Origin of the sequence: Citrobacter sp. Cy070 (assembly GCF_030332245.1) — a bacterium.
GTDB classification, from domain to species: domain Bacteria; phylum Pseudomonadota; class Gammaproteobacteria; order Enterobacterales; family Enterobacteriaceae; genus Citrobacter; species Citrobacter youngae.
Genome location: NZ_JAOWIG010000023.1, coordinates 1 through 57,483 on the forward strand (window position 1 = coordinate 1; position 57,483 = coordinate 57,483).

General features: G+C 47.6%; 62 protein-coding genes and 1 riboswitch (1 of these 63 only partly in view). Of the genes, 36 read left to right on the forward strand and 26 right to left on the reverse strand.

What is annotated here, in order from left to right:
- Positions 1-140 precede the first annotated feature (140 nt).
- Positions 141-659: an IpaC/SipC family type III secretion system effector gene (locus OGY19_RS01805; protein WP_286596197.1), complete on the forward strand. Its 519-nt coding sequence runs from the start codon at positions 141-143 to the stop codon at positions 657-659.
- A gap of 77 nt (positions 660-736) precedes the next feature.
- Here the strand turns inward: OGY19_RS01805 and OGY19_RS01810 are convergent, their stop codons facing one another.
- From OGY19_RS01810 to OGY19_RS01835, 6 genes are all read right to left on the reverse strand, one after another.
- The gene (locus OGY19_RS01810; RefSeq protein WP_101742242.1) at positions 737-1,396 is read right to left on the reverse strand and encodes a type III secretion protein HrpE; all 660 of its coding nucleotides are present in this window, start codon (positions 1,394-1,396) and stop codon (positions 737-739) included.
- A complete protein-coding gene (locus OGY19_RS01815) occupies positions 1,389-1,925 on the reverse strand; it encodes a hypothetical protein (protein WP_286596198.1) in 537 nt (178 codons plus the stop codon). Before OGY19_RS01815 ends, OGY19_RS01810 begins: the two co-directional genes overlap by 8 nt.
- A gap of 58 nt (positions 1,926-1,983) precedes the next feature.
- Positions 1,984-2,715, reverse strand: a complete 732-nt coding sequence (sctJ, locus tag OGY19_RS01820) for a type III secretion system inner membrane ring lipoprotein SctJ (RefSeq protein ID WP_286596199.1) — start codon at positions 2,713-2,715, stop codon at positions 1,984-1,986.
- Entirely contained in the window at positions 2,712-3,023 is a 312-nt protein-coding gene (gene sctI, locus OGY19_RS01825; protein WP_202927569.1) for a type III secretion system inner rod subunit SctI, read from the reverse strand. Before sctI ends, sctJ begins: the two co-directional genes overlap by 4 nt.
- Positions 3,024-3,101: 78 nt before the next feature.
- Positions 3,102-3,389, reverse strand: a complete 288-nt coding sequence (sctF, locus tag OGY19_RS01830; protein WP_101743353.1) for a type III secretion system needle filament subunit SctF — start codon at positions 3,387-3,389, stop codon at positions 3,102-3,104.
- Between the two features lie 26 nt (positions 3,390-3,415).
- Positions 3,416-4,693: a PrgH/EprH family type III secretion apparatus protein gene (locus tag OGY19_RS01835; protein ID WP_286596200.1), complete on the reverse strand. Its 1,278-nt coding sequence runs from the start codon at positions 4,691-4,693 to the stop codon at positions 3,416-3,418.
- Between the two features lie 173 nt (positions 4,694-4,866).
- Here OGY19_RS01835 and OGY19_RS01840 point away from each other — a divergent pair, with 173 nt between their 5' ends.
- The 18 genes from OGY19_RS01840 to OGY19_RS01925 all read left to right on the forward strand — a co-directional run bounded on the left by OGY19_RS01840 (position 4,867) and on the right by OGY19_RS01925 (position 21,848).
- Positions 4,867-5,307 (forward strand): hypothetical protein, encoded by a 441-nt coding sequence (locus OGY19_RS01840; RefSeq protein WP_286596201.1) that lies wholly within the window; start codon positions 4,867-4,869, stop codon positions 5,305-5,307.
- Between the two features lie 14 nt (positions 5,308-5,321).
- Positions 5,322-6,104 carry a helix-turn-helix domain-containing protein gene (locus OGY19_RS01845; RefSeq protein ID WP_257749196.1) on the forward strand — a complete coding sequence of 261 codons (783 nt, stop codon included), beginning with the start codon at positions 5,322-5,324 and terminating at the stop codon, positions 6,102-6,104.
- Between the two features lie 203 nt (positions 6,105-6,307).
- Positions 6,308-8,056, forward strand: a complete 1,749-nt coding sequence (gene sctC, locus OGY19_RS01850) for a type III secretion system outer membrane ring subunit SctC (RefSeq protein WP_286596202.1) — start codon at positions 6,308-6,310, stop codon at positions 8,054-8,056.
- A gap of 3 nt (positions 8,057-8,059) precedes the next feature.
- On the forward strand, positions 8,060-9,187 hold the full coding sequence (locus OGY19_RS01855) for an HrpJ domain-containing protein (RefSeq protein WP_286596203.1): 1,128 nt from the start codon (positions 8,060-8,062) through the stop codon (positions 9,185-9,187).
- A gap of 317 nt (positions 9,188-9,504) precedes the next feature.
- Positions 9,505-11,535: an EscV/YscV/HrcV family type III secretion system export apparatus protein gene (locus OGY19_RS01860; protein WP_115643295.1), complete on the forward strand. Its 2,031-nt coding sequence runs from the start codon at positions 9,505-9,507 to the stop codon at positions 11,533-11,535.
- Positions 11,536-11,539: 4 nt separating this feature from the next.
- Complete coding sequence (locus OGY19_RS01865; RefSeq protein ID WP_115643296.1) at positions 11,540-11,944, forward strand: InvB/SpaK family type III secretion system chaperone; 405 nt, start codon at positions 11,540-11,542, stop codon at positions 11,942-11,944.
- Positions 11,944-13,245 (forward strand): type III secretion system ATPase SctN, encoded by a 1,302-nt coding sequence (sctN, locus tag OGY19_RS01870; protein ID WP_286596204.1) that lies wholly within the window; start codon positions 11,944-11,946, stop codon positions 13,243-13,245. The genes OGY19_RS01865 and sctN overlap by 1 nt, the downstream gene beginning before the upstream one ends.
- Positions 13,235-13,684, forward strand: coding sequence for a hypothetical protein (locus OGY19_RS01875; RefSeq protein ID WP_116359905.1), 450 nt, complete (start codon positions 13,235-13,237; stop codon positions 13,682-13,684). The genes sctN and OGY19_RS01875 overlap by 11 nt, the downstream gene beginning before the upstream one ends.
- Positions 13,672-14,595: a hypothetical protein gene (locus OGY19_RS01880; protein WP_286596205.1), complete on the forward strand. Its 924-nt coding sequence runs from the start codon at positions 13,672-13,674 to the stop codon at positions 14,593-14,595. Before OGY19_RS01875 ends, OGY19_RS01880 begins: the two co-directional genes overlap by 13 nt.
- The gene (locus OGY19_RS01885) at positions 14,592-15,512 is read left to right on the forward strand and encodes a FliM/FliN family flagellar motor switch protein (protein ID WP_286596206.1); all 921 of its coding nucleotides are present in this window, start codon (positions 14,592-14,594) and stop codon (positions 15,510-15,512) included. The genes OGY19_RS01880 and OGY19_RS01885 overlap by 4 nt, the downstream gene beginning before the upstream one ends.
- A gap of 9 nt (positions 15,513-15,521) precedes the next feature.
- Positions 15,522-16,211 (forward strand): EscR/YscR/HrcR family type III secretion system export apparatus protein, encoded by a 690-nt coding sequence (locus tag OGY19_RS01890; protein WP_116359908.1) that lies wholly within the window; start codon positions 15,522-15,524, stop codon positions 16,209-16,211.
- Between the two features lie 2 nt (positions 16,212-16,213).
- Positions 16,214-16,474, forward strand: coding sequence for a type III secretion system export apparatus subunit SctS (gene sctS / locus OGY19_RS01895; RefSeq protein WP_101742613.1), 261 nt, complete (start codon positions 16,214-16,216; stop codon positions 16,472-16,474).
- A gap of 10 nt (positions 16,475-16,484) precedes the next feature.
- Positions 16,485-17,246, forward strand: coding sequence for a type III secretion system export apparatus subunit SctT (gene sctT, locus OGY19_RS01900; RefSeq protein ID WP_101742614.1), 762 nt, complete (start codon positions 16,485-16,487; stop codon positions 17,244-17,246).
- Positions 17,247-17,251: 5 nt separating this feature from the next.
- Positions 17,252-18,388, forward strand: a complete 1,137-nt coding sequence (locus tag OGY19_RS01905) for an EscU/YscU/HrcU family type III secretion system export apparatus switch protein (RefSeq protein ID WP_286596207.1) — start codon at positions 17,252-17,254, stop codon at positions 18,386-18,388.
- Complete coding sequence (locus OGY19_RS01910) at positions 18,378-19,028, forward strand: lytic transglycosylase domain-containing protein (protein WP_115602404.1); 651 nt, start codon at positions 18,378-18,380, stop codon at positions 19,026-19,028. The genes OGY19_RS01905 and OGY19_RS01910 overlap by 11 nt, the downstream gene beginning before the upstream one ends.
- A 138-nt stretch (positions 19,029-19,166) precedes the next feature.
- A complete protein-coding gene (locus OGY19_RS01915; protein ID WP_101742616.1) occupies positions 19,167-19,847 on the forward strand; it encodes a LuxR C-terminal-related transcriptional regulator in 681 nt (226 codons plus the stop codon).
- Between the two features lie 30 nt (positions 19,848-19,877).
- The gene (locus OGY19_RS01920) at positions 19,878-21,632 is read left to right on the forward strand and encodes an IpaD/SipD/SspD family type III secretion system needle tip protein (RefSeq protein WP_115601883.1); all 1,755 of its coding nucleotides are present in this window, start codon (positions 19,878-19,880) and stop codon (positions 21,630-21,632) included.
- Between the two features lie 9 nt (positions 21,633-21,641).
- The gene (locus OGY19_RS01925) at positions 21,642-21,848 is read left to right on the forward strand and encodes a hypothetical protein (RefSeq protein WP_115601884.1); all 207 of its coding nucleotides are present in this window, start codon (positions 21,642-21,644) and stop codon (positions 21,846-21,848) included.
- Between the two features lie 65 nt (positions 21,849-21,913).
- Here OGY19_RS01925 and OGY19_RS01930 read toward each other — a convergent pair whose 3' ends face one another.
- Positions 21,914-23,281 (reverse strand): MFS transporter, encoded by a 1,368-nt coding sequence (locus tag OGY19_RS01930; protein ID WP_115601885.1) that lies wholly within the window; start codon positions 23,279-23,281, stop codon positions 21,914-21,916.
- 175 nt (positions 23,282-23,456) lie between these two features.
- Between OGY19_RS01930 and kdgR the strand changes: the two genes are divergently transcribed.
- Complete coding sequence (gene kdgR, locus OGY19_RS01935; RefSeq protein WP_005120190.1) at positions 23,457-24,248, forward strand: DNA-binding transcriptional regulator KdgR; 792 nt, start codon at positions 23,457-23,459, stop codon at positions 24,246-24,248.
- Positions 24,249-24,353: 105 nt separating this feature from the next.
- Here the strand turns inward: kdgR and OGY19_RS01940 are convergent, their stop codons facing one another.
- Positions 24,354-24,593 carry a YobH family protein gene (locus OGY19_RS01940; RefSeq protein ID WP_061068061.1) on the reverse strand — a complete coding sequence of 80 codons (240 nt, stop codon included), beginning with the start codon at positions 24,591-24,593 and terminating at the stop codon, positions 24,354-24,356.
- A 164-nt stretch (positions 24,594-24,757) separates the two neighbouring features.
- Between OGY19_RS01940 and mgrB the strand changes: the two genes are divergently transcribed.
- The 6 genes from mgrB to rlmA all read left to right on the forward strand — a co-directional run bounded on the left by mgrB (position 24,758) and on the right by rlmA (position 29,102).
- Positions 24,758-24,901: a PhoP/PhoQ regulatory lipoprotein MgrB gene (gene mgrB / locus OGY19_RS01945; RefSeq protein WP_003034977.1), complete on the forward strand. Its 144-nt coding sequence runs from the start codon at positions 24,758-24,760 to the stop codon at positions 24,899-24,901.
- A gap of 74 nt (positions 24,902-24,975) precedes the next feature.
- Positions 24,976-25,260: a YebO family protein gene (locus OGY19_RS01950; RefSeq protein ID WP_101742621.1), complete on the forward strand. Its 285-nt coding sequence runs from the start codon at positions 24,976-24,978 to the stop codon at positions 25,258-25,260.
- A gap of 638 nt (positions 25,261-25,898) precedes the next feature.
- The gene (locus tag OGY19_RS01955; protein WP_003034983.1) at positions 25,899-26,042 is read left to right on the forward strand and encodes a DUF2627 domain-containing protein; all 144 of its coding nucleotides are present in this window, start codon (positions 25,899-25,901) and stop codon (positions 26,040-26,042) included.
- Positions 26,043-26,054: 12 nt separating this feature from the next.
- On the forward strand, positions 26,055-26,264 hold the full coding sequence (cspE, locus tag OGY19_RS01960) for a transcription antiterminator/RNA stability regulator CspE (RefSeq protein ID WP_001062678.1): 210 nt from the start codon (positions 26,055-26,057) through the stop codon (positions 26,262-26,264).
- 219 nt (positions 26,265-26,483) lie between these two features.
- Entirely contained in the window at positions 26,484-28,229 is a 1,746-nt protein-coding gene (ftsI2, locus tag OGY19_RS01965; protein WP_048211403.1) for a peptidoglycan DD-transpeptidase FtsI2/PBP3(PARA), read from the forward strand.
- Positions 28,230-28,292: 63 nt separating this feature from the next.
- Entirely contained in the window at positions 28,293-29,102 is an 810-nt protein-coding gene (gene rlmA, locus OGY19_RS01970) for a 23S rRNA (guanine(745)-N(1))-methyltransferase (protein ID WP_115601886.1), read from the forward strand.
- Here the strand turns inward: rlmA and mntP are convergent.
- The 5 genes from mntP to manX form a co-directional block, all read right to left on the reverse strand.
- Positions 29,099-29,665: a manganese efflux pump MntP gene (gene mntP / locus OGY19_RS01975; RefSeq protein ID WP_115602405.1), complete on the reverse strand. Its 567-nt coding sequence runs from the start codon at positions 29,663-29,665 to the stop codon at positions 29,099-29,101. The genes rlmA and mntP overlap by 4 nt on opposite strands.
- 131 nt (positions 29,666-29,796) lie before the next feature.
- Positions 29,797-29,900: riboswitch (yybP-ykoY riboswitch) on the reverse strand.
- Between the two features lie 196 nt (positions 29,901-30,096).
- Positions 30,097-30,555 carry a DUF986 family protein gene (locus tag OGY19_RS01980; protein WP_115601887.1) on the reverse strand — a complete coding sequence of 153 codons (459 nt, stop codon included), beginning with the start codon at positions 30,553-30,555 and terminating at the stop codon, positions 30,097-30,099.
- Between the two features lie 60 nt (positions 30,556-30,615).
- A complete protein-coding gene (locus OGY19_RS01985) occupies positions 30,616-31,467 on the reverse strand; it encodes a PTS mannose transporter subunit IID (protein ID WP_003833769.1) in 852 nt (283 codons plus the stop codon).
- A 12-nt stretch (positions 31,468-31,479) separates the two neighbouring features.
- Positions 31,480-32,280 carry a PTS mannose/fructose/sorbose transporter subunit IIC gene (locus OGY19_RS01990; protein ID WP_003021004.1) on the reverse strand — a complete coding sequence of 267 codons (801 nt, stop codon included), beginning with the start codon at positions 32,278-32,280 and terminating at the stop codon, positions 31,480-31,482.
- Positions 32,281-32,338: 58 nt separating this feature from the next.
- Positions 32,339-33,301, reverse strand: a complete 963-nt coding sequence (manX, locus tag OGY19_RS01995) for a PTS mannose transporter subunit IIAB (protein ID WP_005122176.1) — start codon at positions 33,299-33,301, stop codon at positions 32,339-32,341.
- 315 nt (positions 33,302-33,616) lie between these two features.
- Here manX and OGY19_RS24540 point away from each other — a divergent pair, with 315 nt between their 5' ends.
- On the forward strand, positions 33,617-33,775 hold the full coding sequence (locus tag OGY19_RS24540) for a protein YoaL (RefSeq protein ID WP_371747004.1): 159 nt from the start codon (positions 33,617-33,619) through the stop codon (positions 33,773-33,775).
- Positions 33,763-35,322: a CNNM family cation transport protein YoaE gene (gene yoaE, locus OGY19_RS02000; RefSeq protein WP_048211405.1), complete on the forward strand. Its 1,560-nt coding sequence runs from the start codon at positions 33,763-33,765 to the stop codon at positions 35,320-35,322. Before OGY19_RS24540 ends, yoaE begins: the two co-directional genes overlap by 13 nt.
- 6 nt (positions 35,323-35,328) lie before the next feature.
- Here yoaE and pdeD read toward each other — a convergent pair whose 3' ends face one another.
- The 4 genes from pdeD to pabB form a co-directional block, all read right to left on the reverse strand.
- On the reverse strand, positions 35,329-36,930 hold the full coding sequence (gene pdeD / locus OGY19_RS02005) for a cyclic di-3',5'-guanosine monophosphate phosphodiesterase PdeD (RefSeq protein ID WP_048211406.1): 1,602 nt from the start codon (positions 36,928-36,930) through the stop codon (positions 35,329-35,331).
- 130 nt (positions 36,931-37,060) lie between these two features.
- Positions 37,061-38,425: an L-serine ammonia-lyase gene (gene sdaA / locus OGY19_RS02010; protein WP_048211407.1), complete on the reverse strand. Its 1,365-nt coding sequence runs from the start codon at positions 38,423-38,425 to the stop codon at positions 37,061-37,063.
- Positions 38,426-38,608: 183 nt separating this feature from the next.
- A complete protein-coding gene (locus OGY19_RS02015) occupies positions 38,609-39,187 on the reverse strand; it encodes a CoA pyrophosphatase (protein WP_048211408.1) in 579 nt (192 codons plus the stop codon).
- A gap of 3 nt (positions 39,188-39,190) precedes the next feature.
- Positions 39,191-40,552 (reverse strand): aminodeoxychorismate synthase component 1, encoded by a 1,362-nt coding sequence (gene pabB, locus OGY19_RS02020; RefSeq protein WP_186336738.1) that lies wholly within the window; start codon positions 40,550-40,552, stop codon positions 39,191-39,193.
- Between the two features lie 83 nt (positions 40,553-40,635).
- Between pabB and OGY19_RS02025 the strand changes: the two genes are divergently transcribed.
- Complete coding sequence (locus OGY19_RS02025) at positions 40,636-40,815, forward strand: YoaH family protein (RefSeq protein WP_003020986.1); 180 nt, start codon at positions 40,636-40,638, stop codon at positions 40,813-40,815.
- 6 nt (positions 40,816-40,821) lie between these two features.
- Here the strand turns inward: OGY19_RS02025 and OGY19_RS02030 are convergent, their stop codons facing one another.
- Positions 40,822-41,166, reverse strand: a complete 345-nt coding sequence (locus OGY19_RS02030; RefSeq protein WP_115601889.1) for a RidA family protein — start codon at positions 41,164-41,166, stop codon at positions 40,822-40,824.
- A 141-nt stretch (positions 41,167-41,307) separates the two neighbouring features.
- Between OGY19_RS02030 and yoaA the strand changes: the two genes are divergently transcribed.
- The 5 genes from yoaA (at position 41,308) to rnd (ending at position 47,741) form a co-directional block, all read left to right on the forward strand.
- Positions 41,308-43,218, forward strand: coding sequence for a DNA repair helicase YoaA (gene yoaA, locus OGY19_RS02035; protein ID WP_115601890.1), 1,911 nt, complete (start codon positions 41,308-41,310; stop codon positions 43,216-43,218).
- A 58-nt stretch (positions 43,219-43,276) separates the two neighbouring features.
- Entirely contained in the window at positions 43,277-43,972 is a 696-nt protein-coding gene (gene tsaB, locus OGY19_RS02040) for a tRNA (adenosine(37)-N6)-threonylcarbamoyltransferase complex dimerization subunit type 1 TsaB (protein WP_115601891.1), read from the forward strand.
- Positions 43,973-44,066: 94 nt separating this feature from the next.
- Positions 44,067-44,651: a Slp family lipoprotein gene (locus OGY19_RS02045; RefSeq protein WP_048211412.1), complete on the forward strand. Its 585-nt coding sequence runs from the start codon at positions 44,067-44,069 to the stop codon at positions 44,649-44,651.
- Positions 44,652-44,855: 204 nt separating this feature from the next.
- Positions 44,856-46,541, forward strand: a complete 1,686-nt coding sequence (gene fadD / locus OGY19_RS02050) for a long-chain-fatty-acid--CoA ligase FadD (protein WP_005122193.1) — start codon at positions 44,856-44,858, stop codon at positions 46,539-46,541.
- 84 nt (positions 46,542-46,625) lie between these two features.
- Complete coding sequence (gene rnd, locus OGY19_RS02055) at positions 46,626-47,741, forward strand: ribonuclease D (RefSeq protein WP_048211413.1); 1,116 nt, start codon at positions 46,626-46,628, stop codon at positions 47,739-47,741.
- Positions 47,742-47,789: 48 nt separating this feature from the next.
- Here rnd and OGY19_RS02060 read toward each other — a convergent pair whose 3' ends face one another.
- The 5 genes from OGY19_RS02060 to OGY19_RS02080 form a co-directional block, all read right to left on the reverse strand.
- Positions 47,790-48,755: a PDR/VanB family oxidoreductase gene (locus OGY19_RS02060; protein WP_115601892.1), complete on the reverse strand. Its 966-nt coding sequence runs from the start codon at positions 48,753-48,755 to the stop codon at positions 47,790-47,792.
- A gap of 59 nt (positions 48,756-48,814) precedes the next feature.
- Complete coding sequence (locus OGY19_RS02065) at positions 48,815-50,263, reverse strand: NAD-dependent succinate-semialdehyde dehydrogenase (protein WP_115601893.1); 1,449 nt, start codon at positions 50,261-50,263, stop codon at positions 48,815-48,817.
- An 18-nt stretch (positions 50,264-50,281) separates the two neighbouring features.
- Positions 50,282-51,406, reverse strand: coding sequence for a carnitine monooxygenase, oxygenase subunit YeaW (gene yeaW, locus OGY19_RS02070; RefSeq protein WP_115601894.1), 1,125 nt, complete (start codon positions 51,404-51,406; stop codon positions 50,282-50,284).
- Positions 51,407-51,450: 44 nt separating this feature from the next.
- On the reverse strand, positions 51,451-53,052 hold the full coding sequence (locus OGY19_RS02075) for a BCCT family transporter (RefSeq protein WP_048211417.1): 1,602 nt from the start codon (positions 53,050-53,052) through the stop codon (positions 51,451-51,453).
- Positions 53,053-53,309: 257 nt separating this feature from the next.
- Positions 53,310-54,392 (reverse strand): tartrate dehydrogenase, encoded by a 1,083-nt coding sequence (locus OGY19_RS02080; protein WP_048211418.1) that lies wholly within the window; start codon positions 54,390-54,392, stop codon positions 53,310-53,312.
- Positions 54,393-54,495: 103 nt separating this feature from the next.
- Here OGY19_RS02080 and OGY19_RS02085 point away from each other — a divergent pair, with 103 nt between their 5' ends.
- Positions 54,496-55,413, forward strand: a complete 918-nt coding sequence (locus OGY19_RS02085) for a LysR family transcriptional regulator (RefSeq protein ID WP_048211419.1) — start codon at positions 54,496-54,498, stop codon at positions 55,411-55,413.
- A gap of 86 nt (positions 55,414-55,499) precedes the next feature.
- Here the strand turns inward: OGY19_RS02085 and minE are convergent, their stop codons facing one another.
- The 3 genes from minE to minC are packed head-to-tail and all read right to left on the reverse strand — an operon-like array spanning position 55,500 to position 57,313.
- Positions 55,500-55,766, reverse strand: a complete 267-nt coding sequence (gene minE / locus OGY19_RS02090; protein ID WP_001185666.1) for a cell division topological specificity factor MinE — start codon at positions 55,764-55,766, stop codon at positions 55,500-55,502.
- Positions 55,767-55,769: 3 nt separating this feature from the next.
- Positions 55,770-56,582, reverse strand: coding sequence for a septum site-determining protein MinD (gene minD, locus OGY19_RS02095; protein ID WP_003020956.1), 813 nt, complete (start codon positions 56,580-56,582; stop codon positions 55,770-55,772).
- Between the two features lie 23 nt (positions 56,583-56,605).
- Positions 56,606-57,313, reverse strand: coding sequence for a septum site-determining protein MinC (minC, locus tag OGY19_RS02100; RefSeq protein WP_048211420.1), 708 nt, complete (start codon positions 57,311-57,313; stop codon positions 56,606-56,608).
- 126 nt (positions 57,314-57,439) lie between these two features.
- Between minC and OGY19_RS02105 the strand changes: the two genes are divergently transcribed.
- Positions 57,440-57,483, forward strand: partial view of a YcgL domain-containing protein gene (locus OGY19_RS02105; protein ID WP_048211421.1) — the 5' portion only. The gene runs 250 nt beyond the window's last position; 44 of the gene's 294 nt are visible here — the first part of the coding sequence; its start codon is at positions 57,440-57,442; its stop codon lies off the right edge, out of view.

A 57,483-nucleotide genomic window follows, 5' to 3' on the forward strand; every position in this document is an offset into this window, starting at 1 on the left:
TAACGCTTACCGCTCATGGGCACCTCTCTTTAAGTCATCTTAAATGACTCTGAGGTGTCTGTTAAACCTGTGGCGATTCACAGTTACATAGTGGTTTAGGCAGCAGCGATACCAGCACAGGTAATGTGATAACAGTTTCAATGCCAAAAGCCAGTTCGCTGCTGACGCTGTTGATTGCCATGATAGAATCAGAAAATGAATCTTCAATTGCGGGTTATAAGATGTCTGGTGAGCTCGGTGTCATCAGTCAGGATTTCACCAATGCTGCGGCAGATGAATTACGCGAGCAGGGGATATTGGCTTTGTCATCGGGTATTACTAGCGGTACTACTCAGATGGTTGCTTCGGGAGTGGGGAGTGGGACGGGTTTCTTAAAAAATCAGGCGCACGCTTCTGCTGTTAGCCAAGGGGCTATGGGATTGGGACGAGGTCTTTCTGAGGCAGAACAAGGCTCGTTTGGTATGGAGACGAAAAATTCTGAAGCCGAGCAGACATCCCTGCAGGCAAGTAGTAAAATGATGGATCAAACTATGGAGATGAGCAAAGAAACAGCTCAAAAAGCGGCGCAAGTGATGAGTAGTCTTCTTTCTCTGATGGCTGATGTACGCCACTCGTCAGCAGATCTGGTTTCTACAGTCAGTAGCAATCTGAAAGCCTGATTGCTAACCGAAATATAAAAAAGGCCCGATATGTTTCGGGCCGTTATACGTGCTTAAAAATCAGAGAGCTAAATCGATTATTCCAAAACAGACTCTACTGCCTGCTGACGATATTCTTCAAGGCGTTCAGAAATATTCAGCGTAGCAAAAGACGCGGCAATAGCTAATTTAGCCAGCTGGGATGGCTGGCGCTGAAAATTACAGCACCATATTTCCTGTCCATATTCTACCCGTAACTCTTCAGCTTGACATGTTCGAAGTTCAACATCAATTCCGGACTGCTTAAAATGGTCACTGATGGATTTGGCTGAGCGAATGGCATAAGCAGGGAATGAAACGATAGCTTTGTAGTCCGTAATAGCATCACGTGATAGATAATGAGCTAAAAGTGCGAGTATATTTTCTATACCGGCCTCACTGGCAAATAATTGCTGCAACTGTTTCTCCAGTTGCAGTTGCGAACGTTGCAACAACTGTGATGTTGCAGATTCAACATTGCTGACGTAATCGACTACAGTTTGTGATGCCTTCTGTATTCCCTGAGTATAACCTTCTATCCAGGCAAGAGAACGCAATTCATCAGCCTCGTTTCTTGCATCACGGAGAATATGTTGAGCATGCTTTCTGGCAAGCAGCTCGAGTCTGGATGCACTGGTCGCTGAATTCAGCCATTTCGCTTTGATAAGTGGGGTATCTGGCAAATGATACTGCTTCGGAAGTGATATTTGTCTAAGCATATTCTAAGGCCTGCAAAAAAAGAAAGTATTCTTCAGAATAGATTTGGTCACCTCTGATATCTGGCTCTTGACATTCATCAGAGAAAAATAAGGCCAGTAGAGGGACAAGAGGAGGGGGAAATCGATTGTGCATTGCTTTTATCAACAATGTGCATGCATACTGTTCAAGCATAACGAGATCAGGTTGGCGATATTCCTCGTTTATGGGTAAAGATGAAAACCAGGGAATATAAAGGAAAGCGCGCTGTTTGGCCGTTAAAAGCGTGAGGGCGGCGGGAAACCGTACGAACATAGGAGCCAGTTGCCGTGATGCGGCCATTATCGATGCACTATAGATTTTGTCCCAGCGAGAAATAAAAAACATATTTTGTTCAGATAGTTGTAATAGGTCAATATCAATAGTGTTATGTGGCAACAGAAGTCTGTTTACAATAGTACGTGGCACATTGCGCAATTTAGCTACTCTGGTAATATTTGCCCAGTCAGCCGGCATTAGCACAATTTTGCTAAGCATAATTATCTCATTCATAGCTTATCCAATAATTAGCGACGAAAATAAATCGTCGCTAATGAAATATTGTGATTGATTACTCTGTCTCTTTCTTATAAATAAAACGTTGAGATATACGGGGCCAGAACACACCTAGCAAAATCAGAAATAATAGTAGAACTGAACATGCAATGATAACGGTGTATCCCCATAGCGGATGTGAAGGTCTGATATTCACTAACTTAAGCGGCGCGGATTGGCGGAACATAACCACAGATATATTTTCATAGTGCATATCCTGCAATCCGTTCTTTATAAATAGACGTATCTTATCTGAATATGCTGCCTCATCAATTGTTCCCTGATAGGTTATCAATACTGATGCCACCATTGAAGATGAATCATTATTTTCAGGGCTAATACCAGGATAACTCAAGTGCACTCGGGCGTTGGTAATATGCTCCAGTTCTTGCAGTGACTGACCCAGTCTCTGTTCAATAGCTGAGATCAGTCGTGCTTTTTCACCAAGGGGGGTCGACACCATAGCATCCGCAGGAAATTGTTGTGATATTTCAATATCCTCAGCAGATGGAAGGTTATAAGCAGTCAGTAATACCGTCGCTGAAGCCAGGCTTTCTGAGGAAACCTGAATGGAATATTTTCCTTTGCCACCGTCAACCTTGAAAGCATCGATATTATTCGACTCCAGAAGTGTAATTATTTCGTTAGCTTGCCTTTCAGATAATTGGTCAGCTAATTTTTCATTACATCCGCAAAGTAGAAACATAAGTAGTATCAGCGCAGTCTTTATATTCAATGATTTCATCATGTTTTTATTAATGTTTCGATTGCGGAAACACCCTTACGAGCCAGCGTACTATATAAACTGGTATCTATAGTATAAGCGCTCAGCTTGTTTTGCCATATTACGAGTTGCTCAGGGTCGGAAGTGACAGCTGGGTTATTCAATGCGGCGGTAATTCTGTCTTTTTCAACCTGGGTACCTGCTGCCAGTCTGGAGACTTCTTCAGCTAATCGCGTATCCAGATCAACCAAATCACCCGTGACTAAAGAGGGTTGTGATTCTGAAAAAGTGGGTGTCTGTAATGACTGCAATGATATCTGATTAATAGACATGCTCACGTTAGTACTCCCTGTCCTTAGGATAAATCGATAGCGGCAAAAGCAGTGGACCTGCCTTGCCGCACATCATTTTTACTTAAAGTTAGCAATAATGCCCTGGTCAATATCACGGAATGATTTAACAACGTTCGATTGCGCATTTTTATAAAGAGTATACTCAGATAATGCAGATTGGTATGCCGCCAGATTAGCGGGGTTACTTGGATCCTTTTGTAAAACCGTTAATGCATCATCCAGCGATTGTCTGAGGTCTTGTGTACCTTGCTCAAATCCTAAAGCCATATTGCTAATATATCCCGACCCAAACTCCAGGTCGGTTACAGTACTTGCATCATGCGATTTATTATCAAATGTGACCATTCTAATTGCCTCTTATTCCATTTAATTTAATAGGGATAAAGCCAGTGGTAATCAGACATGATGGCATAACTGTCATCACCGCTCCGATAGGTCAATGGCCGTAACCCCGGTTCGTCCAGTCCAAAATCAAACTGAACATATTCACCGCCAAACCTTTGTCTAAAACTGTCTATCGAATTCTGGATAACAGAATACTGTTCCCTATCGATAACACCATGAATAATAAAACTCGCTCTTAAAGGTGTAATGTCTGTTGTAAACTGAAATCCTAATTCATTGAGTTTGTGCTTAGCAGATGCAATGATTTCTTGATCGGCAAATGAACCAATGACTGTATTTTTTATCCACGGATAATCTTTACCAATCAACGTGTTAAAGGGTCTGTTGCACGTATCTTTAGTACAACGTTCTGTACTAAATATTATTGTTAAAGTTGAAGAATCAGCAAGTTCAATTTTATGGAATGGGATCTTCAGTTCGTGGAGCATTGCCGAAAGATCAAGGCGAGCCGATTCAAGAGATACAATGTGAATTTTTTCTGTATTAATATTACTTTTATTGAGTTCCTGCCAGCCCCAGCCTGCGTCGGTATCGTTCCTCACAATGACATAAATACTGCCATCCTTAAGTTTAACGATATCAGGATCAACAGGAGACAATAAAGACAGTACGGAAGCACTGTTATCCACCTTAGCGTAATAACCGATGAAAGAAGTGGCGGCGACAGAAAGGATAACGGTGCTGAGAAAAATCAGCCAATAAAGTTGGCGACGAAAATATGATCTATCGGTTGATACTTTAGCAAATGAAGGATCGGTAATGCTTTCATCCTGATTCAGAGAAGAAAGCGGCTCTCTGGAATAGTTTACAACGGCCTGATTCCAGTATTCACCCTTGATTTTTAAGGCAATAGTTATCAGGCCAATCTTAACTGGGTTGTTCAGGTTTAAAGCTCGAACTGAAGTCTCTCCGCCATTTTCCGAAGAAAGGGGGTCTTCTCCGGCGAGGGACAGCACCTGGCAAGATACAGCCACTGTTTCATTTTCAGCAGAAGTTATAAACGACAACAGAAAGCAGGTGCTCTGGTCTGTGGGGGCTGGGACGACAACAGTGTTGACGCTGCTAAAAATAGACTGCTGTTCACTTTGTTCCGCAGTTAATAACTGTTCCTGTGACATGAAGCGGACATGCACGTTTTCGCTGTGAGGTAATGGAATGTCTACTCCATACATCGAGCCAGAAAGCACCTTCATGACATAGTGGGGCAGGCAATCCATACCTGCACGCTGCGAATTCTCTTCCATAAAAATCCCGTACAAAAACAAGGTTACTATGCTCCTAAGTAGTCTAGGGGATATAAAAAATGAAAAGAATAAATATTTATTTATTCAACAAAAAAGAAAATAGAAAAAATAAATAAAAATTTATGTAATATTCTTATGAAAGACACTAGCCTATGTCAAAGCTAAGGTTCCTGATGATTAAAGGGGCATTCAATAGAAAAACGGCAGAGGCGTTTTCTCCCAAGGAATGGAACTTAAATATGAATAAACATTATATGTATAACGGGCCTTTATCATTTATTGCTGTAATGATTTTATCAACTGTGCTGTTCGGCTGCACAGTTAAAAAACCGTTAGAAAGAGACATCGCATTGGTGCCTGATGAACATATTACGCATTCTACGCGTTTATTCAGGCAACAGCTTGTATACTGTGCAACGCAGTATCTTGCCGAGACTCAACATCCAGATGCTGAAATTCAATGGAATCTTCAGTCAAAAACCTTAAAGATCAATAGCGCTGACCAAAATCTGGAACATTTCTTAAAAATCTGTGTAACGGACACCGTGGCAATGATGGCTTATGTTAACGATAGTGGAAGTATGACAATTTCTGCCAACCAGAGTTTTGAATAAAACGGATGTAGGCCATGAATGTTAAAGGAATTAAATGGTATCCAGGGAATAAAATTAGCCGCAGACAGTTATCTGAAAAATTTTTGCTATGCGTTTCACTAAACACTGAAAATAAATTGAATCAATGCCCAGGGAATGTGCGGTGTGAAAACCATATCTGGACGATTGGCGAACAGGGAAGATTTTCACAGCATTTAGTCTATGGCCGCCAGATCAGAGATTATCACCAGCAGTCACGGATTTTAACGGGTACTGTAAATGTAGGGTATTTTTCTGAATTGCTTGCATTTCTTGATGCTGCGTATCAGGTTTTTTCTGACATAAATACGTACTGGAATTCTGATACTCGACATAAGCATAATGGCAATATATGCTTAAGATATTCAGAACTAGAACAATTATTTATTATTAGATATATTCAAAGAATTGAAGATTTTGACTTTGCTTCATTATGTGAATTTATACGACAGCAAGAGTCTTATATGATCGCAAACTATCTTATAGGAAATTATATCAATAATGATATTAGCAATGTTACTAACTTGAGTGAACGTTACGGTTTGTCATACTCGAATTTCAGAAAAAAAACACAACTATATTTCGGTGATACAGTAAAAACCAGAATGCAGGCATGGCGATTGACAAAAACAATGCTGGATATTGTAGAGACAAAAGAAAGCCTTACTCATATAGCAATGAGCAATGGATTTAGCTCACAGTCTCATTTGAACCAGGTTATCTTATCCTCTTTCGGTATGACACCGTCCTCATTGAGGAAGATAAATGAAAAATTATAGTATCTGCCATTCTGAACAGTATGTGTTGTTCCAGCTAACCGACGAATATTTTATTGATAAGTATGCCGTTCTCTCAATGTTAGTGATGAAATTGAATCAATTTTTTGCGTGTGGAATTAGTATTAATGACGGCTGGGTTTGTTTGTTTCCACTTGAATGCTCGAATATGGAATTTCTCACGTCTTTCATGGATGGATATATCAATGTTTTTCAGGACTGAAGCCGCAATAAAAAATTTAAGTACACTCATTGTATTGGGTGTACTAAGCTATAGTGGAGCGGTTTCTGCTGTTGAGGATAATTTGACAAGTAATGGCATTCGCCAATCGATCCCCAGTAACGATGTCACTTTAACGGCACCAATTAATAGTTTTACTGCCAATAATAAGAGTGTTGATTTTGTTTTTAAAGCGATATCATCACAAACTAATAAACCATTTATTGTAAGCTCACGCGCAAAAAAATATTCGGTGACAGGCCGTTTCGATCTTAACAGACCAATGGAAATGGTCGAGCGCATTACGCATGACTTAGGGTTAATTTGGTACTTTGATGGTTCAATATATTATATATATGAAGCCTCAGAAGCTAAAACTGCAATCATTCATTTTCCAGCCAGAAGCTATAGAGATCTGGAGGATTTCTTGCACAGCAATGGTATGTATGATTCTCGATATCCACTTAAAATGAATATGCCATCCAATACACTTTATATCTCAGGGCCACCAAAATATATTGAAATCGTAGTTGGTATAGCTGGTTTTATGGGAGAGGGATATTCATCATCTAACAGCGAATTAGTCATTGATACAGTAAAACTGCGGCATGTGTTCGTGGATGATCGTACTTATAGCTATCGCGGGCAAACGAAAACGATGCAAGGCATTGCCACCACAATCAACAACTTGTTTTCTGATAATGGAGTTCAAGGAAAAAGTAATGTTGCAGTCAAAAAGCAAATTAAGCCAGAGTCTACAGCTGAAACAGAGATTCTCGAAGAATCTGGATTTGGCGTGCGTGCAGAATTTAACGATAATGGCAGAATTTCTGGCAGTGAAATTAAAGTATTGCCATTTTCAGGTCGTAATAGTTTGCTTATTAAAGGCACGCAAGATCAAGTTAACATGATAAAAGATCTTATTGCACGCCTTGATGTTCCTCGTAAACAAGTCGAGTTTTCACTTTGGATTATTGATATTAATAAGGATGATTTAGAACAAATAGGCGTAAATTGGCAAGGGCAATATAAAGTCGGTTCGAGCATCCAGACATTTTTTAATGCCACAAGTATCTTAACAAGCTCGCAAAGTGATATGTTTTTGGCAACCGTTAATGCGTTAAGTCAGAGGAATAAGGCGAATATTGTATCACGCCCCATCATCCTGGCTCAGGATAATATTCCGGCTATCTTTGATAATTCGCGTAGTTTTTATGTCAAATTGATGGGGGAAAGAGAAGTTTCGCTCCAGACAGTAACCTATGGTACTTCCATCAACGTTATTCCAATGATTTCAGATGATAATAAACTCGTTGAGATGAATATTGACATTACAGATGGAAATACTGTGGAAGATGATCAAGGTGATACTGCAACGGTAGATCAGTTACCGGTTGTGGGAAATACTGCTATCAGCACCATGGCTCGGGTGACTGCCGGTCAGAATCTTTTAATTGGTGGCTATACACGCGATCAGTTGTCTGATGGTGTTACTAAAATCCCATTGCTTGGCGATATTCCATTTATCGGTAATTTATTTAAAACAAAGACAAACAATTCCTCGAAGGCGGTAAGACTCTTTTTGATTCAGCCCAGGATACTAGAAGATGATTTTAGCCACAAAGATGCGCTTGATGGTTACATTAATGATGGATGGGATGCCATTAAAAATTATCAGAATAAGACGCAAAAAATTAATCAAGATGCTTTTATAACACCAACTCATCAGGGGTAGAATATGGCATTAGAATCTTTGCCAATGGCCAGTATCCGAAGTGCGGGAGGGATTGGCGATTTAAGCAACGTCCTTGTTAAGATGCAGGATGATGCTGAAGTGAAGGTGGAGAAAGGTTCTTTTTCAGTTGCGATGACTATGGCCGATGATATGTCAGCGTTATTGAGTTCTTTTCTGCAGAATAATCGTGCGGCGAAGGCAAAACCTTCATCACCAGAAAGTATTGCTGAAGAGTGTGAAGCCTCAATAAAGGAGAAAACGCCAAACTGTGTGATGAAAATCAATGATTTTGCCAAAGGTGGAGCAATGACAGCAAAACAATTATTAAATTATCTGCATCAGTTATTCGCCGACCCGACAGAAATTGCTTTACTTCTTCACGCGTTTATCTTGATGAAAAAGAAGAAAAAAGAAAATGATGAGTTGCCTGATATTTCTTTGGATATTCTGGAGTCTGCTCTTGAAAATCTAATGAAGGGACCTGACAGGAAAAAGATAAAAGCAGGCATTAACAGTGCAAATACAGCAAGAAAATTTAGTTTGCAACTAAAACAAAACGAACAGTCATTGCGTAAAGCTTATGAGGGGTTTCTTACGCAGGACCTTGATCCACTAGAAATATACCAGATGTCGATTGAGAAATTTGGCATTGAAAATCGCTACGCTGTGCTGGATTACTATTCCCAGGCACTGCATTGTGATATTAATAGTTACGACCCTTCATGCAGCGCACTTGAATTTGGCACTTTGCTTGAAGCAAATTTTAGAATGAATATACTTCGTTCTGCCGATAAGATGTTTATGTCGAAGATGAATGAAGGTGAGTATATTCCATCAACAAATGAAAGAGATTTCAGATTGCTTGATTTCTTCTTTCATATTGTTTTGCAACCTGATGAAACTAAGAATTTAACGATTGAACTGATTAACAACTGTATGAAATATTATGTAGGTAGCGATAAAACCAACTTTGTCCAACAAATTTATTCTGCTATTAAGCCACTTCCATTCGGGATCTTTGCAGATGATCTGGCCGATGCTGAAAAAATGAAAATGAGTGTTGAGAATACTCTTGCAATGATTATCGACGGGTTTTCTCGTTTTACTCATATCAGAAGGACATATGGTTAATAGCGGACTGGAAGATAAGGTATGCAATTTGCTAGCCGGAGAAGAAATCTCTGTTACATTCAAGGGAAGTTTATTCCGCTGCTGTCGATATGGAGTATGGTACTTTGTAATGGTGGAAATGCCCATAGGTGTGATCGATCTTTCTGCATGGATATATAATAACAGTGAAATGCTTAGTTACAATGAGCAAGTTCTATCGCATAACGATAAAGTCTATTATTGTGTATTGCAGAAAAAAATAGATATAGCTCTTATATACGAGAGATTTATAAAGTATATAGAGTGTAATTAACATTATAGCGTAGTCTGAGATACATATGTGGCAAAAAATAGCGCAGAGACCAGAATTATTTTTGGTTGTGTTGATGATATTAATATTAGCCATGTTGATTATACCACTACCAACATGGCTTATTGATGTACTATTAGCTTTTAATATTACATTTTCTATTTTAATTTTTATTGGCACATTTTATATACAGAAAGTGTTGGAATTTTCTGCATTGCCTTCACTTTTGCTCATTACAACGCTCTTTCGTCTTGCGTTATCTATCAGTACCAGCCGTATGATACTGGTGCAAGCTGATGCAGGACACATTATTACAACATTTGGTAACTTCGTTATTGCTGGGGATATTATTGTTGGTTTTATCATTTTTTCAATTGTTACACTTTTTCAATTTATTGTTATAACAAAAGGTTCAGAGCGTGTCGCAGAAGTTAGTGCACGTTTTTCTCTGGACGCCATGCCCGGTAAACAGATGAGTATTGATGCCGACCTGCGAGCGGGAAATATTGATGCTGATGATGCCCAACGGCGACGCTCCATGCTGGAAAAGGAGAGCCAACTGTATGGTGCATTAGATGGCACAATGAAATTTATCAAGGGTGATGCAATTGCCAGCATTGTGATTATCTTTGTCAATTTCATTGGTGGCGTATCTATTGGCATGGGGCGTCATGGTATGTCCTTTAGTGGGGCTACCGATGTCTATACGATTTTAACAATTGGTGATGCCTTGGTCGCTCAGATTCCTGCTTTGCTTATTTCCATTGGTACCGGCTTTGTGGTAACAAGGGTTAGTGAGGATGGAAAAAATCTGGGTAACAATATCATTGATCAGATTTTCCAGCGTGATTTTGTTTTGATTGTTACGGCAATTGTAGCCATTTTAATTGGTTGCCTTCCGGGATTTCCATTGATAATTTTTATGTTTATAGCTGGTATTATTCTTGCGGTTTATATTAATCGTATGATGAAATCTAAAAAGCAGGCAACGTCTTCGGGGAGTATAAAAACGAATTCAGGGGGAAGTTTTGGTAGTGAAGGAAATACTCTTTTACCCACAGCAAGTATTATACCTGAAACTGTACCGTTGATGGTAATGCTTCCAGAGCAAGATTTTAACAATCTGGATCTTGAACATTTTGGCATGCGTTTTTCACAGGATTTTTACCTTAACTATGGCATTGAACTCCCGAAAGTCAGTGTGGTAATGAGCCCAAACGTACAGTTGAACCATGTTGTTGTCCTGATCAATGAAGTTACTGCAGGTGTATTTCCAATTAACTTTGGGCATTTCAAACTTTTGAATCTTGACGGTATTATTGATTTACCCGGCATTGATGTAATCACCACTGAATATGGAAATGAAAAAGAATACTGGGTCGCCGAACAGAGCCAGGAGTTATGTTCATCTTTGGGATTTACGTTGCGTTCGGCAGAAGATGAAATGATGCTTTCTTTTCAGTTGCTGGTGACCGCACAGATCCCTGAGTTGTTTGGTATCCAGGAAACCAAAAATATTATGGATAAATTTGAACGCCAGTATCCTGAGTTATTAAAGGAAACTTACAGGCATTGTACTGTCCAGCGAGTATCTGAAGTCTTACAGCGTTTGTTAAGTGAACGTATTTCAGTAAGAAATATGAAAGCAGTGCTGGAAGCGTTGGCGATGTGGGGCGGGAAAGAGAGAGATACGATCCAGTTGGTAGAGCATGTGCGCAGTGCGTTAGCTCGCTATATTTCAGATAAGTTTTCTACTGAAAATGTATTGTCAGTTATGGTGTTATCACCTGAGATTGAAAATAAAATCCGTAAGGGAATTAAAACATCTGCTTCTGGATCATTTATTAATATGGAACCGGCAGATAATGAGTTTGTTATTGACAGGTTTGAGCATCATTTATTGAACCTTTCACGAAAGGATGTTGTATTTCTAACTGCAGTTGATATCAGACGCTATACTAAACGTTTGATAATGTCGCAATTTACTGATCTGGATGTCATTTCATTTGGCGAAATATCAGAAAGTGTTAAAGTTAACGTAATCAAAATGGTGGATTAATTAAATGGATGTTTCAAAAATTGTAGATATTCTCAAACAGGCGCTTGAGGTAATGGGATGCGATCCATCGTTGATCTCTGATATAGATCATCATTCCACAATCGAGCTTAGTTTTGGTGAAAAACCGTCAATTATGTTTAGTACTGTTAACGGTGTTGTGGTTCTTTGGAGTGCTGTTGCAAAATATGATAGTCATGCCTTATTAAATGCTGCTCCACAACTTATCGAATCATTGGTTGCAACTTGTGATTGGAGCATTACAGGCCAGCTACAGCTAGTTGAAGATGATGGAAGTTTTGTTTTAAGAGTATTTTTAAGTGAAAATGTAATTGAACAAGGTGAGTCATTGGCGGATGTATTGAACCAGTTTTATGAGCGCGTAGACGAATTTAGCCAGGCGCTAAAATAATGCAGGAAATCTTGCTTAGTGATATTTTTGATTGTAACGCCAGGATAACATCGATTCAGGGGACGATCATTGCTGCACCGTTGCGCCATACTTTTATTGGGGAACGATGTCGTATTTATCGCTCTCTGAGCGATCCTCGTGTCATTGGACAAGCAGAGACTATCGGTTTTAGCCAGGGCAATGCTGTGCTGTGCCTGCTGGGCGGATCTGATGGTATTTCATGTTCCAATATTATTGTTCCGGACGGTACTGCTTTTTCTCTTTCAGTATCGATGGACACGCTGGGTACAGTTATTAATGCACAAGGCGAGATTTGTGAACGTTTTGCGTCACCACCCCCTGACAACGCATCTTTACCGATGTTTCGAACCATTATGCAATCTCCGCCAGATTACAGTGAGCGGCGGCCAATCGATAGCTTATTTGCGACAGGTGTCAGAGCTATCGACGGGTTATTAACTTGCGGTATAGGTCAACGTGTAGGGATCTTTGCTGGGGCTGGAGCCGGAAAAACGTCCTTAATGACAATGATCATTAGCCATTCATCTGCAGATGTTTACGTTATTGGACTGGTTGGTGAACGAGGCAGGGAGGTTACCGAGTTTTTAGCTGAAGGGATCCCGGAGGATAAGCGTGATAAAATTATTGTCGTCTATTCTACTTCTGATCGGCCCGCTGTCGAAAGGCGGAATGCAGCGCTTATTGCCACCACTATTGCTGAATATTTTCGTGATGCCGGCAAGAATGTTGTGTTGATGATTGATTCAATGACACGCTATGCCCGTGCGCTTCGTGACGTCGCGCTTTCCGCTGGAGAAATGCCTGCAAGACGCGGTTACCCATCATCTGTTTTTGATAATTTGCCACGAATCCTGGAAAGAAGTGGTAAAACTCAATTCGGCAGCATTACAGCGTTCTATACGGTACTGCTTGAAGAAGAAGAGGAAGTAGACCCCATCGGTGATGAAGTGCGCTCAATTCTTGATGGGCATATTTATCTTTCCAGAAAACTGGCTGGTACAGGGCATTATCCGGCAATTGACGTATTACGTAGCGTCAGTCGTGTAACGCGTGCAGTATCATCTGATGAGCAGCGTGAAGCTGCATCTTTATTTCGAAATTACTTGTCAAAACTGGACGAGTTGAAGCTGATGATTGAATTAGGTGAATACCAACCGGGTGAAAATCCAGCCACAGATAAAATTGTTGGGAAAACTGACATTATAAAGAATTTTCTCCAGCAAAAGATGGAAGATAAAACATCATTTACACAAATGTTGGAGTCACTATATGCCATATAAAAGTATGGAAAATCTGTATTCAACGTACTGCGATAGCCTTGTTCTGAAAGTGACACGTATTGAACGCGAAATTGAACGATTAAAAAATTTGCTGATTGCTAATGCTGAAGGTCATAAGGAGACTAATGACTGTATCATCACCTTATGGCATGGAGTTACCGAAAGTGAAGTAACGAAAGACAATATATATGCTATTAAAAGAAAAGAATCATTGTTGCTCTCAGTTTTATATCGTCTGGATTCGGAAAAAGATGAATTAATTGCAAGTCAGCATGAACAAGAAGATGAAAAGTCGCGTCTGTTGCAATTACGCGCCAGCTATGAACGAAAAAAGCGTAAGTGGTCTTTATGCCAACAAAAAGTTAAACGCCTGCGTAGTGTCAAAAAAATTGCTCTGGAAGAATATTCTATAGAGGAATGTATTGCATGGAAAATATAAAATCATCATCAGTAGAAGCGCATTTATCAGAAAACATAGGTTCTTGTGACAGTGTGCAATCTATTGATTGTATTATTCAGAAATTATTGAATGATACTGATACCAAGTGGAAAAAGAATACTAAGATTGAGGCTTTTGACGGTAACAAAGATGAGAAAAAAGGAGATAAGGGCACCGAGCAAACTGATCAGATTGCGGTATCGGTAATATTAGCTGGGGAAGCGCTATCATCGTCTCTGTCGGCCAGATTCGTGCAGCAGCTACAAACGAATAGTACGGGCAATAAGTCTGTATCTAATGTGCCGACACGTATTTCCGCCGGGAATATTAGCCAACATGCCAGCGTTGATGTAGGGCGATTAAAGGAAGAAGCCCTGATCCACAGTGGAGCGGCAGCAATTTTTACCGCAGCGGTTCCGCAACATCATGAGAATACTCAGAAATCTGATAAGAAAAAAAATGAATCTTCAGAGGTAACAGTTCTGTCTGCAATGCCAGTCCCTGACAAGGCTATCGTTGAATCTGGATGGGTAACGGAAAAGCTATTATCTGGAGAACGCGGAAAGGAGACAGTTATTCAGCAGCAATTAAAGTCTGCCAAAGATGTAGCGCTTGCAGTAAACACGAAATCGAATGTGACCGAAGTGAGCTGGACCTTTCCTACTCAACAAACGGCCCAGGTATGCATAGAACACGCACAGAATAAATCTGATACGCAAATACAAATTATGCCATCGGACATTGAAACTGAACAACAGCTGGTAAATTTCCAACAGCAATATCCTTTGCACGGATTGCGTGTAGATGGTGCCGTGTCGACGGCGAATGACTATCTACAGAATCAGCAAAACTCACAGCAGCAGAATGAGGCAAACCAGGATGTTTTAAATGACGAAGAGGAGGAGACGTGAATACCATTCTTTCGTGTTTACGGCACCTGGATGTCACAGAAAACCTGATCATGCAGTACTGCGCACGCAATTCTATCGCGTTGCTGACAAATCAGAAACGAATGCAGGGAGCATTCATTCGCTGTAGCGGTGTTCACGCCGGAACGGAGATATGTTTTTTTGTCTCTGCAGAAACGCTTTTGCAGAAATATGGCATGCAGGATGCTCGATTTTCTGTTCAGCAGATGGGAAACAAATTTATTTCTACATTGTACGGTGAGCTGTTATTTAATCTCTCCTTGGGGACTGAGTGGTTTTCAGCACCTATTGCTGAAGTTGTTATTGAGGACCCAGAATGTCAGATTCCTCTGCATGAAAAATTCTACAGTGCCGGTGATGATGCTGGTTTTGTTTGGTTTCCAAAAACATCCCTAACCTCATTAGATGTGCTGGTTACGGAAACAGTAAACGATTGCCAGCATTTGCTTTGTCCCATCAAAGTATCTCTCGGATTCACATCGTTACCTGTGAGTGATATCGAAAATTTGACCATTGGTGATGCCTTGTGGATTACAAATGTTCAGATTTACCTTTATGTCGGAAACATAGAATATTGTGCGATTCAATATGAACAACACAGTTTTACTGAAAGTGAGGATATTATGGATAGTCAAACAAATAATGCTCTTGTTGATAAGTTATGGACGGCAGATGGACTCAAACTAAACATTGAGTTTGTACTCAGTGAAACAACCATGACATTAGCAGAAATTAGTAAAATACAAACCGGCGATGTATTAGATGCCCAGATTGGTCTGGGAGACAATAAAGTTGATGTTGAACTCCGGGTTCAGGGACAAACGTTAGCAAAGGGAGAACTTGTTTTACTGAATGATCGCCTGGCGGTGGAAATAGAGGAAGTTTACAACACATTGTGAGATGAAATTATGACGGATTATAACAGCATTGGTCTGGTAGGGATTCTGAGTCTTGCGACACTTTTGCCATTTTTCATTGCGGGCGGAACGTGTTTTATTAAATTCTCTATTGTTTTTTCATTGATACGCAACGCCATAGGCTTACAGCAGGCGCCATCCAATATGACCTTGAATGGTATCTCACTACTATTAACTGCTTTTGTCATGTCGCCAGTTGCCCTGCAGGGCTATGAATATTATCGCCAGGAAGGTGTCTCTTTCGACAATGTTGAGTCAGTGCAAAACTTCATCGATAACGGCATTTCTGGGTATAAAAATTATTTATACCGATTTTCTGATAAAGAACTCCTTACATTTTTTAGTAATATCTATCAGCAGCAATATCCCGTAACGGATGATCATCAGGTTGTTGGGGTTAAACCAACAGTTGAAAATAGCTCGTTATTTACGCTGTTAGCGGCTTATTCGCTGAGTGAAATAAAAAGCGCCTTTGTTTTAGGTTTCTATGTTTATCTTCCTTTTATTGTAGTGGATCTGTTAGTTTCCAACGTATTACTGGCTCTCGGCATGATGATGATGAGTCCTGTAACAATATCATTACCAATAAAATTGGTACTTTTTGTTGCCATTGATGGCTGGTCTAAGATTGCGACCGGCATGGTCATGCAGTACGCAGCGTTATGGAAAACGGCGGGATAACAATGGATGGTATCTTTTATATAGGCAATAAAGCACTATATATGGTCTTAATATTATCTTCAGTTCCGGTTATTGTCGCAACGGTGGTGGGGATAGTTGTGGCCATTCTTCAGGCAATTACTCATATTCAGGAACAGACCTTGCCATTTGGTATTAAATTGCTGGCAGTATGTGCCGCGCTTTTTATGACTGCACCCTGGTTTGTTTCCAGCCTGAAAAATTTCTCTGCCGAAGTGTTGGCCCTGGCATTCCAGATACCCTAATGAGTCGCCTATGAATGTTTATGTGCTCTACCATGAATATATCCTGTTGATTGTTATCGGGATGGCCAGACTTCTGCCAATAACATTTTTCTTACCCTGGTTTAACAGCCAGGTGCTAGGGGGCATGTTAGCCAAAAATGTGATTACGTGCTTTATGCTTCTTGGTTTTTTGCCTCTGCTGAGTGTACAGTTTCCACTGGCGCCGGCAGCGGCACCAATGGTGATTATCGTTCGGGAAGCGATTATTGGTTTACTATGCGGTATTTGCCTGTCAGTGCCATTCTGGATTGCTTTGGTGGTAGGTGAGGTCATTGACAACCAACGCGGAGCAACTATTAGTAGTACTATGAATCCAGGTATAGGGGTTGAAACTTCTGTTTTCGCCAGTTTTATGAACTATTTCTACGGCGCGACTTTTATGCTAAGTGGCGGAATGGTTACGCTTTGTGAGGCGATAAAAAAAAGTTATCAAATATTTCCGGTAGCACAATCCTTTCACTTTGATAAAGCATTAGCATTGCAAGTGGTTCATCTTGTTAATGAGTTAATGCTGAAGGCTTTAATTTTGGTAGGGCCTATCGTCGTCGCTTTATTTGTCACAGAATGCGCGCTTGGTTTACTTTCACGTTTCGCATCACAATTGAATGCTTTTTCTGTCGCATTAACATTAAAGAGTGTTATCGCCATTTTTGTTCTGTTGATTTATTTAACACCATTACTTATCACCCAGTTGGCAGGATTACGACTGAGTGATTTTTTACCGAAGAGTTAAGTATAATGAGTGAAGAAAAAACAGAACAGCCAACACATAAGAAGAAAGATGATTCTGCTAAAAAGGGACAGATGTTTCTTAGCCGAGATTTTGTAGGGCTACTTACGTTAATTGCGGTCTCATCTTTTGTATGGATGACCATCAATGCGAGGGAGTTGACATTTTATTTCGATTTATTCGTCAGTAGTGGTTTCATACTATCAACGGGAGAATATGCGCGACTGGTATTTACAACAGCGTTTAAAATTATCTCTGGTATTGCCCTGATTTCTGTTTTCACTTCGGCACTGATGACATTGATACAAACACGTTTTAAAATGGCGTCGGAGGCGATTCGATTGGATCTGAATGCTATTAATCCAATAAAAGGATTTAAAGAAATATTCAGTATCAGGGGGCTGAAAGACAGTGTAAAAGCTATTTTGTATCTTGGGATGGCACTCACTGGGTTTAGTGTTTTTATTATAAAATATCATGCTCGATTATTTACTATACCGACTGGCGGGATCCAGCATTTTATTAATGTGTGGCGTGGGCTGATGCCATTGCTTTTTTGTTATACCTTGTTGCCGTTTTTAATTATTATGGCGTTTGATGCTTTGGTTGATTTTTATTTATATATTAAAGATTTGATGATGACCAAACAAGAAATAAAGCAAGAGTATAAAAATAATGAAGGTGATCAACACATTAAAAGCGCGCGTAAGCAGTTGCATCGTGAATTGCTTTCTGAACAAACTAAAGCAAATATATTGACTTCAAAAATGGTGTTGGCTAACCCGACGCATATCGCATTGGGAATTTATTTTAATCCCACGGTAATTGGCTTGCCTTTTATTTCAGTTGTCGAGAAAAACTCTCGTGCTGTTGCGGTTATTGCTTTCGCGGAAAAAAACAATATCCCTGTTATTCGCAATATTTCGCTGGCACGAAGAATTTTTAAGACGGCAAAAATTTATACTTTTATTGATAGCAGCAGTATTGATGAAATAATGCGCTTACTGACCTGGCTAGAGCAGATGGAACAAGCATGGAAAGATGATATTCCTCAGAATGACGCGCCAGGAGAGATGGCGGTTGATGTTAAATGCGATAAAGAAAATGCGGAAACAAACAAGGAAGGGGATGGAAATGCGCCATAGTATATTTGTTTTACTGTGTTGTTTCATGCCTCCTGCGATGGCAGCGCAGTGGTGTTATGAAGATGCTCAGGGAATCATGTATGTCGAACAGCAACGAACATCAAACAAGGGGCGGCGATGCGCTATCGCTAAAAATGATGCCGTGCAACGCTGGCAGGCCACGAAAGCCAATTCCGCCATTCGCATATCACGTTCCTCACCGCGGCGTCAGTTTACGACACAGATGGCAAACGGTCGTTACGATAAGGTTATCGGCCACTATGCCAGGCAGTATGGTGTCGATCCATATCTCGTTAAGGCGGTTATGGCCGTTGAGTCCGGATTTAATCCGGACATTATCTCGGCAAAAGGCGCTGTGGGTTTAATGCAATTGATGCCTGATACAGCGAATCGCCTGTCTTTAGCATTGGGCTATTCTCTCGAAAAGCATAGATTATCTGATCCTGAGATGAATATTCATCTTGGCACTTATTTGCTCTCGGAATTGACGAAACGCTATAGAAGTAATCCCGAACTGGTTCTGGCCGCATATAATGCGGGAGAGGGGAACGTTTCAAAGTATAACAATCAAATCCCTCCGTTTAATGAGACACATAAATATATTAAAAATGTGATAAATGAGTATAAAGCCATTCATTAATGAAATGATTTAATGTGTTTTTAATTCTAAAGTTAGAATAAATAATTTGAGTTGCGTTGCCCTGCATGAAATTATCGTAAATAATTTATTTTTAGCTAATTAAGGATTGATTAGCGTTTGCATAAGAAGGAATCGAGTATGTCCCATAAATTCCTACATTCCCGACTCTCCGTTGCGGTTGCCAGTGATGAACCGATTGTTATTACAGGATTACGCAGCTTGCTTGCCGGGTATGCGGATATTGCATTTGTAACTCATTCGCGAAATGAATTGATTCACGCGTTATCAGGCAAGTGCGATGATAAAAATTTAGTGTTGATTGTTGATGTATCTTTTGACTGTCAAAATAATAATGATGCCAGTCACTATATCTCGAGAATTCAAAAGGTAGCACCGGAACTCAAGCTGATTGCGCTGGTAAGTGAAAACTACACGTTTACTCCCACGCTCCGCCGTCTCCGGGCGTCAGGGGTACACGCGTTAATCAGCAAGAAAGATGATTTGGAACGTTGTCTGCCAAAAGCATTATCTGATTTGGTGGCAAAGCGCTTTTATTCTTCTCCGCGGATCCAACAGACGGATATAACTACTGGTTATGCTCAACAGCAGTCCCAGTTAACTTCGAGAGAACTCGAAATTATTCGCCTGTATGCACGAGGCATGCGGGTAAAGGAGATTGCAAACCTTCTCAAGCGTTCAGTCTGTACGGTTGCGGTACATAAGCACAACGCGATGCAGAAACTTGCAATTACCAGCAACATACAATTGCTTCATTATGTGCAATCTCAGGATACGCTTGCCGGGATGTCAGGTAGCTAAAACGTTGCACACCTTTCAGGGAAAGATACGATGTCTACAAGTATCACAACAGCAGGACAAATTTCATTTTCAACTCTATGTACAACCACGGACGCGGTTTCTTCATCGCCTGAGGTGGTACAAGCTTCGACAACTGCCAACACTGCAGAAACGGGTACGCGACGCCAGCAGGTAATTGATATATTGACAGAAAAACTGGCAGTCTATTCTGAACAGTATCATCAGCTGCTCAACAAAGGGATCCTTATCGATACGGCTCCTGCACAGGCCGTATTGAAATCGTCTCTCTCTCGGTTCATGAGCACTGGTGTTTCAAGCGAAAAGAGCGTGGGAGAATCTTTAGAGGACTCCGCTGCTGGGGGGTCACTCTGGGACATCACTTTCGACAAAAACATGGATAAGGACGGTGATGGCAAGATTGATGATGATATCGATTTCAGCACCTCTATCTGGTCAAATGATAACGATCATGGCAATGGGGTGAATTATCCCGAGAGTGACTGGGAAATTTATGCGGATGTTAGTACTGAGCTTGCTGGGCTGCAAACGGATTATATGGATGTATATACCGATCTTGCTAATCAAAGCGTTGAATTTCTCAATGATGTTAACAGCTTTAAAGCGCGGATGGTGACATTTGTCTCCAATAGCGACGATAAAATGAAAATTGAGATGAGCAGTGTAATGGAGGAACTCAATGCCATAATTGATGGGTGGGGGATATATGATGCTAACGGTAATATCAACCTGACGCCCATTAACCCTGAAACGACTTCCGGCCCCTATCCTGAACGCGGACCTGTGGCTATCCGCGGATTAGATGCCCAGGGAGTCTATTATTGGGCTACACAACTGGAGTTAACCGATCAGCTTGTTATTGCAACGCATGAAGAGGCAGGATCTGATGGGAAAATGAATACAGGTAACCCTGGAGATGATATAGATAATATTACGGTGGTTGATTCGGTTGCTAATCTTAATGAACCACCAGAAGAGGACTGTCGGCTTTATTTGGTGATGGAAGCTGATGGCACTTATAGCCTGTATGTCTACCCTGATCTACAACCGATTCGTGACGCAATAGATTCTACAGTAGGTTTATATGGAAACGGTACAATCGGTAAAGACAACCCATTCAATATTGGGGCACCAACAAATCCACCTGCAAGCTCGTTACTACCGCAACAACTGATTGCCGACGAGCGGTATTATGGCGATACGAAGAATTCGTATGATTATGAGCATTACTCTGGTGGTGACACAACTGAAAAGTATTATTATATGATGCCAACAGCTGAGGACTTAACGTATGTAAATCCAGTTCTCTTGGATATTGCGGGATGGTATGTACCTGAAGGTTATACAGCCGTGATTATAAAAGATAGAGGTGGTTCTGATCCATCTGACTACCTTTTAATCCCAACAAGCTTACTGACACCTTCACCTGAGGACGGCTTAAGTAACGGCTCTACGGTGCATGTCACAGAGCCTCTGGTTATTCAGGCTGAATCTTATAAAATGGGTAATAGCTCTGAACGCACTGACGTGTGTATTTCTACAGGTGCAGATTGGGATTATACTAACAGCACAGCTGTCACTATCAGCAGCGGTATGTTTAACGAGTGGGAAAACTCGATGAACACGATGTCCAGTACAGTAGAAAGCCAGTCACAAGTTATGTCAGAAAAATTAAGCCAGGCTAATACCATCTTCAATAACCTGACCAAGGTATTGTCGTCGACGATAGAAGCTCTACTGGAAACCCAAAAAGAGTTCCTGAAATAGGTATTTATCATGAGCGACATGACCATCAGCTCAACGCCAGTTTCTGCAGATGATGCTGTTTCAGCAGAAGAACTTGACCCAACAGCGAATTTAACGGATGAGCAGCGTAAATTGATGCAGTTAGCCACTTCAGGATTTAGTCTGGAGTTTTTTTCAGATTGTATAATGGGAGATACCGACGATCCGTCCAATCCTATGTACCAGCCGGAGTGGTGACATCGGAATCGTTACGCGAATAATAAATGACGCCAGGCCCGGCGAAGTGTTGCCGGGCCTGGCGTTTATGCACGCGGCTGCGTGATACGCAGGCCGCTCACTATGGCAGCAACCGTTGCCAGTACACCCGCAGTTATCAGAGATATATGTGTTCCGTTATCGCCAAACTGATTGAGCATCAATGCCACCAGCGCTGCGCCGGTACTTTGCCCTAACAGGCGCGCCGTTCCCAGCATACCGCTCGCCCCGCCGCTGCGCTCACGCGGCGCAGAGGTGATAATGGTGTGGTTATTCGGTGACTGGAATAGACCAAAGCCTGCGCCGCACAATATCATCGGCCAGATGATATTATAATCGGAGGGCGAAGCGGGCAGCAGCACCAGCGAAAACAACCCGCTTGCCATCACGACCATACCCAGCGCACCCAATAACCCCGCGTGGACGCGTTCGATAAGATACCCGGCCAGTGGCGCCATCACCATGGTTGCCAGCGGCCATGGGGTCAATAGCAGGCCCGTTTCTACTTCGTTACGACCGAGCACAGTTTGTAGAAAGAAGGGCAGGGAAACCATCGCCAGCATTTGTGCGCTAAATGAACAGATTGACGTGCAAATCGAGAGTGAAAACAGCGGAATGCGCAGCAGGTCAACCGGTAATAATGGTACCGGTAGCGCGAGCTGACGGCGGATAAAGAAGAAACCGACCACGATGAGCCCTACGAGCTCAGCACCAATTAACTTAAGCGATTGCCCTTGTGCAAAACCGCTAAGTGCGGTGATTAGCAAGCCAAACGTTAGCGCATTCATCACCGCGCTGGGCAGATCAAAACGTGGCTTATTGCTACGCGGTGTATTAGGTGGCAGGAAGCGCATGGCCAGCAGTAACGCGATAATACCCAGTGGCACGTTAATCAGAAACAACCATTTCCACGAGGCAATTGAGAGGATCGCTGCCGCAATAGTCGGGCCTGCTGCTGAGGAAACCGCCACGATAAAGGAGTTGATTCCCATGCCTCGTCCAAGCTGACGCTGCGGATAAATCAGGCGAATGAGTGCTGTATTCACGCTCATCAATGCCGCTCCGCCGAAACCCTGAGCCACACGCGCCAGTGTTAGCATGTGCAGCGAATCGGAGAGGGCACAGAAAAGTGATGCGAGCAGAAATACCACCAGTCCACACTTGTATATGCGTCGGTAGCCAAACATATCACCCAGAAATGAGAGTGACAGGAGTGATACGACAATCGCAATTTGGTAGGCGTTAACGACCCAGATTGAACTGGCCGCGGAGGCCTGAAGATCGGTGGCAATCGTCGGCAGGGCAACGTTAGCAATTGCGCCGTCCAGTACTGCCATAGAGATGCCAATAACAATGGTTAAAATTGCACCGTATCGCTGGGGCAATGGCAGGCCATCGGCCTGAATTTTTTCCATAGGAAGTCAATTTTGTCGGAAATTATGATGAGAATAATAATTTTAGCATTGATATTCAGGCGTTAGGTCGCAGATTTGTAACTAAGTGAGCAAAGACAGATTGCGACGGCAGGTACGTGAAATTATAATAAAAACCGGTTCTGATTTTTATAAAACACTCGCAATGAGGTGGTAAATGGCTATCGCAGATCTGGATAAACAACCCGATTCTGTATCTTCCGTGCTGAAGGTTTTTGGCATCCTGCAGGCGCTGGGTGAAGAGCGCGAAATTGGTATTACCGAATTGTCACAACGCGTCATGATGTCAAAAAGCACCGTTTATCGCTTTTTGCAGACCATGAAAACGCTGGGTTATGTGGCACAAGAAGGCGAGTCTGAGAAGTATTCCCTAACCCTGAAATTATTTGAACTGGGTGCGCGTGCATTACAGAACGTTGATCTGATCCGTAGCGCTGACATCCAGATGCGCGAACTTTCACGTCTGACCAAGGAAACAGTACACCTCGGTGCGCTGGATGAAGACAGCATTGTCTACATCCATAAAATCGACTCGATGTACAATTTGCGCATGTATTCCCGCGTGGGTCGTCGTAATCCGCTGTACAGCACCGCCATTGGTAAAGTGCTGCTGGCATGGCGCGACCGCGATGAAGTGAAGCAAATTCTGGATGGTATTGAGTACAAACGCAGTACAGATCGGACAATCACTAACACTGATGAATTGCTGGTATTACTCGATAAAGTCCGTGAGCAGGGCTATGGCGAAGACAACGAAGAGCAGGAAGAAGGACTGCGCTGTATCGGGGTACCGGTGTTTGATCGTTTCGGCGTGGTCATTGCGGGTCTGAGCATCTCATTCCCGACGCTGCGTTTTTCTGAAGAACGTTTGCACGAATATGTCGAAATGCTGCACACCGCAGCGCGTAAGATTTCAGAGCAAATGGGTTATAACGATTACCCGTTCTAATTTTGACGTGTTGCGATACACAGAAAACCCGATACGGCGTATCGGGTTTTTTACGATCTGCCGTCGTCGCCGGAGCGAATAACGTACTGATTTTTTGCTGCTATATTAACCATTATCGATAACGACGGTGCTTTTCCTCAACAGGGGGCAATCTGACAGGCCAATGATGCCGCTGTTGGTATGGACGTATTGCGCGGTGCTGGTCCCGCGGGCGGTCAGATATTGACATTGCAGGCCCAGACCTGCCGCAGTCTCCTTACTTCCTATCAAAACGCCGTAGCCACTCAGTAATAAACCGATCCAAACCAGAGCGAGCAACACAATAGCGCGGATAATCAAACGCATTACAACCTCTTATCTTTTCTCGTTATTATTAGATTAGCCTGTACATGGGATGAAACAAGTGAATCATTCCTAAAAACATTTAATGCCGTTACAGTTAACTTAGGGTTTAGGTAACTCATGATAATTTATCAACATAGGCTGTAGATTCGGAGAGTGGAGTTGGAGTGAAAAAAATTCGATGGGTGGTCCTGATAGTTGTCGTGCTGGTATGCATACTGATGTGGGCGCAGGTGTTCAACATCATGTGCGATCAGGACGTACAATTTTTCAGCGGAATTTGCGCCATCAATAAATTTATTCCCTGGTAAGCGCATTTCAGTAACAGTTGATTACCTTCTTGTGCGGCAATGGTAAACTACGCTGTCTACATTGAGGTGGTGAAATGAACGAAGTTTTGAATTCTGGCGCGTTGAGTTTTGCGTCTTTAGTGGTATCGGTGGTGGTTCTGGTAATCGGGCTTGTATTGTGGTTTTTCATCAATCGGGCAAGTTCGCGTACTAACGAGCAGATTGAACTGCTTGAGGCGTTGTTGGATCAGCAAAAACGACAGAACGCATTGCTCCGTCGTCTTTGTGAAGCTAACGAACCGGAAAAAGCAGAAGAGCCTACCGCGGTGCAAACTCAGGATGAAGATGATGACATCATTCGTCTGGTAGCCGAACGGTAGTAAACAGAAAGACAGGGTGAGAGTCTGTAGATGCTATTCTCAGATGCTTCATCCTGTCGTCAACGATATCAGATTATTTTCTTCTGCAACAATCCGGCAATTACTGCGCCGACACACGTGGAACCTGCGTTTTTCCAGATGCTCAGACCAATTAATATCTTATCTCTGGTTTGACATAAATATAATTATCCATAGATTAATAATATGATTGTGTCATTTTTGTGATACCGATCGTTTTATTATCAGCGAAACGTTTCTCTTACTTTTTTTGTGCATTGTCATCATTCTTTCATTATTTTGGTGCAAAACCAGAATGCCGATCTCATTTTTACGCTTGTGATATTTTATGCATTACTAAGCATAAAAAATGATATCTGGCAGAGGCTGTGACAGATAATCTGGAACAGTTGAACCTGATGAGCTATGGTAGAAAAGTCCCTGCTACGGCGCAGGCCAGCCGGGGCAAGGGGAGAGAGGCGAGGATATATCTCTACTCGGCCTGGCGCATAACTGTGCAGTTGTTGTTTGATGAACTGCGTGATTTGTGCGACCGATCGAGACACGTTTAAAAATGGCTTGCCATTATTAACGTTGTATGTGATAACACGGTTTGGGTTAAACGAGGTACAGTTCTGTTTATGTGTGGCATTTTCAGTAAAGAAGTCCTGAGTAAACACGTTGACGTTGAATACCGCTTCTCTGCCGAACCTTATATTAGTGCCTCAAGCAGTAATGTCTCAGTTTTATCTATGTTATGCCTGCGGGCGAAGAAAATACTCTAAGGAATTTTGCAAATGGCAAAGATTAAAGGTCAAGTTAAGTGGTTCAACGAGTCTAAAGGTTTTGGTTTCATTACCCCGGCTGATGGCAGCAAAGATGTGTTCGTACACTTCTCCGCTATCCAGGGTAACGGCTTCAAAACTCTGGCTGAAGGCCAGAACGTTGAGTTCGAAATTCAGGACGGCCAGAAAGGTCCGGCTGCTGTTAACGTAACAGCTATCTGATCGATACCACTGATTTGAAGCGCTCAGGCGCAACCAATTCAGATATAAAGCCTCGCTTATGCGGGGCTTTTTAATTCAAATTACGTCAAAATATTTCTGAATGCCTCTCCATTAGCGCTTTGTTGCAAAGGCGCGATGTTCGTAGCATTGTTTTTCCCGCTTTCTCCCGGCAATTCCCGTTAAATCAGTCACCTGAAAAACTATCTTGCTGGAGCCCCGGTGAAAAAGAAAAACGACGGCGATGCGCGCAATTTTACTCCCGTACGTTTTGCCCTGCTTTGTGTGGCAATACTGTTGAGTCTGGGATTGTTGCTTGGTCGGGTTGCGTGGTTACAAATTGTCACCCCAACGAGCCTGGTCAAGCAGGAGGATATGCGTTCGTTACGTGAAGTCACAATCGCCTCACCGCGTGGGATGATTACCGACAGAGAAGGACGTCCTCTCGCAGTAAGCGTGCCGGTGAATGCAGTTTGGGCCGATCCGAAGACGATTGTCAGCAAAGGTGGCGTTGGCTATAACGAACGCTGGCAGGCATTGGCGAAGACCCTGCATATTTCACTCAGCACGCTGGCTGAACGTGTTAACAGCAATCCATCTGGCCGCTTTATTTATCTGGCGCGCCAGATCTCTCCTCAGCAGGCGCAGTGGGTCGATGATCTTAATCTCCCGGGGATTAATCTGCGCGAAGAATCCCGCCGTTTCTATCCCGCAGGCCATGTGGCGGCAAATCTTATCGGCTTTACGAACATTGATGGACAAGGTATTGAAGGCCTGGAGAAAAGTTTCAACAGCCAGTTGATGGGTAAACCCGGCTCTCGCCTTGTGCGCAAAGACAAGTTCGGGCATGTGATTGAAAATATCACGGAAGTGATGCCGGTCCCCGCGCACGAATTGCAGCTCAGTATTGATGAGCGCTTGCAGACGGTGACTGAAGATGCGCTGGACAATGCCGTAACATGGAATAAAGCGGAATCTGGAGCCGCGGTGCTGGTCAATATTGCCACCGGCGAAATCCTGTCGATGGCAAGCTTTCCCGACTTCAATCCCAATAACCGTGATGGCGCGGTGCTGGATGATTTTCGCAACCGTGCAATTAGCGACACCTTTGAACCCGGTTCAACCGTTAAACCGCTGGTGATCATGACTGCTCTGCAGCAAGGGATTGTGCAGCCTGATAGCGTCATTGATACCCATCCTTTTAATCTCGATGGACATCGCATCCGCGATGTCGGATTTTACCCGGAGCTATCGCTTACCGGTATTTTGCAGAAATCAAGCGATACCGGTGTGTCGCACCTTTCGCTGGCAATGCCGGTACAGAAACTGCTGGATACCTATAAACGCTTTGGTTTTGGCGACCCAACCGGGCTGGGGCTAACCGGAGAAAGTAGCGGTTTAATGCCTCAGCGACGTTACTGGAGCGATCTGGACCGGGCGACCTTTGCATTCGGTTACGGGTTAATGGTGACGCCGCTCCAGTTGGCGCATGTCTATGCCACCATCGGCAGTTTTGGTATTTACCGCCCCCTTTCTATTACGCGTATCGATCCGCCAGTGATAGGTACGCGGGTGATGCCGGAGGCGTTGGTGCATCAGGTTGAACATATGATGGAAAGCGTCGCGCTACCCGGCGGCGGTGGGACCAAGGCTGCGGTGAGGGATTACCGTGTTGCGGTGAAAACCGGGACGGCAAAGAAAATTGGTGATGACGGTAAATATGTCGATAAATACGTGGCTTATACGGCAGGGGTTGCGCCAGCGAGCGATCCAAAATTCGCACTGGTCGTGGTGATTAATAACCCGCAAAACGGTGCTTACTATGGGGGAGCCGTCTCCGCGCCGGTCTTCAGCCAGATTATGGGCGATGTTCTGCGTCTGGAAAACGTCAAACCGGACGGCATGCCTGCTGACTCCGATCATCTGCTGGTGATGCACGGCAGCAGCGTATCCTCGCCGTCGCTGTAAGTTATTTTCCCAGGGCGCAATTCGCGTTACACTTGCGCCCTTAAGCCACCTGCCGGAGTTGTCATGTCGTTTTCCTGTCCTCTTTGCCACCAGCCTCTTACTCAAGCGAATAACAGTTTTGTCTGCCCGGAGCGACACCAGTTTGATGTGGCGAAAGAGGGATATGTTAACCTGATGCCGGTTCAGCATAAGCGGTCTCGCGATCCGGGTGACAGTGCGGAAATGATGCAGGCGCGCCGGGCATTTCTTGATGCTGGTCACTATCAGCCGCTACGCGATGCGATTGTGGATGCGCTCAAGCAGAGGCTGATTTCAGACGATGCGACGATCCTGGATATCGGCTGTGGGGAAGGGTACTACACTCACGCGTTTGCCGATGTGCTGGCGGGCAGTACAACCTTTGGGCTTGATGTTTCTAAAGTGGCGATTAAGGCCGCGGCCCGACGTTATTCGCAGGTGACCTTTTGCGTTGCCTCCAGCCATCGTCTGCCGTTTGCCGATGCGTCAATGGACGCCATTATCAGGATCTACGCACCTTGCAAAGCCGAAGAGTTGGCCCGCGTGGTGAAACTGGGTGGATGGGTAATCACCGCCACGCCGGGTCCGCGTCATTTAATGGAACTTAAAGGGCTGATTTATGATGAGGTGCGTTTACATGCGCCACACACAGAGCAACTGGACGGTTTTGTTCTGCAACAGAGTATTGCGCTGGGGTATCAGATGCAGCTTAAGGGCAGCGAGGCCGTTGCGTTATTGCAAATGACGCCGTTCGCCTGGCGGGCAAAGCCGGAAGTGTGGGAAACGTTAGCGGGGAAAACGAAGTTTGACTGCCAGACTGACTTTAGTATTCATATCTGGCAGCGTCTGAATTAACCGTGGAAGTGTGCCCAGAGGATCTGGGCGCCGATACCAATCAGGACTACCCCACCCAGAATTTCAGCTCGCTTGCCCAACATCGGGCCAATAAAACGACCGATCATCATGCCAAGCGTGGACATAATTAACGTGGCGCAGCCAATGGCCAGCGCAGTGGCAATAATGTTGACCTGCAGGAAGGCCAGACCCACCCCGACGGCCATCGCGTCGAGACTGGTCGCAATGGCAGTGGTGACCAGCAGCCAGAAACCGTGGCGGCGCTGCGGCTCTTCATCTTCATCATCGTTGTCACGAAAGCCTTCGATTATCATTCGGCCGCCTAAAAAGATCAGCAAAATGAAGGCGATCCAGTGGTTCCACTCCAGCACGAATTTGCTGGCAAGCATCCCCATTCCCCAGCCAATCAGTGGCGTAAGGGTCTCGACTGCGCCAAAGATAAGGCCGGTACGCAGAGCTTCAGAGAATTTAGGTTTATGTAAGGTGGCGCCTTTGCCAATTGATGCTGCGAAAGCATCCATCGACATACCGAAAGCGAGAAGAACAGTTGCGGTGATATTCATAACAGCGTCCTGACCGGGGTATTCCATAAAACACATCACTGCCCCCAGTAACCATGCACACTGAGCGGACCCATTGTCTATACAGAGCCATTCAAATATGCATTGCAGTTGATGTGCCTATGGTCTCGCCTGACTAAACGTGATGTTCAGTCCGTACGTGCCACGTTTTTCAACGAGTATGTTGACACGTACATTTCCGGAGTCTGGAAATCGGCTACTCCCCAACGACGGGCGCAACCTTAACATATTTTTGGAATATAAAACAAGAAACGCAGAAATATTATTTGACTTCTAAATGAAAATAATTTTCATTTAGATTTATTTATAGGCAAAACGTTAAATTAAATAACATATGGGCGGAGAAATATAGCCTTAGCTATGTTTGTTTTTCACTGAGATATAAAAAACATAGTTCAGGCTATATTTGTAACTTATTGGTTTGAAATTAGAAGTTTATATATCTTCTCCAGGTCGTCTATATTTCGTACGCGAATAAGCAATCGTCTTTGCTCTAATTGCATCACCAGCACACCGTCTTCTGATAAATTCATCTCTTTAATCCGGTCATATTCAATCCAGACATTGGCGAAGAGAAAACCTTTTTGTTTGAAAATAATTTTAGGCGTACGGATCCAGAACAGATACAACCCCATTAACACCAGTGCACATAATAACCATGTGGTAAATTGCGCGCCGTGGCTGGTGATGTTGTTGTAGATCAGAATAACAATCAAACCGATGAAGATAACGCTGTCGACTCGACTGCGTGGAAGCAGGGCAACAGTAAGTAGAGTGGGGCCATTACGGCGGGGCATGATGAACTGATCGTAAATGGCATACGCCAGCAGCGAAAAGATAAATAGAACCAGCACCAGGTCCGTGATAGTCATGAATCCTCAACCCTCTAAATAGAAAAACCGGGGGCAAGCCCCCGGTGATGTACAACAGTCTTACAGGCCGAGCAGGCCGACAGCGTAGCCCGCGATACCGATGACGAAAAAGCCAACGATGATCCACAGTGGGTTCACTTTCTTACGCAGAAGCCACATACAGGCGAAGGTCAGTAGCAGAGGAACCAGGCCCGGCATCAGCTGATCAAGGATTGTCTGCACAGTGGTCACGCGCGTTTGGCCATCCTGACCGGTGATGGTGGAGACCACCAGTGGGATATTCACGTGCGTCCACTTGTTAACCAAGGCCCCCATGACAAACAGGCCGAGGATTGACGCTCCCTCAGTCAGTTTCTGCAGGAAGCCGCCGCCCATATCTTTAACGATATCTACGCCTTTACGGTAGCCGTATGCCACGCCGTAGTAACGGGTTGCCAGACGTACCAGGTTGAACAGGATAAAGAACAGCAGTGGCCCAAGCAGGCTACCGCTCATCGCGATACCTGCACCCAGCGCGGCGAATACCGGGCGTACGGTACCCCAGAAAATCGGGTCGCCCACGCCTGCCAGCGGTCCCATCAGACCAACTTTGATACCGTTGATAGCACCATCGTCAATCTCTGCGCCATTCGCACGCTGTTCTTCCATTGCCAGTGTAACGCCCAGAACCGGTGCCGCTACATAGGGATGGGTGTTAAAGAATTCCAGGTGACGTTTGATAGCTTGCTTACGGGCGTCGTTGTTTTCCGGATACAAGCGGCGAATAGCCGGTACCATGGAGAAACAGAAGCCCAGCGCCTGCATACGTTCGAAGTTCCATGAACCCTGAAACAGGTTAGAACGAATGAACACGCCACGAATGTCACTCGGAGTGAGTTTTTTCTCGGTGGTAGTTTTAGTCATATCAACCATTTCGCTCACCTGCTAGTCCAGTTCGTTATCGAGATCGTTATTGCCAGCCGCCGCAGCAGGCGCACCGGCTACGCGGTTATATTTCGGGCTCAGCTGAATGTAGAGGATCGCCATTACTGCGCCAATCACACCCAGAGCAACCAGGTTGAAGTTAGTAAATGCCGCGGTGACGAAGCCGAGGTAGAAGAATGGCATCAGGTAGCCTGCGCGCATCATGTTGATGACCATCGCATAACCAACCACCACGATCATACCGCCTGCGATGTTCAGGCCGCCGGTCACGACTTCCGGAATGGCATTAAGCATGCTCTGAACTTCACTGGTACCGACAGAAATCGCTACGATTACCGCCGGGATAGCGATACGCATAGCCTGCAGGAACAGGGAGGAAACGTGCAGCCAGGAGAGCGCCGTCAGGTTGCCGTTTTCGGCCGCCTTATCCGCCGCGTGCTGGAATGCTACGGTGATGGTACGAACGATAATGGTCAGAACCTGGCCTGCTGCTGCCAGTGGTATCGCCAGCGCGATACCTGCACCGATACTTTGGTGACCCGCAATAACCAGAACGGTAGAGATAATGGAAGCCAGTGCAGCATCAGGCGCAACCGCAGCACCGATGTTCATCCAGCCCAGAGCGATCATTTCCAGGGTACCACCGATGATAATACCGGTTTTCATATCCCCGAGAACGGCACCAATCAGCGTACAGGCCACCAATGGACGGTGGAACTGAAATTCATCGAGTACCGACTCCATACCCGCGATACATGCGACGATGAACACCAGCACAATCTGAAGAGTGGTAATCTCCATTGTACTTCTCCTATTGCTATACAGACTTAAGTGTGAAAACTAAGTAAATGCCAGGTGGTTATTTCGCCTTGGCAATCAAATCCATCATTTTCAGTTTCTGATCGGTAGAAACCTTACGGGCTTCGAGCTCAATACCGCGTTCGTTGAGTTTCTTGAAGGCTTCGATGTCTTTTTCATCCACCGAAATCGCGTTGTTTACCTGCGTTTTCCCCTGGCGGAATGCCATGCCGCCAATGTTAACAGAGGTAATTTTTACGCCACCTTCAACGATGCGTTCTACATCGGTCGGGTTGGTGAACAGCAGCATTACACGCTCACCGGCGTATTTCGGGTTGTTATAGACGCGGATCATTTTCGCGACATCAACCACATGTGCGGTAACGCCTGGCGGTGCGACCTGAGTCAGCAACGTCTTACGCACGGTATCAGCAGCAACTTCATCACTGACGACGATAATGCGCGTTACGTTGGTTTCTTTGGTCCAGCGAGTTGCCACCTGACCATGGATTAAACGGTCATCGATACGTGCGAGGCCGATCTGCATATAGTCGTTCGGGCCCATCGGTTTCGCGGGTGCCGCTGCCTTAGGTGCTGCGACGGGGGCTGGTGCGGCTTTTTCAACAGGTTTAGCTTTCAGCGCTTTCACGCCTTCGCTACCGGTTTCAACGGCCAGTGCCACTAATTCATCGAAGCTGGGGTTGTCGTCACGCGCCATGAAGGTTTCTACCAGCATGGGAATGTTCACGCCTGCGATAACTTCATAATGCTCTTTATCGACAACAATGCGGCTCGCAGCGTTAAACGGGCTGCCTCCCCATGTGTCAACGAGAAACAGCACGCCTTTACTGGTATCCAGTTTTGCCAACTGAGCGTTATACTTTTCAATCAGCGTTTCGGCATTTTCGCCTGGAACGAAATCGATCCAGCCGACGTTTTCCTGCTCGCCTAACAACATCTCTGCTGTTTTAAGTAACTGCTCTGCAGCCCAACCATGTGTGCCTATTACAATAGCAATGGTCACTTGCTACCTCCTTTATTATCGTTAACACATCAACGTGAAGATGCATTTTGAATCGCTCGTCCGCAATCGAATCGATTCAGATAAGGGTTACAAAGAAAAACCTATGATTTTCGTGAATTATTTTAGATATCGAAAAAAATATTTTATGTGATGAAGATCCGTAATTTAACTTCCGATCAGAAGAAATTTCGAAGGGTGAAATATCTCCGAAACAACTTATTGCAAAGGAAGGTAAATCTTTGCTAAAAACCGGTTGTCTCTGTTATGTTTAGCATCTGTTTAATTACTCAGGAGTATAGGGCAGTAGCCCACCATATGGATCGTCACCGACGTCATTTCACCTTTAGGCCGTATCAAGCCTGTCAGTTTGGCACTTTTTGCCACAAACTTTATCTGCATATTGCTTTAACGCCTGAGATGTTCAGGGCGCAGTTTGATCATTCCTTAAGCAGGAGCTTGTCATGGAACTCTTAATGGACCCGCAGATTTGGGTGGGTTTGCTCACGCTTGTTGTTCTCGAAATTGTTCTGGGTATCGATAACCTGGTCTTCATTGCAATTCTTGCCGATAAGCTGCCACCGAAACAGCGAGATAAAGCGCGCCTCATTGGTTTGTCACTGGCGCTGATTATGCGTCTGGGCTTGTTGTCCGTGATTTCGTGGATGGTGACGCTGACAAAACCGCTGTTTACGGTCATGGACTACGCGTTTTCCGGGCGAGATCTGATTATGCTGCTGGGGGGTATCTTCCTCTTGTTCAAGGCTACGACAGAGCTGCATGAGCGGCTGGAAAACCGTGAACATGATACCGGGCAGTCAAAAGGCTATGCGAGCTTCTGGGTCGTGGTGACGCAAATTGTTATCCTCGATGCGGTGTTCTCGCTGGATGCGGTCATTACTGCCGTCGGTATGGTCAACCATCTGCCGGTGATGATGGCGGCGGTGGTTATTGCGATGGCGGTGATGCTGCTGGCATCGAAGCCGCTGACGCGATTTGTGAACCAACATCCGACGGTGGTGGTGCTGTGTCTGAGCTTCCTGCTGATGATCGGTTTGAGCCTGGTTGCCGAAGGGTTTGGCTTCCACATTCCGAAAGGTTATCTGTATGCGGCGATTGGCTTCTCAATTATCATCGAACTGTTTAACCAGATTGCCCGTCGTAACTTTATTCGCCACCAGTCGACTCTGCCGCTGCGTGCGCGGACTGCGGATGCAATCTTGCGTCTGATGGGGGGTAAACGTCAGGCCAGCGTGCAGATGGAATCCGACAATCCGGTTCCTGTTCCGGTCCCGGAAGGCGCGTTTGTGGAAGAAGAACGCTATATGATCAACGGTGTTCTCTCACTGGCATCCCGTTCATTACGCGGCATCATGACACCTCGTGGTGAAATTAGTTGGGTCGACGCCGATCTGAGCGTAGCGGAAATTCGCGAACAGTTGCTTTCTTCTCCACACAGCCTGTTCCCGGTGTGTCGCGGTGAACTTGATGAAATTATCGGTATCGTGCGTGCTAAAGAGCTGCTGGTGGCGCTGGAAGACGGTGTGGATGTTGCAGCGATTGCGTCTGCCTCGCCGGCAATTGTCGTCCCGGAAACGCTCGACCCGATTAATCTGCTAGGCGTGCTGCGTCGTGCCCGCGGTAGCTTTGTCATCGTCACTAACGAATTTGGCGTGGTGCAAGGGCTGGTAACACCGCTGGACGTATTAGAAGCGATCGCAGGTGAATTCCCGGATGCCGACGAAACCCCTGAAATCATTGCTGACGCCGGTGGCTGGTTGGTGAAAGGGGGAACCGATCTGCACGCGCTGCAACAGGCGCTGGACGTGGATACGCTGGTGGATGAGGACGAAGACATCGCCACCGTAGCAGGGCTGGTGATTGCGGCTAACGGTCACATCCCGCGTGTAGGTGATGTTATTGAGGTTGCACCGCTGAGCATTACGATTGTCGAAGCTAATGACTATCGTGTGGATTTAGTTCGCATTGTTAAAGAACAACCCGCTCACGACGAAGACGAGTAAACGGGGTTAGCGAAATGGCATAATGGGCATGATATGGTGCCCGTTATGCCTGGCGGGCGGCGGCGTGCTGCCCGCCAGCCATTTGGGAAAATCACGAAGCGGCATCGGCTTGGCATACAAAAAACCCTGCAAGATATGTACGCCATGACGGCGTAAATGCTGCGCCTGTGCCTGCGTTTCTACGCCTTCAGCCACCAGTTCGATATTCAGCCTTTTTCCCAGCGCGATAATGATGTCTGTGACGGTTGAATTCACGGCGTCGGTTCCGATCGCCGAAGTAAATGATTTATCAATTTTCAGCACATCCGGGCGCAATTTTTCCAGCCAGGAGAGCGAGCTGTTTCCGGTACCAAAATCGTCAATCGCCAGCTTAACGCCGAGGCGATTCAACTCGCGCACGATCCGATAATCCACATCCAGTAAGGCATCGCGTTCGGTCAGTTCTATAACCAGTTGCTGGATGGGATGCTGGCTGAACCAGTACTGATTAAGGTCTTTTAACAGCGTACCGTGGCGGAAATGGCTGGCGGCAACATTGATACCGATATGAAACTGGCTACTCATCGGAAAAACGTGTCGTTGCTGAATGGTTTCTGCGATGACATGACGGGTAAGAGGGACAATCAGGTTGTGCTCTTCGGCGATAGGAATAAACACTTCCGGCGAAATCCAGCCCTGACGTGGGTTGTTCCAGCGCAACAGAATTTCTACACCCATACATTGCTGGGTCTGCGCGTTCAGCAGTGGCTGACAAAACAACTCGAACTCGTGTGCCGCGAGAGCCAGATTAATCTCCCAGGAAAAACTCATTCTGCTGGCGGTTGCCAGCCAGGCAAGGTATCCCACCAACAGGCTCAGGATCACTGCCAGCGGCAGTTGTGTCGGCAGATGTTTTATCGCCAATTCACTGGCGCCAGGGCCGGTGACGCTGATCGTGAAGGGAAAATGTTGCGATGAAAGCTGATAACGTTTTTCATCGTTCAGTGCAGGCAAGGTCTCGACAACACCTTGTCCGTAGAGCAGGTGGCGGTTGCCGACGGTTAAACTGGCGTTGGTGATTTGCGGTGGCTGGGGTTCCAGCAGCATGGTCGATAATAAATCAATATTGACGATTTCCAGCACCCCATTTTCGCCATCCGCGGAGGCCGGATACCACTGCGTCAGAATGGGACTACCTTTAATCAGCGAATGGTCGGTGGACAACAGCAGTTGCGCCTCCCGGCTCGGTAATTCAGGTTGAATTTGGCGGATAGGCACATTGCGATAGCCAAAGATACTGGAGCAATAAAGAATCCCCCCCTGAATCAGACTGATAGAGCGCACTGTTTGTAGCCTGGCAGCATGCTTGCTCAAAGGTAAACGCGCCACAGAGCAGGGAAGACCAATCAACGGGAGCAGTATATCGCGCCCGGCCTGCAGTGGGAGCAGCACATCATCCAGTGCCTCTACGGCATGATTAGCAAAGGTGACGGTGTAACGGTGATTTATATTACGCTCCGAAATAAATCGGACCGTTAATGTGAGGATGAGCGTCAGTAGTGCACATATTGTGCAGACGATTAAGCGATTACGGCGATAGTTTTGAATGATCCGTTGTGCTGTTTGCATGCGGGCCGCCCGATAAGCCGTTGGTCACAGAAGCCAACAGCAACAGAGCAAGTGTAGTGGGGAAAATTACAGTAGACGAGCGAGAAGGGGCAAATTCGCCCATCCGTCGCAGATGGGCGAAAATTAAGTATTAGTCACATTGAACTTTGATTGCCAAACCACCGCGTGACGTTTCGCGGTATTTGGCGTTCATGTCTTTACCTGTTTCGTACATGGTCTCAATGACTTTATCCAGCGAGACGCGTGGCGCGCTGGTGCGGCGCATCGCCATACGTGCGGCGTTAATCGCCTTCACGGACGCAATAGCGTTACGTTCGATGCACGGAACCTGCACCTGTCCGGCAACCGGATCGCAGGTTAAGCCCAGGTTGTGCTCCATACCGATCTCGGCAGCAACACACACTTGCTCAGGGCTCGCGCCCAGTAGCTCAGCCAGACCTGCAGCAGCCATGGAACATGCCACACCGACTTCACCCTGACAGCCTACTTCGGCGCCAGAGATAGAGGCGTTCATCTTGTACAACGCACCAATTGCCCCCGCCGCCAGGAAATAACGGGTGTAGATATCCGGGCTGACGGACTCGATGAAATGATCGTAATAGGCCAGTACTGCAGGCACGATCCCGCAGGCACCGTTGGTTGGCGCGGTTACAACGCGACCACCCGCGGCGTTTTCTTCGTTAACCGCCAGCGCAAACATGTTCACCCAGTCGATCACGTTCATCGGATCGTTGGAGAGCTTGTCGCTGGAAACCAGCATACGACGCAGGGCGGAGGCACGGCGAGGAACGCGCAGCGGACCCGGCAGCACGCCTTCGGTGTTCATCCCACGATCGATACAAGCCTGCATGGTCTGCCAGACGTTGCCAAAGTACTCTTCAATCTCTTTCTTGCTGTGCAGCGCAAGTTCGTTCTGCATCACCATGCCTGAGAGAGACAAACCGGTGCTGTTGCAGTATTCCAGCATTTCAGTGGCGGATTTGAACGGATAAGGTACGCTGACCTCATTCGTTGCATCCTGACCAAAATGTTCTTCATCAACGATGAACCCACCGCCAATGGAATAGTACGTTTTGCTGTAAATGACGGTTTCGCCATTGTACGCATGGATCTGCATCCCGTTTTCATGCAGCGGCAGGTTGCCGTTGTGAAAACGCATGCCGTCATTCTGCGGGAAATCCACTTCGTGCTGCCCCTGCGCAAGCAGCAGGCGGCCACGCGTTTCTACGTCGCGGATAAATCCGGGGATGCTGTCAATATCCACGGTAGCAGGCTCATTGCCCGCCAGACCCATAATAATGGCGATATCGGTGTGGTGACCTTTACCCGTGAGCGACAGTGAACCATACACGTCGACGGCGACACGAGTAACGCTGTCCAGTAATCCTTTTTCGACCAGGTCATCGACGAACTGTTTACCCGCCTTCATAGGCCCTACGGTATGGGAAGATGAGGGACCAATCCCCACCTTAAACATGTCGAATAGACTAATCACGATAATACTCCTACAGGGCGACTGGGCTTTCCAGTAACGATGTTATAACTGCGCATAGTGTAAGAGGGAACGCGGCGATCGGCTTAACTATTCACATGAATTAAACTAATAGATAACCGCGGTTTTACTAATGTTGTGACCTGAGTTTCAAGTTGTCTATGGCGTGCGTAAAGATAAGTATAGTCAGGGCTTGACGCCAATTTGCAGCGCCAGCTCACGAATTATTCCGGCGGTCATTCCCCAGACGAAATAGTGCTCATACCAGGAAAGCCATACACGATGTGAATCACCGCGACGGTAGATATCCAAAGGATGATAGCGACCTAAATGCAGGGCCTGCGCCAGCGGCATTTCGAACACTGCAGACACTTCATCCTCACTGGCGCGATACGGTAAATTTGGCGGGATAATACCTACCACTGGCGTGACCTGAAATCCGGTAACGCTGTCGACCGGTGGCAGCACGCCAATCACCTCAACGCAAGAAGGTGGGATCGCCACTTCTTCCTGCGCTTCGCGAAGGGCGGCGGCAATCAATGAAGCATCGCTGCTGTCCACCGCACCGCCGGGAAAGGCGACCTGTCCGGCGTGCTTGCGCAGATGAACGGATCGCTGGGTTAACAGCAATCCCGGCTGCGCACGGCGTACGACAGGGATCAGTACGGCGGCCTGGCGCTGGTTTAACGCGGCATGATTGACCTGCGGGCGCAGGAGTTGGAAGCGCGATAAAAAATCATCAAGCGTCAGGCTGCTGTATTCCACGTGTCAGTTCTCCAGTTGGTGCAAAATACGATTCACTTTATCAAACGTTTCCTGATACTCCGCGTCTTCCTGACTGTCTGCAACAATGCCACCGCCAGCGGAGCAATAAATTTGTCCGTTTGTGGCTGTCAGTGTGCGAATGGTGATGCTGGTATCCATATTGCCGCAAAAGCTCAGATAACCAATGCTGCCGCACCAGGCGTTGCGTCTTTGCGGCTCCAGTTCGTCGATAATTTCCATCGCCCGCACTTTTGGCGCGCCGGTGATGGAGCCACCAGGGAAGGCGGCATGCAGCAGATCGGCGGCGTGTAATGACTCTGGCAGACGTGCGGTAATGGTGCTGACCAAATGATGAACGGCAGGGAACGGTTCAACCACAAACAGCTCCGGAACCTTTACCGAACCCGGTACAGCAACGCGGCCAATATCGTTACGCATCAAATCGACGATCATCAGGTTTTCCGCCCGATCCTTTGGCGAATTTGCCAGCTTGTCGGCTTGCTGGCGATCGGCATCAGGATCGTCCAGTCTGGGTAGCGTACCTTTGATGGGGCGTGTCTGGATATGCTGATCTTCCAGTTGAATAAAGCGTTCCGGTGACAGACTGAGGATTGCGCCGTCTTCCAGGCGTATAAACGCACTGAATGGCGCGCGGTTAGCGCGATTGAGCTGCACAAACGCTTGCCATTCATCTCCCTGATATTGCGCCTGAAAACGTTGGGCCAGGTTGACCTGATAGCAGTCGCCGCTGTGCAAATAGTGCTGCACCTGACGAAATTTTTCGCCGTATTGCTCACGGCTCATATTCGAGTGCCATGCCGACGTTAATGTAAATGGCTCGCGTACCGGCGGCAGTTGATTTTCGAGCCACGCCAGACGGGCATGCACATCGCTATGGCTAAGCAGTGATACAGTCTGTAGCTGGTGATCGACAATCAACGCCCAGTCATAGATACCGACGCCCATATCCGGCAAGGCGATATCGCGTTCGGCAATATTTGGCAGCGATTCAAAGCGGCGGCCCAGATCGTAGCCAAACAAACCCAGTGCGCCGCCCTGGAACGGGAGGTCGGGATGATAATCAGGCTGAATAGCCTGAGCGGTTAGCGTTGAATATAATACTGCCATCGGGTCATCAAGCGTGCGCAAAATGCCTTGCCTGTCCTTGACCATAGTCTCCTGTGCACGCGTAACCAGGGTCGCTACAGGGTCGGCGACCAGAATATCAAAACGGTTATGCGGATGATCGGCATGACCTGAATGCAACAGCATCGCCCAGGGCAGATGGCTTAAGGTCGAAAAATAGCGTTCAGCGGCGTCCTGACACCAGGGTAATGTGATTACTGTGGGAGATAACGTCTTCATCAGTCCTGACTCGTTGCTACTCTACTGGCTAACTGCCCGGTAGCATGAAATAATTAGCGCAGACAATTTAGCAGGAGTTAACAATGTTTGCAGGTTTACCTTCACTCAGTCATGAGCAGCAGCAAAAAGCAGTAGAGCGGATTCAGGAACTGATGTCGCAGGGGATGAGCAGCGGACAGGCGATTGCTCTGGTTGCTGAAGAGCTACGCGCCAGCCATACCGGTGAACGGATCGTGGCGCGTTTTGAAGATGAAGACGAGTAGCGCCGCTTAAACCGCAGCGATAATCTTGATCTCGACTTTGTATTTCGGGTTCATCAATTCGGCCTGAACGGTACAACGTACTGGCGCGTGACCGGCAACGACCCACGCATCCCAGGCTTTGTTCATGGCGGCAAAATCACTTTTGTCCGCCAGAAAAAGGGTGGCATCAAGGATTCGTGACTTGTCGCTACCCTGTTTTTCCAGCACCGCATCAATTTGCGCCAGCGTATTTGCCGTTTGCTCAAAAGCGTCTGCATCCAGATTCTCCGGCACGCCGGTGTAGTACAACGTGTTGTTATGGATAACCACGTCAGACCAACGAGCTTCAGCATCAATGCGCACAATCGTCATAAATCATTCCTTATTTGCATTTTTCTTCATGGGCTTCAGATTGCGCCAAGACTGCCATAATGTTGCGCCCGCGTCACCTCTTCAACTGGCGAAAGACCCGCTGGCCTGACATAATCCCTGTTCAAATGAACAGGGGGCAGTGTGACGGACGATTTTGCAGCAGACGGTCAATTGGCTAAAGCGATACCGGGTTTTAAACCGCGTGAACCACAGCGACAGATGGCGATTGCTGTCAGTCATGCCATTGAAAAATCACAACCGCTTGTTGTAGAAGCCGGCACTGGCACAGGTAAAACATACGCTTACCTCGCCCCGGCGCTTCGCGCTGGAAAGAAAGTGATTGTGTCGACGGGATCGAAAGCGTTGCAGGATCAGCTCTACAGTCGCGATCTTCCCACCGTTGCCAAAGCACTGAAATTCACCGGTAAGCTGGCGTTGCTAAAAGGGCGCTCCAACTACCTGTGTCTGGAACGCCTCGAACAGCAGGCGCTGGCGGGTGGTGATCTACCGGTACAAACGTTAAGCGATGTCATACTGCTGCGCTCATGGTCAAATCAAACGCTTGATGGCGACATCAGCACCTGCGTCAGCGTGGCGGAAGACTCTCAGGCCTGGCCGCTGGTAACCAGCACAAACGATAATTGCCTTGGCAGCGACTGCCCGCTGTATAAAGAGTGCTTTGTCGTTAAAGCGCGCAAGAAGGCGATGGAAGCGGATGTCGTCGTGGTGAACCATCATCTGTTTCTCGCTGATATGGTGGTGAAAGAGAGTGGATTTGGTGAATTAATCCCCGAGGCAGACGTGATGATCTTCGATGAAGCCCATCAGCTACCGGATATCGCCAGCCAGTACTTTGGTCAATCGCTTTCCAGTCGCCAACTGCTGGATCTGGCAAAAGACATCACCATTGCCTATCGCACCGAGCTGAAAGACACCCAGCAGTTGCAAAAATGCGCGGACCGGCTGGCGCAAAGCGCGCAGGACTTTCGCCTACAGCTCGGCGAGCCCGGCTATCGTGGAAACCTACGAGAGCTGTTGGCTGACCAACGTGTGCAGCGCGCGTTTTTGCTGCTCGATGACACACTTGAGCTCTGTTATGACGTGGCGAAGCTGTCTCTCGGCCGTTCTGCCTTGCTGGATGCTGCGTTTGAACGTGCCACGCTTTACCGTGCGCGCCTGAAGCGTCTGAAAGAGATCAACCAGCCAGGCTTCAGCTACTGGTATGAATGCACCTCCCGCCATTTTACGCTCGCGCTGACGCCGCTCACTGTGGCGGATAAATTCAAAGAAGTGATGGAACAAAAGCCGGGCTGCTGGATTTTTACCTCCGCGACGCTGTCGGTAAACGATGACCTCCATCATTTCACCGCGCGGCTGGGTATTGACGATGCCGAGTCGATGCTACTGCCGAGTCCATTTGATTACACCCGTCAGGCGCTGCTGTGCGTGCCGCGTAATCTCCCGCAAACCAACCAGCCGGGGGCTGCGCGGCAGTTGGCTTCCATGCTGCGTCCCATTATCGAAGCGAACAACGGTCGCTGCTTTATGCTGTGCACTTCGCACGCGATGATGCGCGATCTGGCGGAACAATTCCGCGCCACCATGACGCTTCCCGTTCTGTTGCAGGGCGAAACCAGTAAAGGGCAACTGTTACAGCAGTTTGTCAGCGCAGGTAATGCGCTACTGGTTGCCACCAGCAGCTTCTGGGAAGGCGTGGACGTGCGCGGTGATACGCTGTCGCTGGTGATAATCGACAAACTGCCGTTTACCTCGCCGGATGACCCGCTGTTAAAAGCGCGAATGGAGGACTGCCGCCTGCGCGGCGGCGATCCGTTTGAAGACGTGCAGTTGCCGGATGCGGTTATCACGCTGAAACAGGGGGTAGGGCGACTGATCCGTGATGCTGACGACCGCGGTGTGCTGGTGATTTGTGATAACCGTCTGGTGATGCGGCCTTATGGCGCGACCTTCCTGGCAAGCCTTCCGCCTGCGCCACGCACGCGTGATATTGCGCGTGCTGTTCGCTTTCTTGCTATACCATCGGCTGAGTAATTTGTTACGGAGTGTGGTAAGATGCGCGCCAAATTTATTGATCTGATCACAAACACCCATGCGAATTCTGGCTATCGATACCGCCACAGAGGCGTGCTCTGTTGCCCTGTGGAATGACGGTACTATCAAGGCTCACTTCGAGCTTTGCCCACGAGAACATACCCAACGAATTTTACCGATGGTCGAGGAAATCCTGGCCGCTGGCGATCTCACGTTAACCGACATTGACGCCCTGGCATTTGGGCGCGGTCCCGGTAGTTTCACCGGTGTCCGTATTGGGATTGGCATTGCCCAGGGGCTGGCGTTAGGCGCGAATTTACCGATGATCGGCGTCTCCACTCTCGCGACAATGGCGCAGGGGGCCTGGCGTAAGTCGGGCGCGACTCGCGTACTGGCGGCGATTGACGCGCGTATGGGTGAAGTGTACTGGGCTGAATACCAGCGTGATGAAGATGGCATCTGGCACGGCGAAGAGACAGAAGCGGTGTTAACGCCGGAGCAGGTACACGATCGCCTGCTGCAGCTTTCTGGCGACTGGGTAACCGTTGGCACGGGCTGGCCAGCCTGGCCTGAGCTTGGTAAAGACAGCGGTCTGACGCTCAGCGATGGTGATGTGCTGCTTCCTGCGGCTGAAGATATGCTGCCTGTCGCCACGCTAATGCTGGCTTCGGGTAAGACCGTGGCGGTTGAACATGCTGAACCGGTTTATTTACGTAACACCGTGGCGTGGAAGAAACTTCCCGGTAAAGAATGAATCTTAGTAGTACATCCCTGGTAAATTCGCACTGATGTCAATACACAGCATCGCGAACATGTCCGGGCAGAGGCTAAGAAAAGGGAGTCGCAATATGGTGGTGCAAAAGCAGTTATTGAAAGGTGTACTGGCAGGCGTATTGGCGTTATCGCTAAGCGGCTGCGTCACCATCCCGGATGCGATTAAAGGTTCGAGCCCGACACCGCAGCAGGATCTGGTGCGGGTGATGAATGCGCCGCAGTTGTACGTCGGACAAGAAGCACGTTTTGGCGGTAAGGTGGTGGATATTCAAAACCAGCAGGGGAAATCCCGACTGGAGATCGCCACTATGCCGCTCGATAGCGGGGCACGACCGATTCTGGGCGAAGCGTCACGCGGGCGAATTTATGCCGATGTTAACGGTTTCCTCGACCCGGTAGATTTTCGTGGTCAACTGGTCACCGTCGTCGGACCCATTAGCGGAACTGTGGACGGAAAAATTGGTAGTACACCGTATAAGTTCATGCTGATGCAGGTAACCGGTTATAAACGCTGGCATATTACTCAGCAAATTGTGATGCCTCCGCAGCCGATTGACCCCTGGTTCTACGGTGCGCGTGGCTGGCCTTACGGTGGCTACGGCGGATGGGGATGGTACAATCCCGGTCCCGCGCAGGTTCAGACGATAGTAACAGAGTAACTCTTTGTTTTAATGATAAAAGAAATAGCGGCTCGTCCGCTGTTTCTGCATTAACGTGGATATAAGAAAAATAAATAGTGACGTGCTTCGCAACCTTGTCGTTGTGTAATAAACAAACTGGTACGCTGAGTTAATATTATGTTAACAGTTTGTTTATTGCCTGGGGTTGTGATGACGACGAATACGCATTTTAGAGGTGATGTATTGAAAAAGGTTTGGCTTAACCGTTATCCCGCTGGTGTTCCCGCGGAGATCAATCCTGACCGTTATCAATCCCTGGTGGAACTCTTTGAACACTCAGTAAGACGGTATGCCGATCAACCCGCGTTTATGAACATGGGGGAGGTGATGACCTTCCGCAAACTCGAAGAGCGCAGTCGGGCATTCGCGGCTTATTTGCAACAAGGACTTGGACTGAAAAAGGGCGATCGCGTGGCACTGATGATGCCCAACCTGTTGCAATATCCCGTTGCACTGTTTGGGATTTTACGTGCTGGCATGATAGTTGTGAACGTGAACCCGCTGTACACGCCTCGCGAGCTGGAACATCAGCTCAACGATAGCGGTGCATCGGCGATCGTCATCGTCTCTAACTTTGCTCACACGCTGGAGAAAGTGGTCGATAAGACCTCAGTTCAACACGTGATCCTGACGCGTATGGGCGATCAGTTGTCCACCGCCAAAGGGACGCTGGTTAACTTCGTCGTGAAATATATCAAGCGTCTGGTGCCGAAATATCACCTGCCGGATGCCATCTCGTTTCGCAGTGCGCTGCAAAACGGCTACCGCATGCAGTATGTGAAGCCGGAAGTCGTGTCAGAAGATTTGGCTTTCCTGCAGTATACCGGTGGTACCACCGGCGTGGCGAAAGGCGCAATGCTCACGCACCGTAACATGCTGGCTAACCTGGAGCAGGTTAATGCCACCTATGGTCCGTTGCTGCATCCGGGCAAAGAGTTGGTGGTAACGGCCCTACCGCTGTATCACATTTTTGCGCTGACGATGAACTGCCTGCTGTTTATTGAGCTGGGCGGTCAAAATCTGCTGATTACCAACCCGCGCGATATTCCCGGACTGGTAAAAGAGCTGGCGAAATATCCCTTCACCGCGATGACCGGCGTCAACACGCTGTTTAACGCGCTGCTAAATAACAAAGAGTTCCAGCAACTGGACTTCTCGTCACTGCACCTTTCCGCAGGCGGCGGGATGCCGGTTCAACAGGCGGTAGCGGAACGTTGGGTGAAGCTGACGGGGCAGTATCTGCTGGAAGGCTATGGCCTGACGGAGTGCGCTCCGCTGGTGAGCGTCAACCCTCACGATATCGACTACCATAGCGGCAGTATCGGGTTACCGGTTCCGTCTACCGAGGTCAAACTGGTGGATGATGACGACAACGAAGTGCCACCGGGAGAACCGGGCGAACTGTGCGTGAAAGGTCCGCAGGTGATGCTGGGGTACTGGCAGCGACCAGACGCCACAGACGAAATCGTCAAAGACGGCTGGCTGCATACCGGCGATATTGCGGTGATGGATGATGAAGGCTTCCTGCGTATTGTTGATCGTAAGAAAGATATGATCCTGGTCTCCGGCTTTAACGTCTATCCGAACGAAATTGAAGACGTGGTGATGCAACATCCAGGCGTGCAGGAAGTGGCTGCCGTTGGTGTTCCGTCCGGCAGCAGCGGTGAAGCGGTGAAAATTTTCGTGGTGAAGAAAGACGCCTCGTTAACCGATGAAGCGCTGGTCACTTTCTGCCGTCGTCACCTGACGGGCTATAAAGTACCGAAGCTGGTGGAATTTCGTGATGAGTTGCCGAAATCTAACGTCGGTAAAATTTTGCGACGAGAATTACGTGACGAAGCGCGCGGCAAAGTGGACAATAAAGGCTGAGCGTTAAGACAGCCAGCAGAAAGCGCCGGATAATCCGGCGTTTTTTTTGGCGAAAACCTAAGAGAGCACGATTTGAATTATCAAATGATCACCACGGACGACGCGTTGGCCACGCTGTGCGAAGCCGTTCGTGAATTTCCGGCGATAGCCCTGGATACCGAATTTGTTCGCACGCGTACCTACTACCCGCAGTTGGGACTGATCCAGCTGTTTGATGGCAAACACGTTGCTCTGATTGACCCGCAGGGGATCACCGACTGGTCGCCGCTGCGCGATATCCTGCGTAACACTGCGATCACCAAATTCCTGCATGCCGGAAGTGAAGACCTCGAAGTGTTTCTCAACACGTTTGGTGAGCTCCCGCAACCACTGATCGATACACAGATTCTGGCTGCCTTTTGTGGGCGCCCACTGTCGTGGGGCTTTGCTGCGATGGTGGAAGAGTTCACCGGGGTGGTGCTGGATAAAAGTGAATCACGTACCGACTGGCTGGCCAGACCGCTGACTGAGCGGCAGTGCGAGTATGCGGCGGCAGATGTCTGGTATTTATTACCGATCACCACAAAACTGATGGCAGAAACCGATGCATCCGGCTGGCTGCCCGCTGCGCTGGACGAATGTCGTTTGATGCAACAGCGTCGTCAGGAAATTCTGGCACCCGAAGATGCGTGGCGAGAAATTACCAATGCCTGGCAGTTGCGTACCCGTCAGCTCGCCTGTCTGCAACTGCTTGCCGACTGGCGGTTGCGCAAAGCGCGTGAGCGCGATCTGGCGGTAAACTTCGTGGTGCGTGAAGAGCATCTGTGGGCGGTGGCCCGTTATATGCCGGGCAGTCTGGGCGAGCTGGATAGTCTGGGACTTTCCGGGAGCGAAATTCGCTTCCACGGCAAGACGCTGATCTCCCTGGTAGAAAAGGCACAGGCCTTACCGGAAGAGTCGCTGCCGCAACCGTTGCTGAATCTGATGGATATGCCGGGTTATCGCAAGGCATTCAAAGCCATTAAAGCCCTGGTGGCCGATGTGAGTGCGGAGCAGAATCTTAGCGTGGAACTCCTTGCTTCGCGTCGTCAAATCAACCAACTGCTCAACTGGCACTGGAAATTAAAGCCGCAGGCGTCCCTGCCGGAGCTGATTTCCGGTTGGCGTGGCGAACTGATGGCCGACCGCCTCAAGACGCTGCTGCTGGACTATCCACAGTAAGCGAGCAGGCCGACCGGGGAGTCCATCGCTTATCCGGTCGGTTAAATTCTACAAATCAAGCACCAGGCGTTTGCCTTTGGCACGTGAACAGCAAATAAGCATGCTCTGCTGGCTGGCTTTTTCGTCGTCGCTAAAGTATTGATCGCGGTGATCCGCTTCCCCTTCAAGAATCGTCGTCTCACAGGTACCGCACACGCCTTCACGGCACAGGCACTCGACTCTGGCAGCTTTGTTATTTTCGATAACCTGCAGAATCGTCATCTCTTGCGGAACGACAAACTCACGTCCGGAACGTGCCAGCACGAGGGTGAAAGCATCACCGCTTTTATCTTCTACCGCAAATTGCTCGAAATGCAGCGTATTGTTATCCAGACCGTGGCGGGTGGCCTCGCTTCTTACGGCATCGTTAAGCACGGCCGGGCCGCAGGTATAAATATGGGTGCCGGGTTCTACATCGGCAAGCAGACGTGCCAGGTCGAGGCGTGTGCCTTCACTCGAAAGGTGCAGATGAATGCGATCGGCCTGGCGGTGCTGTTTCAGTTCATCATGAAACGCGCAGTTTTCAGGGCTGGGTGAACAGTAATGTAGCTGCCACTGTGCCTGGGCGCTTTCGAGTTCCGGGATCTGCGACAGGAAGGGCGTAATACCGATGCCGCCAGCAATTAACAAATGCTTTTGCGCCTGCGGTTCGAGGGCGAAAAGATTATTGGGCGTGGAAATCGTCAGCGTATCGCCGGGTTTGACCTGCTGATGCAGGTATCGTGAGCCGCCTTTGGAATTCTCCTCCAGGCGCACAGCGATTTGCCAGGTGCGGGTATCCAACGGCGAGCTCATCAGCGAGTACGCGTTGCTATAGAGATTTTCGCCATCGTGCATCTGCACGATGATATGGCTGCCGCCCTGGAACGCAGGCAACGGATCGCCTGAGGCAGCCGTTAAGGTGAAGCGCTTTACATGCGCGGTAATCGTTTCAATCTGACTGACCTGAACTTCTCGCATTTGATATTCAGACATTGCGGCACTCCCTAAAAAATCTGTCCGGCGCGGGTTACCCGGCGCGCCGGAATCTGTCGTTACAGCCCCTGGCAGAGATATTTCATCTCCAGGTAATCTTCGATACCGTGTTCAGAACCTTCTCGTCCCAGCCCTGATTGCTTCACACCACCGAAAGGGGCGACTTCATTCGAGATCAGTCCGGTATTAATACCGACCATGCCATACTCCAGTTGCTCTGAAACACGCCAGATGCGTGCGGCATCATTGCTGTAGAAGTAGGAGGCCAGTCCATAAATGGTGTCATTTGCCTGGCGGATCGCATCCTGTTCATCTTCAAACTTCACCAGCGCGGCGACCGGTCCGAATATCTCTTCCTGGAGCAACTGCGTGCCCGGCTGCACGTTGCCGATGACGGTGGGCGTAAAATAGTTTCCTCCCAGAGCATGGCGTTGACCCCCGGTTAACAGCGTGGCGCCCCGCGTCAGCGCGTCATCAAGAAGCGACTGCACTTTGTCGACGGCGGCGCTATTGATCAGCGGACCGGTTTGTACGCCGGGTTGCTCACCGTTGCCGACTTTCAGAGCGGCGACCCGGGCCACGAATTTCTCGCAAAACGCGTCATAAACAGCCTGATGAATGTAAAAACGGTTCACGCAAACACAGGTCTGTCCGGCATTGCGGAATTTAGCCACCAGCGCGCCTTCAACGGCTTTGTCGAGATCCGCGTCCTCAAATACGATAAACGGCGCGTTGCCGCCCAGCTCCAGTGAGACCTTTTTGATAGAATCGGAACACTGGCGCATCAGTACGCGCCCTACCTCGGTAGAGCCGGTAAACGACAGTTTGCGTACGCGATCGTCTGCGGTGAACAATGCACCAATTTCGCGGGACTTTCCGGTCACGACATTGATAACACCCGCCGGAATACCGGCCTGACGTGCAAGTTCTGCCAGCGCCAGAGCGGTAAACGGTGTTTCGTTGGCCGGTTTTACTACCATCGTACAACCTGCAGCCAGCGCGGGACCGGCTTTGCGGGTGATCATTGCCGCAGGGAAGTTCCATGGTGTTATTGCCGCGCAGACACCGATACCCTGACGGATAACCATCAACCGTTTATCCGCCGCAGGCGAGGGGATAATCTCGCCATTAGTACGTTTAGCCTGCTCGGCAAACCACTCAATAAACGACGCGGCATAGACAATCTCTCCTTCCGCCTCAGCCAGCGGTTTGCCCTGCTCGGCGGTCATGATTTGCGCCAGCGCCGTTTTGTTGTCGAGAATTAAATGATGCCAGGCTTTAAGCAACGTGGAACGTTGGGCTGCGGTCATTGCCCGCCAGGCAGGAAGCGCCTGAGAGGCGGCATCAATGGCGCGTTGCGCCTCTGACGTTCCCATGTTGGGAATTTGTCCCAGAACGGCCCCTGTTGCCGGGTTGCTGACCGACAACGTGTTACTGTCATCGGCATCACACCACAGTCCGGCGATAAACGCCTGCTGGCGAAAAAGTGAAGTCTGAAAAACGGTCATGACGAACTCCTTCACTGATTAATCCTGAAACACCTGAGCGACCAGGTTATGGAAATGGGCAATGCCATGTTCGGAGATTCCGCTACCGCTGGTATCCGCCATAATGCGTCCCTGTCCACGATAGCCACGTGATTTCAGACCTTTTTGTACGCTCTCAACCAGGCGTAAATCCTCAGGGCGGAAGACATTGCGATACCATTCGATCAGCGCTTTTTGCTCTTCGGTCAGCTCTTCATTAGTGAAATAGATGTCGTAGTTTTGCAGTGTGGTTTCTGCATCCACCGGGAATTCATAAATAACGGTCATCATGCCTTTGATTGGCGTGACGTTAAGCATGGTGCACGGCCACAACCAGAAGCCGTGGAACGCAGCATCAACACCTTCTTCGAACTTAAACGACTGTTCAGAGGGTTTGGCAAAACCGTATTGCAGCGTCCAGTTGCCGTGCATGGTATGCCAGTAACGGTCAACCTGTACTGAGTCGGAAAAACCAGGGTGGGCCGGACCGCAGTGGTAGCACTCCAGATAGTTATCAACGATATTTTTCCAGTTGGCCGGCGTGCGGGTAGTGAAACGCGCGGCGAGTTTCAGATCGTACACGTCAGGGCAGGCCTCGACGACTTTGGCTGCCAGTCCCGGAAGCTGATCTTCAACGCTACCGGCGTTCGGGTCCATATTGATGAATACAAAACCGGCATATTCTTCGAGTCGCACTGGTGTCAGATGAGCCTTCTCACTGTCAAAGTTGGCGACGTTTTCACAGTTACGGGCATGAGCCAGATTGCCATCAAGTTTGAATGCCCACGCGTGGTAGGGGCAGGTAATCACGTTCTTGGCTTTCCCTTCGCCGCTCAGCAGTTGATGACCACGATGCGGGCAGACGTTGTAGAATGCGCGCAGTACATTATCGCGGCCACGCACCAGCACGATGTTCTCACCAATCACTTCACGCGTGACATAGTCATTTGGCTTTGCCAGTTCGCTGCTGTGGGCAACACAAATCCAGCTTTTGGCAAACACGTTCTCTTGTTCGTGTTCAAAAGCCTGCTGGTCGGTATAGAACCGTGCCGGGATAGTCCAGGCGTCCTGCGGATTGGCACAAAAATTTTGCGGCAGAATAAACTCAGGGCTCAGATTGCTCATTGGATTACCTTTAATTTGTGAGTAAGAAGATTTTTGACTGGCGCTTAATTGCCGCCTTTGAGTAGTGTCCCAGCCGGTGGCGTGACAGGCGCGTCGCCCGGTGCTTCGGGAAGATGACTTTCAATTTGGTGAGCAGGAACATGGGCATAATCCTGCCGTACCCAGCGAAGAAAACCGCCGACCTTTACCAACAGGATGGCGAGGAAGGGAAGGGCGGTCAGTACCACCGTGGTCTTCATTGTTTCCAGAGACGCACCGGTGAATAAAATTGATAATGGAATTAATGTGATGACCACACACCAGAACAAACGTAAGCCACGTTCAGGATCATCCCCTTCCTGTAGATTACGTGTGCTGGTGGCTGCCATGGTGTAGGCCACAGCATCCATATGCGAGGCAAGGAAAATAATCATGATGGCCAGATACGCGACCAGGAACAGCTTCCCGGCAGGCAGTGACATCAGTACCTGCTGCACAGCCGTTTCTCCGCCCTGCGTTGCCATGATCTGCGGGATATCAATCACGCCATTGACAAACTGATGGATAGAGTAGCTCTCCATCACCCCGAAGAAGAACCAGCAGCCAACGGTGCTACCGAGGATTAATGCCCAGATAACCTCTTTAATTTTGCGACCGCGGGATACGCGCGTGACAAACATAGCGACGCCCGGGGTGTAGGAGATCCACCACAGCCAGTAGAACACCGTCCAGTTGCGGGTAAACTCACCGTTACCGAGTGGATCGGTAAACAGACTCATCTGCAAAAAGTTTTGTGTCGTCAGGCCAATAGCGTTGATGATGTTATTGGTGATGAACTCGGTTGGGCCGACAATCAGTACCACCAACGGCAGTAAAAATGCCCCCCAGCCGACCATTTTGCTCAGACGTTGCAGACCATTGTTGATGCCAATCCAGGAGCTCAGGCAGAAAATGCCGCCAGAGAACAAGATCACAAAGGCTTGCACCGTGAAGTTATCCGGTAAACCGGTGAGTGCTGATAAACCACGAGTGAAGGTTGCAGCGGTAACGACCAGGGAGATGGTTAACGCGCCGACGGTGGCGATCAGGAACATCAAATCGACCAGTCTTCCCCATACGCCCTGTGGATGAACGCCGGTGATAGCAGCAATTATCCCGGACAGGCTCAAGCCTTTATTTTTACGCACATGGAAATGGTAGGCCATGGTTAACGAGGCCAGCGTGTAGGTCGCCCATGCGCTGATCCCCCAATGGAAAAAGGAGTAAGGCAGACTGAATTCCAGGGCCTTTTGTGAGTGTGGGGCGATGTTCAGCCCCGGCGTTTGGTAGTAATAGGCCCATTCAGCAACCCCCCAGTAGAGCGTGGAGGAGCCTAATCCAGCGCAAATAAACATAAACAGCCAGGAAAGGGTACTGTATTCCGCTTTACCTTCACCGAGGCGAATATTGCCGTATTTGCTGGTGGCCAGCCAGACAACCAGCCCCATGGCCATGAGGACCAGGATCTGCACGGCGGAACCCAGCATTCGGGTTACGCCGTTAAAAATGGTATTTGCAACTTGTGCAGACTGCTGAGGGAAGAAACTGAGTGTGGCGGCGATAAAAAGAATAGCCACCAGGCTGATGGCTATCAGTGGCACATCTTTTTTCTTTACGTTGCTCAACATGGATGATCTCCTGGGCATAGTCGCCCGCGTTTGGCATTAGCCTGTCGTTGTTATCATGCTGTAGGGTAAGATTTTGTCGCTTCGTATTTAACAATTTTATTATTTGTTCTTTACATGAATTAAACAATTGCCTGATGCGTGAAGCAATAAAACACGGAACGGAAATAATAAAAGGTGAATTCACGCAGGTTATTTGACGTACAGAACACATAAAAAAACCGCGTCAGTGACGCGGCTCATATTTCGTGGTTTGACCTCTAACGCAGTGCCCGGCAGATAGCGTCAGCTACCTGTTGAGTGGTGGCATTGCCTTTCATATCCGGCGTTTTCGGGCCGCTGGCAATAACCTGTTCAATCGCAGCCAGAATGCCATCGTGGGCCGCCTGATAATTCGCATCGCCGTTGCCAAGGAAATCCAGCATCATCGCACCAGCCCAGATGGTGGCAATTGGGTTAGCAATATTCTTGCCGTAGATATCCGGGGCCGAACCGTGGACCGGTTCGAACAACGATGGGAAGGTTCGTTCCGGATTTAAGTTTGCCGAAGGTGCAATGCCAATCGTGCCAGTGCAGGCAGGTCCCAAATCGGACAGGATGTCGCCAAACAGGTTAGAGGCGACCACCACGTCAAAACGCTCTGGCTGCATCACAAAGCGGGCGCACAGAATGTCGATATGCTGTTTATCCCAACGGATCTCGGGATAGTGAGCCGCCATAGCTTCAACGCGCTCATCCCAGTAAGGCATGCTGATAGCCAGGCCATTGGATTTGGTCGCCGAGGTCAGGGTTTTACGTGGGCGGTTTTGAGCCAGCTCGAAAGCGTAACGCAATATACGATCCACGCCGCGACGGGTGAAGACCGACTCCTGAATGACCACTTCATGTTCGGTACCCTCGCTTACGCGCCCACCCAGTGATGAATACTCGCCTTCGGTGTTTTCACGTACAACGTAGAAATCAATGTCGCCAGGTTTCTTACCCGCCAGTGGGCAAGGAACACCAGGAAACAGGCGTACCGGACGCAGGTTGACGTATTGATCGAACTCCCGACGAAACTTGAGTAACGAGCCCCATAGTGAGATGTGATCCGGTACAGTGTCCGGCCAGCCGACCGCACCAAAGTAGATAGCATCGAAGGATTTCAACTGTTCATGCCAGTCATCGGGCATCATCTTGCCGTGATGCATATAGTACTCGCAGCTGGCCCATTCCATTTGCTCAAAGCTGAGCGACAACCCCCAGCGCTCAGCGGCCGCTTGTAACACATGAATGCCTTCAGGCAGGACTTCTTTACCAATGCCATCTCCGGGGATAGCGGCAATACGACAGGTTTTCTTCATAGCAGCTCTCACTTGTACGCCATCAAAATTGACTTTCCCCTTATCCTATAATTGACTGATTAATAGTTAATCCCTCCAACTGGTGAAACATAAAACACAGATCATGAATAATCTGCCGCTGTTAAATGATTTACGCGTCTTTATGCTGGTTGCCCGCCGTGCGGGTTTTGCCGCCGTTGCCGAGGAGCTAGGCGTTTCACCGGCTTTTATCAGTAAGCGAGTTGCCCTGCTGGAGCAGACGCTGAATGTAGTGCTGCTGCACCGGACTACGCGACGCGTAACCATCACGGAAGAGGGGGAGCGGATCTACGAATGGGCTCAGCGGATCCTGCAGGATGTGGATCAGATGATGGATGAGCTGTCTGATGTCCGGCAGATCCCGCAGGGGATGTTACGTATTATCAGCAGCTTTGGTTTTGGTCGCCGTGTAGTGGCTCCAGCGTTGTCAGCGCTGGCAAAAGAGTATCCGCAGCTGGAGTTGCGGTTTGACGTTGAGGATCGGTTAGTCGATCTGGTTAATGAAGGTGTCGATCTTGATATCCGCATCGGGGATGATATTGCACCCAATTTGATCGCACGTAAGCTGGCGACCAATTATCGAGTATTGTGTGCATCGCCTGAGTTTGTGGCGCAGCACGGTACACCGAAGCAACTGAACGATCTGTCCACGTTGCCCTGCCTGGTGATTAAAGAGCGCGATCATCCATTTGGCATCTGGCAAATGCGTAATAAAGAGGGCGTGCACTCGATCAAGGTGACGGGGCCGCTCTCCTCCAATCATGGCGAAGTTGTTCACCAATGGTGTGTCGATGGTCAGGGGATTGCGCTACGTTCATGGTGGGATGTCTGCGATAACATCGCCAGTGGGCATCTTGTTCATATATTGCCTGACTATTATCAACCAGCAAATATTTGGGCTGTTTATGTGTCACGTCTGGCGACATCGGCAAAAATCCGTATTACCGTGGAGTATTTACGTCGCTATTTTGCTGAGAACTACCCGAAGTTCAGTTTGGAATAAATGGGGCACAGCCTGGACTACGATCAAAAATAAAAAAGGCAGAATAATCTGCCTTTTTTTCAACCATGACTCATTTACAAAAGATGCTATTTAGACTCTTCTGCTTCAGGCAAAGTCACGTTAAGTTCGAGGATAGAAATATCGCCGTCTTTTTGTTCAAGCTGTACGGTGACCATTTCAGGATCAATTTGTACATACTTGCAGATAACCTCGAGAATATCTTTCCTCAGTTGCGGTAAATAATGTGGCTCTGCGTCACTACGACGACGTTCCGCAACAATAATCTGCAGCCGCTCTTTAGCGATGTTCGCTGTGCTCTTTTTCCGCGAGAGAAAAAAATCCAGTAATGCCATAACTTATCCTCCGAACAGGCGTTTGAGGAAACCTTTCTTCTCTTCTTCAATGAAGCGGAAAGGACGTTCTTCTCCCAACAGACGGTCTACGGTATCAGCATAGGCTTTACCGGCATCAGCATTGATGTCGAGAATAACCGGCTCACCCTGGTTAGACGCGCGCAGGACTGACTGATCTTCCGGAATCACACCAACCAGCTTGATTCGCAGAATTTCCAGTACGTCTTCCATGCTGAGCATGTCACCTTTATTTACGCGGCCAGGGTTATAGCGCGTAAGCAGCAGATGCTCTTTAATCGGATCTTCGCCATTTTCAGCGCGACGAGATTTCGACGCCAGAATACCCAGAATACGGTCAGAGTCACGTACAGAAGACACTTCCGGGTTGGTGGTAATAATGGCTTCGTCGGCAAAATACAGGGCCATCAGCGCGCCGGTCTCAATACCTGCCGGGGAGTCGCAGACGATGAAGTCAAATTCCATCGTTTTCAGGTCGTCCAGAACTTTCGCGACGCCTTCACGGGTCAGTGCGTCTTTATCACGAGTCTGTGAGGCCGGAAGAATAAAGAGATTTTCGGTACGTTTATCTTTGATCAACGCCTGATTTAACGACGCATCGCCCTGAATAACGTTGACGAAGTCATAAACGACGCGGCGTTCACAACCCATAATCAAATCAAGGTTACGCAGGCCGATATCAAAATCAATAACGACAGTTTTCTTTCCCTTCTGGGCCAAACCTGTAGCGATGGCCGCGCTGGAGGTGGTTTTGCCAACGCCCCCTTTACCCGAAGTAACAACAATAATGCGTGCCATAGAAATTCCTTGTTAAAAAGGGATCAATTCAACGGTTGAACTGTCAAAGCGTTCTCTGCCAATTGCAGACGTGCCGCTTTGCCATAAAATTCTGCTGGGATTTTATCACTCAGCCAATAAACACCTGCGATAGACACCAGTTCTGCCGTCAGATGGGTACAAAAAATTTGCGCTTCCCGATCGCCGCTTGCGCCCGCCAGCGCACGGCCTCTCATCATGCCATAAACGTGAATATTGCCATCAGCGATAAGCTCTGCGCCCGCACTGACGTGACTTGTAACAATCAGATCACATTGTGGAGCATAAATACGCTGACCGGAACGAACCGGTACATTTATTAATCGTGTTTTTGTGATGGGAGTAACGTTTTGTGGCGGTACGGCAGGTGCCGGAGTTTCAACAGGTGCGGAACGAATGGCTTTTTCTTTACCTTCTGTCAGTAAAGGAAGACCCATTTCGTCGATTTCAGCTTTGAGTCTGGCATCTTTGCATCCGCTAACGCCGATAATGCGCAATCCGGTAGACGCGACAACTTTCTGCAGCGCTGACCAGTTTACCGGACTTTCAAGACCACTCACGTTAACTACGACGGGAGCATGTTTTAAAAAAGCAGGTGCCTGCGCGATTTTGTCTTCCAACGCCTGACGAATAACCTCGGGTTCTGCTTCATGTAAGTGAACCACTGATAAGGTGAAGCTACTGCCTTTAAGCTCGATTGGCGTGTTTGACATCCTGGCCTTACTCAATTTGCTATTTATCATCCCCAGTGCGGGGTGATATTCCGAAGACTATAAGGCATGTTATAGTCAGTATTATATTGAGGCAAGCCACCATTCCGTGAATTCAGAGTAAAAGATATGTTTTGTGTGATCTACCGAAGCAGCAAACGTGACCAGACCTA

Coding starts and splice junctions, on each gene's coding strand:
- yeaW (WP_115601894.1), bottom strand. CDS start 51,406: ATGAGCAATCTGAGCCCTGAGTTTATTCTGCCGCAAAATTTTTGTGCC.
- OGY19_RS01865 (WP_115643296.1), top strand. CDS start 11,540: ATGGATGTTTCAAAAATTGTAGATATTCTCAAACAGGCGCTTGAGGTA.
- sctN (WP_286596204.1), top strand. CDS start 11,944: ATGCAGGAAATCTTGCTTAGTGATATTTTTGATTGTAACGCCAGGATA.
- sctF (WP_101743353.1), bottom strand. CDS start 3,389: ATGGTCACATTTGATAATAAATCGCATGATGCAAGTACTGTAACCGAC.
- OGY19_RS01845 (WP_257749196.1), top strand. CDS start 5,322: ATGAATGTTAAAGGAATTAAATGGTATCCAGGGAATAAAATTAGCCGC.
- OGY19_RS01880 (WP_286596205.1), top strand. CDS start 13,672: ATGGAAAATATAAAATCATCATCAGTAGAAGCGCATTTATCAGAAAAC.
- OGY19_RS01910 (WP_115602404.1), top strand. CDS start 18,378: ATGCGCCATAGTATATTTGTTTTACTGTGTTGTTTCATGCCTCCTGCG.
- OGY19_RS01890 (WP_116359908.1), top strand. CDS start 15,522: ATGACGGATTATAACAGCATTGGTCTGGTAGGGATTCTGAGTCTTGCG.
- OGY19_RS01905 (WP_286596207.1), top strand. CDS start 17,252: ATGAGTGAAGAAAAAACAGAACAGCCAACACATAAGAAGAAAGATGAT.
- sctS (WP_101742613.1), top strand. CDS start 16,214: ATGGATGGTATCTTTTATATAGGCAATAAAGCACTATATATGGTCTTA.
- OGY19_RS01925 (WP_115601884.1), top strand. CDS start 21,642: ATGAGCGACATGACCATCAGCTCAACGCCAGTTTCTGCAGATGATGCT.
- OGY19_RS01985 (WP_003833769.1), bottom strand. CDS start 31,467: ATGGTTGATATGACTAAAACTACCACCGAGAAAAAACTCACTCCGAGT.
- yoaE (WP_048211405.1), top strand. CDS start 33,763: ATGGAACTCTTAATGGACCCGCAGATTTGGGTGGGTTTGCTCACGCTT.
- OGY19_RS02030 (WP_115601889.1), bottom strand. CDS start 41,166: ATGACGATTGTGCGCATTGATGCTGAAGCTCGTTGGTCTGACGTGGTT.
- pabB (WP_186336738.1), bottom strand. CDS start 40,552: ATGAAGACGTTATCTCCCACAGTAATCACATTACCCTGGTGTCAGGAC.
- OGY19_RS01915 (WP_101742616.1), top strand. CDS start 19,167: ATGTCCCATAAATTCCTACATTCCCGACTCTCCGTTGCGGTTGCCAGT.
- OGY19_RS01815 (WP_286596198.1), bottom strand. CDS start 1,925: ATGAATGAGATAATTATGCTTAGCAAAATTGTGCTAATGCCGGCTGAC.
- rnd (WP_048211413.1), top strand. CDS start 46,626: ATGATCACCACGGACGACGCGTTGGCCACGCTGTGCGAAGCCGTTCGT.
- OGY19_RS01835 (WP_286596200.1), bottom strand. CDS start 4,693: ATGGAAGAGAATTCGCAGCGTGCAGGTATGGATTGCCTGCCCCACTAT.
- minC (WP_048211420.1), bottom strand. CDS start 57,313: ATGTCAAACACGCCAATCGAGCTTAAAGGCAGTAGCTTCACCTTATCA.
- OGY19_RS01810 (WP_101742242.1), bottom strand. CDS start 1,396: ATGCTTAGACAAATATCACTTCCGAAGCAGTATCATTTGCCAGATACC.
- OGY19_RS01855 (WP_286596203.1), top strand. CDS start 8,060: ATGGCATTAGAATCTTTGCCAATGGCCAGTATCCGAAGTGCGGGAGGG.
- OGY19_RS02080 (WP_048211418.1), bottom strand. CDS start 54,392: ATGAAGAAAACCTGTCGTATTGCCGCTATCCCCGGAGATGGCATTGGT.
- OGY19_RS01950 (WP_101742621.1), top strand. CDS start 24,976: ATGAACGAAGTTTTGAATTCTGGCGCGTTGAGTTTTGCGTCTTTAGTG.
- OGY19_RS01940 (WP_061068061.1), bottom strand. CDS start 24,593: ATGCGTTTGATTATCCGCGCTATTGTGTTGCTCGCTCTGGTTTGGATC.
- OGY19_RS01805 (WP_286596197.1), top strand. CDS start 141: ATGCCAAAAGCCAGTTCGCTGCTGACGCTGTTGATTGCCATGATAGAA.
- minD (WP_003020956.1), bottom strand. CDS start 56,582: ATGGCACGCATTATTGTTGTTACTTCGGGTAAAGGGGGCGTTGGCAAA.
- sctJ (WP_286596199.1), bottom strand. CDS start 2,715: ATGATGAAATCATTGAATATAAAGACTGCGCTGATACTACTTATGTTT.
- sctT (WP_101742614.1), top strand. CDS start 16,485: ATGAATGTTTATGTGCTCTACCATGAATATATCCTGTTGATTGTTATC.
- rlmA (WP_115601886.1), top strand. CDS start 28,293: ATGTCGTTTTCCTGTCCTCTTTGCCACCAGCCTCTTACTCAAGCGAAT.
- OGY19_RS01990 (WP_003021004.1), bottom strand. CDS start 32,280: ATGGAGATTACCACTCTTCAGATTGTGCTGGTGTTCATCGTCGCATGT.
- OGY19_RS01840 (WP_286596201.1), top strand. CDS start 4,867: ATGATTAAAGGGGCATTCAATAGAAAAACGGCAGAGGCGTTTTCTCCC.
- OGY19_RS24540 (WP_371747004.1), top strand. CDS start 33,617: ATGGATCGTCACCGACGTCATTTCACCTTTAGGCCGTATCAAGCCTGT.
- OGY19_RS02065 (WP_115601893.1), bottom strand. CDS start 50,263: ATGACCGTTTTTCAGACTTCACTTTTTCGCCAGCAGGCGTTTATCGCC.
- OGY19_RS02025 (WP_003020986.1), top strand. CDS start 40,636: ATGTTTGCAGGTTTACCTTCACTCAGTCATGAGCAGCAGCAAAAAGCA.
- mntP (WP_115602405.1), bottom strand. CDS start 29,665: ATGAATATCACCGCAACTGTTCTTCTCGCTTTCGGTATGTCGATGGAT.
- tsaB (WP_115601891.1), top strand. CDS start 43,277: ATGCGAATTCTGGCTATCGATACCGCCACAGAGGCGTGCTCTGTTGCC.
- kdgR (WP_005120190.1), top strand. CDS start 23,457: ATGGCTATCGCAGATCTGGATAAACAACCCGATTCTGTATCTTCCGTG.
- OGY19_RS01860 (WP_115643295.1), top strand. CDS start 9,505: ATGTGGCAAAAAATAGCGCAGAGACCAGAATTATTTTTGGTTGTGTTG.
- minE (WP_001185666.1), bottom strand. CDS start 55,766: ATGGCATTACTGGATTTTTTTCTCTCGCGGAAAAAGAGCACAGCGAAC.
- OGY19_RS02060 (WP_115601892.1), bottom strand. CDS start 48,755: ATGTCTGAATATCAAATGCGAGAAGTTCAGGTCAGTCAGATTGAAACG.
- OGY19_RS02085 (WP_048211419.1), top strand. CDS start 54,496: ATGAATAATCTGCCGCTGTTAAATGATTTACGCGTCTTTATGCTGGTT.
- cspE (WP_001062678.1), top strand. CDS start 26,055: ATGGCAAAGATTAAAGGTCAAGTTAAGTGGTTCAACGAGTCTAAAGGT.
- OGY19_RS01930 (WP_115601885.1), bottom strand. CDS start 23,281: ATGGAAAAAATTCAGGCCGATGGCCTGCCATTGCCCCAGCGATACGGT.
- OGY19_RS01980 (WP_115601887.1), bottom strand. CDS start 30,555: ATGACTATCACGGACCTGGTGCTGGTTCTATTTATCTTTTCGCTGCTG.
- OGY19_RS01920 (WP_115601883.1), top strand. CDS start 19,878: ATGTCTACAAGTATCACAACAGCAGGACAAATTTCATTTTCAACTCTA.
- OGY19_RS01875 (WP_116359905.1), top strand. CDS start 13,235: ATGCCATATAAAAGTATGGAAAATCTGTATTCAACGTACTGCGATAGC.
- sctI (WP_202927569.1), bottom strand. CDS start 3,023: ATGTCTATTAATCAGATATCATTGCAGTCATTACAGACACCCACTTTT.
- pdeD (WP_048211406.1), bottom strand. CDS start 36,930: ATGCAAACAGCACAACGGATCATTCAAAACTATCGCCGTAATCGCTTA.
- OGY19_RS01955 (WP_003034983.1), top strand. CDS start 25,899: ATGTGTGGCATTTTCAGTAAAGAAGTCCTGAGTAAACACGTTGACGTT.
- OGY19_RS02045 (WP_048211412.1), top strand. CDS start 44,067: ATGGTGGTGCAAAAGCAGTTATTGAAAGGTGTACTGGCAGGCGTATTG.
- OGY19_RS02075 (WP_048211417.1), bottom strand. CDS start 53,052: ATGTTGAGCAACGTAAAGAAAAAAGATGTGCCACTGATAGCCATCAGC.
- sctC (WP_286596202.1), top strand. CDS start 6,308: ATGTTTTTCAGGACTGAAGCCGCAATAAAAAATTTAAGTACACTCATT.